This is a genomic window from Lactobacillus fornicalis, from assembly GCF_055362665.1.
The window spans coordinates 1-57,671 of the sequence record NZ_JBLTIM010000017.1; the positions used below are offsets into that span (position 1 = coordinate 1).

Sequence of the window (57,671 nt, forward strand, 5' to 3'; positions counted from 1 at the left end):
AAAAAATTTGACAGTTTCAATTAATCTCACGGACTTTTTATATTGCTTTATCAGCTATATTTTCTAAATTAATTACTCTATTAAATAATAATTTCTCTTCTTCCGAAATATGATGTCCAACTTCTATTACAGTAGCTGTTTTATTCAACAAAATAAGTTTATGAATATTTAGCGAAGTTCTCTCATCAAGTGACGAAGTGGCCTCATCAGCAAGCATAATGGGTCTTTTAAAAATAATGGCTCTAGCTATTTCAATCCTTTGTTTTTGCCCACCTGATAAATTTTCACCAGACTTATTGATAACATAATCTAATCCTCGTTCTTTAATTAAATCCTTAAGTCCGGCTTTATCAATAGCACTATTTATCTCATTACGTGAGATATTCTTCCCAAGAGTAATGTTGAAAAGAATCGTATCATTTAATAATTTAGGTTCCTGATTAATCATACTAAAATAACTATGAGCTTTATTAAAGTTACCATTTAATTCCTCATTATCAATAACATAGGTTCCACCATTTATCTTTACTTGACCAATCAAAGCTTTTAAGAAAGTAGATTTGCCCCATCCAGATGGTGCAACTATTAGAACTTTTTCACCGCTCTTTATATTAAAGGATAAATTTGAAAATAGCTTTTTATTGCCTACCTTAAGACTCGCATTTTTAACATTTAATTCTTTAAATGATAATTTAGATGAATGCTGTTTTTCAATTAATTTAGTGGCAACTATGACTTTACTCCACATTGGTTTAGATGATCGTCTATCATTTAAATACATTGTTATATTAACTAATGGATTAATAAAATTATTAGACAATTGACTTACCATTATCAAAGTACCAAATGTAATATTTCCCACACTTACTAGATATACTCCAACTGCAATAGGAAGAACAGTAATAAATAAGTAAGCCAAATCTGATACTGTATCATTAGAAGTGCCTCTTACAAAATTTAATCTCTGTAACGATGTTTCCAAATCATTTGAAACCTTCTTAATCCTTTTCCATAATATATTTTCTTGATCATATAATTTAAAAACTTGAGTAGTTTTTTCAGTTTCTTTAATACGCTCCGTATAAATACTATTTTTCTTTTCCCAATTCTCTGCTTTTTTCTCTATTATTTTTCCAAAGAATTTTTGTGAAATACCAGGAATAAAAGACACTAACAAAAAGATAATTGTCAATGGAATGGATCCAAAAAGCGCCGCAATCACTGCTGATAAAAACTGAATCGCACTAGTAACAATCTCTAATTCAGCCGCAATATATCTTTCTTCAATTTGTTTTAAATCATTAGTAAAAAAAGAGGTATCCAAAAAGTCTGTATTTTTTTCAGAAAATATCAAATATTTTGTTGTAATAGATTTAATATTATAATCTGCTTCTTTAATAATTCGGCTATACCACCACTCATAAATAAGATTTATTATCCAAAATATAATGAGGCCAATTACTGCAACAATAATTAAATTTATTAAGCTTATTTTTTTATCATTAACCCAGTTAAAAAGTTGTTGAGTGATATTAGCTATAAAAACTACTTCTAGCGACCTTAAAATAGTCAAAATTATAAAGATAATAGAATGTGTTCTTTTAACATATTTTAAACTCATAGATATATACTCCTTGCCGTAACTTTATTTTTATAAAATTGGCAAAGTTACAATAATCATTGGCAATCACCCCCCCTTGCTTTACTGTAATTTCATTATCTTATACATTAGCTCAAATAATATTCTACTTGCATATTTGATTAAAATCTGCAAATACGCAGTTTTTGTTATGCTAAATTCTCAACATAACCATTAAGGCCATTTTGCTTCATAAATTGTTTTATTGTTTCAGCATCTTCCTTTTTACCATCAAATAACTTAACGTAGTAATTTTTAATGGTCTGATAAACAAAAAAGTCCGGTACTTGTGGAAATTTATCTAAAAGTTCTACAACCTTTTTTTCAATAATATTATCATGTCGAACATAAGTAATATGTAAACAATTTATACTAATTGCTGCAATTATTTTTAAAAGTCCATAAGGTTGAATATCAATTTCATTATAATAAGCCTCATATATCTGGTTAAAATAATATTGAATTTCTATATTATCAAATACTATTAATGAATTAGAAAGTAACTTTAAATACCTTTCATTTTGAAACCAATAATCATGCTCAAACAAACTTTTCTTAATTCGCTTCTTCATCTTATTGGACATATCAGCCAAAGTTCCATCTAATATAGCTTGCATTAAACTAGCTCTTAACTTTTCTTCCTCTGATACACTAGAATTTTGAATTAAATTATTTAATAGCCTAACTTTCTCCTTATCTTTTTTATAAAAAGCTTGGCTAATTAAAATACTTTTATTTATAATATCTACTTTATCATTGCTAAAATACAAATCATTGTAAAAGTCAATTAAATCGATTTGATTTTGCTTTAAGAGCAAAAATAAATCAGTAGCTGATATTTCATGCTTATTATTTTCAATTTTTGAATAATGTGCAGCAGAAATTATTCCATTTGAAAATTCTTTTTGAGTTAATCCCATAGCAATTCTTTGGTGTTTTAACAAACTTCCTATTGTCATATTCCATATTCCTAATTTTTCTTTTTCAAAATTATTAAATACATAATTCTTCAATATAATACACTATTTAATCTTAAAAAGCTCTTAATACGAAATTTGGCCAACAGTTTTAAATGTTGTAAATTAAAATTCCACTGATGTTAATAATATGTAATAAACAAAAAAAGCATCCCATAAAGGGATGCTTTTGGTAGCAGTAATCTTGTAAATAAGATTAACGCTTTGAGAATTGTGAAGCTTTTCTGGCTTTCTTCAAACCAGGCTTCTTTCTTTCCTTCATTCTTGGGTCACGAGTCAAGAGACCAGCCTTCTTCAAAGGACCACGGAAATCTGGGTCAATTTCAAGAAGAGCACGTGCAATACCATGACGGATTGCACCAGCTTGACCTGAGAAACCACCACCGTTAACATTAACAACTACGTCGTATTGACCTTCAGTTTCAGTTAATGCTAATGGTTGCTTTAAATCTTGAACCAAGTTTGGGAAAGGAATGTAATCAGTAACATCTTTCTTGTTAACAGTAATTTTACCGTTACCTGGTACTAAACGAACGCGCGCAACAGAATTCTTGCGGCGACCAGTTCCAGCGTATGCAGCTTGTTGTGCCATTGTCTAACCTCCTAGATTATTTGTTGATTTCTAATACTTCAGGCTTTTGAGCTTCGTGCTTGTGTTCAGCACCTGCATATACATGCATCTTCAAGAATTCTTGGTGACCAAGAGTGTTCTTTGGAAGCATACCCTTAACTGATAATTCAACTAATCTTACAGGGTTCTTAGCTAACAATTCGCCAGCTGAAACAGCTTTTAAACCACCGCGGAAATCTGAGTGGTGGTAGTAGATCTTATCAGTAGCCTTCTTACCAGTCAACTTTAACTTAGCTGCGTTGATGATGATAACATTGTCACCAGTATCAACGTTAGGTGTGTATTGAGGCTTATTCTTACCTCTTAAAATAGTGGCTACAACAGTTGATAAACGACCTAATGCGATATCAGTTGCATCGATAACATACCACTTACGTTCAATTTCACTAGTTTTTGCTAATGGTGTAGTACGCAATTTAAATTCCTCCGTTTTTTTGCAGTTTGACAAACAATAAGTTTCCGGGGCCTATCGTGGACAAACATACGTTATCTATGATACTTTCAAACACTCATAATGTCAATTATTTTTCTTGTCTAAGCGATATTTTTCTGGAACTTCTTCATAAAATACATGGTATAAATATAATCCGCTTGCTGGCGCAGTATTTCTTACTTCTTGCCTATCTTTAGCAAGAATTACGCGCTTTAAGTCATGAACTGGACGCCTTTCATTTCCTATTTCTAAAAGCGCTCCAACCATGATTCTAACCATATTATATAAAAAGCCATTTCCAATAAAATCAAAGATAATTTCATTTTCTTCAGACTTTTGCCAAATCTTTACATAGTATATAGTTCGTACTTTATCAATAATTTGACCACCACTGGCCGCAAAACTTGTAAAATCATGTTCTCCTAGCAAATCTAACGCTGCTTCTTGCATTTTAGATACATTTAACTTATAAGGGTAATGTCCAGTATAAAATCGCTTAAAAGGGTCTACAAAGCGGTCCTGATTTACAATATAACGATACCATTTCCCATGTGTTGAATATTGAACGTGGAAATCTTCATTGACAATTTCCGCATCTTTAAAAATTATATCTGTTGGCATCATTGAATTAAGTGCTAAAACCATTCTATTAGCAGGAATATTGTCATTGGGAAAGTCAAAATGAATTACCTGTCCTAATGCGTGGACGCCAGCATCAGTTCGCCCTGAGCCATGTACAACAATTCTTTGGCCTTTAGCCATCTTTTTTAAAGCTTCTTCAATTGTTCCTTGAACTGTCCGCTGATTTGGTTGCTTTTGAAATCCATGGAATAAATGGCCATCATAGGCCATAGTCATCTTAAATCGTGGCATTATTTACTCCTAAAGCTTAATAATAAAATTAATAGTAATACAAAATAGCCTAAATTAATAAGATCATATTTTGACCATTCTAACACTCGATACTTGCTTCTTCCTTCACTACCGCGGTAGCCTCTTGCTTCCATTGCAGTTGATAAATCAATTGCTACTTCCAATGAATTAATAAACAGAGGAACTAATAAAGGAACTACTGCTTTAATTCTTTTAATCAAACCACCATCATTAAAATCTGCCCCTCTTGAACGTTGAGCATTCATAATTTTTATTGTCTGATCAAACAATGTGGGCACAAAACGTAAAGCGATTGACATTATCAGTGCTATTTCTGCAACAGGCACATGTAAATATTTTAAAGGTTTAAGCATCCATTCCATCGCATCAGCAATTGCTAATGGAGCTGTAGTCAAAGTCATTACCGTTGACATTAAAATAATCAATGTAAATCTCAAAAAAATATATATCGAATTAATCACACCATAGCTAGAAACTGAGAGAATGCCCCATTTCCAATAAATTTCACCTCCGCTTGTAAAAAAAAGCTGCAAGAAAGAGGTAAAAAATATTAAGCCTAACAAAGGTTTAATTCCATCCCAAAAGAATCTTAAATTTATCTTTGTAGCAACTATCGCTAATAAACAGGCTAAAACTAAAACTAAGTAGCTTTGCCAATTATTAGCTAAAAAAATGATAAAAATAAAAATAAATGTAAAAATTAATTTCCCACGTGAATCCATTTTATGAATTACAGAATTACCTGGAATAAAGCGTCCAATTATTATTTTACTCATTATTTTCCTTCACTAATTTTTGTTCAATTTGATTTGCTAATCTATCAATAGTTAAAGGATTAAGATCAATATTTAAATTGTTCTCAACTAATTTTTTGGCAAAAAGATTAGCAGTGGGCATAGCTAAATGATGCTGCAAAAGCCACTCCGAATTAGAAAAAATTTCTTCTGGAGTACCATGTCTGAGTAATTTGCCTTTTTCTAAAACTAAAACATCATCAGCATATTCCGCAACATCATCCATATTATGAGTAACTAAAATTACTGTATGTCCTTCTTTTTGATATTGCTTAAATAGATTAAACATTTCTTGCTTTCCTTGAGGATCAAGGCCTGCCGCTGGTTCATCTAGGCATAAAATATCAGGTTCATATGCCATAACACCAGCAATTGCAACACGTCTCATTTGACCACCTGATAAATCAAACGGTGAACTCTCCCCCACTGAAACTGGAAGTCCAACTTTTTTAAGCCACTTTTTTGCTAATTCACTTGCTTCTTGCTCTGAATAGCCAAAATTTTTTGGACCATATTCAATGTCTTTTAATACGGTGCTTTCAAATAATTGAGCTTCAGGAAATTGAAATACTAAACTTACTTTTTCACGCAACTTTTTCAAGTGCTTATTACTAGTTTGAGCATTTAAAGTAAACCCAGCTATCTTAATTTGACCTGCACTCGGTTTCAGCAAGGCGTTAAAATGTTGCATCAAAGTCGATTTTCCACTACCAGTATGACCAATTATTGCAACAAAACTATTTTCTTTCAGCTCAAAGCTCACATTATCCAAGGCTTTTTTTTCAAAAGGGGTTTTCGGAGAATAAATATAATCTACTTTTTCAAACTTAATTGACATATTTCTTTCACCAACTTTTCTTGAGTATTGGCTTGCTTAGAAATCAAAAAGCCTTTTTGTCTAAGCTTTTCTGCTAGCTGATAAATAAAAGGAAGCCCCAATCCAATTTCATTAAGTAAATTTGCATTGTCAAAAATAACTTCGGGCTTATCTTGCAAAATTATCTTTCCATTATCAAGCACTAAAACTTCATCAGCTTTTTCAACTTCCTCTAAATCATGTGTAATTGAAATAACCGTTAAATTATATTGTTGCTTTATCTTCTTTATTAAATTAAGTATGCTCTTTTTACCTTCTGGATCAAGCATCGAGGTTGCTTCATCTAAAATTATTATTTTAGGCTTTACCGCTAATATTCCTGCAATAGCCACACGTTGCTTTTGACCACCAGACAATTGGGCTGGCTCAGAATTTTTAAATTCTTCCATTCCAACCTGACTGATGGCCTCGTCAACCAAAGGTAGCATCTTTTCTCGAGAAACGCCTTTGTTTTCAAGTCCAAATGCCACATCATCTTCTACCGTGCTCCCAACAAATTGATTATCTGGATTTTGGAAAACAATACCGACTTTATCCCTAATTTTCCAAATGTTTTCATCATTTAATTCCATACCATCTATTTTTATCGCATAAGGATCTTTTTTATCCTTTTCTGCCACTAATAATCCGATTAATAAACGAGCAATAGTTGATTTCCCACTACCATTGTGTCCAATCAAAGTCGTCCAAGAATTTTCTTTCACTGAAAAAGAAAGATTATTCAAAATCGGATTTGATGTATTAAGATATGAAAAAGTTAAATTCTTTATTTCAATTATTTTGTTCATACTATCATCCTCATTTAACTTTCTTAATTGTAACAGAAAAGGATAAAAAAAATCATCCATGGAGAGGGATGATCTACATCTAAGCTAGACTAAGCAAAGCCATCATCTTAACGCTTATTCTCACTTCCATGGATAATTCTTAATAGCTATTAAGTTTTATGGATTAGAATTAAACTAATTCTAAAATAACCATAGGTGCACCGTCACCACGACGAGCGGTAGCAAGTTTCATAATACGAGTGTAACCACCATTACGATCCTTGTAACGAGGTGCAATATCGCTAAATAATTTTTGTAAAGCTGACTTTACAACAACTGCATCGTTTTCTTGCTTAACGTCAGCGATTTCGTTACGTACAAATGCAGCAGCTTGTCTTCTTGCACTAAGGTCACCGCGCTTACCTAAAGTAATCATTCTTTCAGCAGTTTTACGGATTTCCTTAGCACGTGCTTCAGTAGTCACGATACGTTCGTTAATGATCAATTGAGTTGTCATTTCACGAAGCATTGCTTTTCTATGAGCACTGTCGCGACCTAATTTACGATATGCCATGAGTTTGCCTCCTTATATGCAGTAAACCTAATCTTCATGACGAAGAGAAAGTCCAAGATCTGCAAGTTTATTTTTAACTTCTTCTAATGATTTACGTCCTAAGTTTCTTACGCGCATCATATCAGATTCACTCTTATCAGTTAATTCTTGAAGAGTGTTGATACCAGCACGTTTTAAGCAGTTGTAAGAACGAACAGAAAGGTCTAACTCTTCAATTGTCATTTCAAGTTGACGTTCTTTCTTATCGTCTTCTTTTTCAACCATTACTTCGCCACCAAAATCAGTTTGAGCATCTGAGAATTTGAATACTTTAAAGTGCTCAATCAAAATCTTAGAAGCAAAACTAAGAGCGTCACTAGGTGTGATTGAACCGTCGGTCCAAACTTCTAGCGTAAGTTTATCGTAGTCATCTCTCTTACCAACACGGGTACTTTCCACTTGGTAGTTTACCTTTTTAATTGGTGAAAAAAGAGAATCTACAGGAATAACCCCGATAGGCATGTCATCAGTCTTGTTTTCACTTGCAGGTACATAACCACGGCCATTCTTAACCGCAATTTGCATATGTAAGTGTCCACCTTCAGCAACAGTACAAATATATTGATCAGGATTCAAAACTGTGACTTCAGAGTCAACCTTCAAATCACCAGCAGTGACAGTAGCTGGGCCTTCAACATCAAGTTCAACAATCTTTTCTTCATCTGCAACAGACTTAAGTTCAAGCTTCTTCAGATTAAGAACAATCTTGGTAACATCTTCACGTACACCAGGAATTGTTGAGAACTCATGCAAAACGCCATCAATTTGGATGTAAGAAAGTGCCGTACCTGGAATTGAGGTAAGCAATACTCTACGCAACGAATTACCTAAAGTAGTACCAAATCCACGTTCTAATGGTTCGACAACAAACTTACCGTATGCATCCTCTTGGTCAACAACGGTAATATTTGGTTTTTCAAATTCAATCATTACTGGGCCCCTTTCAAAACGTAATGTCCTAAACTATGGACAGAATTAGACACGACGACGTTTTGGTGGTCTGGAACCATTGTGTGGTACAGGTGTAACATCACGAATAGCAGTAATTTCAAGACCAGTTGCTTGAAGTGAACGAATAGCAGCTTCACGACCAGCACCAGGACCCTTTACTGATACTTCAACATGTTTCATACCTTGATCCATTGAAGCTTTAGCAGCAGCTTCTGCAGCCATTTGAGCAGCAAATGGAGTAGACTTACGGCTACCCTTAAAGCCCAAAGCACCAGCAGATGACCATGCAACAGCGTTACCTTGAACATCAGTAATCATAACTAAAGTGTTGTTAAAAGTTGAATGAATGTGAGCTACACCAGATTCAACGTGCTTCTTCACACGACGCTTACGCGTGTTTTTCTTTGCAGGCATTAATAAACCTCCTCTTTACTTAGTTTTTATTAACGGCTTCTCTTAGAACCTTTACGAGTACGTGCGTTGTTCTTTGTGTTTTGACCACGAACAGGAAGGCCACGACGGTGACGAACACCTCTGTATGAACCAATATCAACAAGACGTTTAATGTTCATACTAATTTCACGACGTAAATCACCTTCAACACGGTATTTATCAACTTCAGCACGAAGCTTTTCTTGATCTTCTGGAGTTAAATCTTTAGAACGAATGTCTTCAGAAACACCAGCATCTGCACAAATCTTCTTGGCAGTTGGTTCACCAATACCGTAAATATATGTTAATGCGACTACGATTCTTTTTTCTCTAGGTAAGTCAACACCAGCAATACGTGCCATAAATTGCACCTCCTAATTTTTCAATATTAACCTTGACGTTGCTTGTGCTTTGGATTTGCAGGGCAAATAACCATAACACGACCATTTCTCTTAATTACTTTGCAATGTTCGCACATTGGCTTAACAGATGGTCTAACTTTCATGTTTACCTCCGTTATTACTTGATAAAACGATACGTAATCCTACCCTTAGTTAAATCATATGGGGATAATTCCACAGTAACTTTATCTCCAGGTAAAATACGAATATAATGCATTCTAATTTTACCAGAAACATGGGCCAAAATAGTGGCACCATTTTCTAGTTCTACCTTAAACATAGCATTAGGTAAGGTATCTACTACCTTACCTTCTACTTCAATGACATCATCTTTTGCCAAAGTTTTTCCTCCGGAATCAAATTGTCATACTTTGAAATTATATCACGGGAAATTAAATAAATAAACTTTACTTAATCTTTACCAAGAATTGCGTCAGTATCTTCGAATACCTTCTCAGGAGATTGTTCACCATTTACAACAGAGAGCAAACCCTTTTGTTGGTAAAAATCACGAAGTGGCGCATTCATTTTTTCATTAACTTGAAGACGATTTCTAACCACTTCTGGTTTATCATCTTCTCTTTGATAGAATTCATGTCCACCACAGCGATCACATGTACCTTCAACTTTTGGTTTCTTAGAGAATTTATTGTATGTAGCTCCACATGCTTTACACATGAAACGTGCTGACAATCTATCAACTAATACACTTTCTTCAACATCAAGTGCAATAACATTAGTCAAAGGCTTGTTAAGTCGCTTAGTAATATCTTCAAGCATTTCTGCTTGTGCTGTGGTTCTTGGAAATCCATCTAAAATAAAGCCATTATTAGTGTCAGGCTTTGCTAATCTTTCTTCAACAAGCTTAGCAGTTACCTCATCAGGAACAAGATTTCCTTTATCAATGTAGCTCTTTGCTTCAAGACCTACTGGCGTTTCATTAGCCATAGCTTCTCTAAACATATCTCCAGTAGAGATGTGAGCTAATTTATATTTATCAACGATACGTTCAGAAACTGTACCCTTACCAGCACCTGGCAATCCTAAAAGAATTAAGTTAATCATTATCTAACTTCACCTATCTTATAAATCCTACATATTCTCTCTTCATAAGAAGTCCATTTACTTGTCTTGAAAGTTCAAGTACAACACCAATTACAATTAAAAGACTAGTACCACCAAGACCAATTGAACTTGGTAGACCCCAGATATTAGTTGCAAGTTGTGGTAAAAGAGCAACAAGACCAAGATAAACAGATCCTACAGTAGAGAGTCTCATTAATAATTTAGAAACAAAATCTTGTGTGTCTTTTCCAGGCCAAACACTTGGAATATAAGCACTTTGCTTTTGCAAATTCTCTGAGAGCTTTTCAGGATTTACCTGTACAAAAGCGTAGAAGAAAGTGAAAAGCACAATCAACAATGTATAAATAACTGCTCCAGGTGTTGTTTGAAGACTAAAGATTTGCGTTAAGATCTGATACCATTGTTCACCTTGGTGACTTTGAAAGGCCATTAAAATGGTTGAAGGAGTGATAATAAAGGAACTAGCAAAGATAACAGGAATAACTCCAGATACGTTAACTTTTAGTGGTAAGAAACTTTCAGAACCACTGACAGCTGCTCGTCTTGTGTATTGAATTGGCACACGACGAATAGCTTGTTCAACCCAAGTAACTACTTTCGTAATTACTAAAATTGCAATAATAATTGCAACGAAGAACACTATACCTTTCCAGCGATCACTACTACTTGCATTTGAAACATCTTCTTTAAAGATTTGTGCGATACCATTCGGCAATCGGGATATGATACCTGCAAAAATAATCACAGACACCCCATTACCTAGCCCTTTATCAGTAATTTCATCACCAAGCCAAGTTAATAAAAATGTCCCAGCTGTCATGATAATCGCAATTTGAATATAAGTTTGTGGGGTTTGGCTTTTCACAAGACCCATTTGTGTTAATACATTAAAGCCTAGTGTAATACCAATACTTTGGATAAAAGCTACAACTAAAGTTAAATATCTAGTTACTTGATTCGTCTTACGACGGCCAACTTCACCTTGCTTTCCCCACTCAACTAATTTTGGAACAATATCCATTTGAAGAAGTTGAATTACGATTTGAGCGGTGATATAAGGGGAAACCCCTAATGAAAAGATTGAATAATTATCCAATCCACCACCACTTACCGTATCAAGCATAGGAACTAATCCGGTTTGTGCAACTTGGTTAATCGCTTTTGCGTTGACACCAGGAACAGCGATATTAGCACCGATCCGATACAACAAAAGAATAAAGAGCGTAAAGAAAATTTTATTTCTAATTTCCTTATCCTTAAAGGCGTTCTTCAAGGTCGAGAACATTAAATCACCTCAACTGATCCACCAGCGGCATTAACTGCTTCTTCAGCAGCCTTAGAAGCTTTGTTTACCTTAACAGTAACCTTAACTTTTAATTCACCGTTAGCAAGTAACTTAACACCTGATAATTCTTTCTTTACCAAGCCTTTTGCCTTAAGGTCAGCGATAGTTACTTCGCTACCATTTTCAAACTTGTTTAAATCATCCAAGTTAATTACAGCATATTCCTTACGGTTAATGTTCTTGAAACCACGCTTAGGCATAGTTCTGAACAATGGCATTTGACCACCTTCAAAACCTGGACGAGTATGTCCACCTTGACGTGCCAATTGACCCTTTTGTCCACGACCAGAGGTTTTACCATAACCACTAGAAGTACCACGGCCAACACGCTTTCTTGAACGACGTGAACCTTCTGCAGGTTTTAATTCATGAAGCTTCATTTATTCGGCACCTCCTTAAATCTTACTTGTTAACTTCTTCAACAGAAATTAAGTGGGCGATTTTCATTAATGCGCCACGAGTAGCTGCGTTGTCTGGAAGGACAACTGAGCTATTAATTCTACCAAGACCAAGAGCCTTAACAACTTTACGTTGGTTAGGTAGACGGTGGGCAGCACTTCTAATTAAAGTAATCTTTAAATCAGTCATCTAGTCTCTCCTAATCTTGTAAGCTTTTTGCTGATTCACGAAGCTTTAATACATCTTCACGAGTCTTAAGCTTCTTCAAGCCATCGATAGTTGCTCTTACAACGTTGATTGGAGTGTTAGAGCCAAGTGACTTAGAAGTAATATCAGCAATACCAGCCATATCCATAACAATACGTACGGCACCACCAGCTGCAACACCGGAACCAGCTTCAGCAGGCTTAAGTAAAATGTTACCTGAACCAAAGTGACCGATAACTTCGTGAGGAATAGTTGTACCTACAGTTGGTACAGAAATCATATTCTTCTTACCTGCTTCAACAGCTTTGCGGATTGCTTCTGGAACTTCTTGAGCTTTACCAGTACCAAAGCCAACATGGCCCTTCTTGTCGCCGACAACAACAAGTGCTGCAAATCTCATTCTACGACCACCCTTAACAACCTTGGTGATTCTGTTTACAGCAACTAATTGATCTTCAATTTCGTCTTTAGGTCTGCGATCTTTACGAGAATCGTTGCGGTTTGCCATCAGTTAAATCTCCTTTCCTAGAATTCTAATCCGTTTTCACGAGCTGCATCTGCTAATGCTTGAATACGGCCGTGGTATAAGTAACCACTTCTGTCGAAAACAACAGTAGTAATGTTGTTTTTCTTTGCTGCTTCAGCAATTGCTTTACCAACTGCTTGAGCTTGTTCAAGCTTAGTTCCTTCTGCAGAAACTGACTTATCTAAAGTTGAGGCACTTGCTAGCGTTACACCCGCTACGTCATCAATAATTTGAGCGTAGATGTTTTTGTTAGAACGGAAAATACTCAAGCGTGGGCGCTCAGCAGTACCAGAAATCTTGCCACGAATACGCTTGTGACGCTTTAAGCGCAATTTATTTTTATCTGGTTTAGAAATCACAATTTCACCTCAAAAATTTCTATTACTTACCTGTCTTACCTTCCTTACGACGAACGTATTCATCAACGTAACGAATACCCTTGCCCTTGTAAGGTTCTGGTGGACGAACTGCACGTACTTCAGCTGCAAATTGACCAACAACTTGCTTAGAAATACCTTCAATTTCAATATCAACTGCTGAAGGAGTCTTAACAGTAATACCTTCAGGAGTTTCAAATTCAACTGGGTGTGAGTAACCAACATTCAATACGAGCTTGTTTCCTTGAGCTTGTGCACGGTAACCAACACCGATAAGCTTTAAGTTCTTCTTGTAACCATCAACAACACCTTCAATCATAGATGCGAGGTTGGCTCTTGATGTACCGTGAAGAGCTTTATCATTTTCACTTGAACGAGAAACAGTAATTTCTCCGTCTTTTTGTTCAAAGGTGATTTTGGGACTGAATTCTCTACTTAATTCACCTTTTGGTCCTTTAACAGTGATGACATTACCTTCCTTGGTAACAGTGACACTGTCAGGAACGTTAATAACTTTAAAACCAATACGGCTCATTAGTTGTTCTCCTTTCTGTCAAAATTACCAAACGTAGGCAAGAACTTCGCCACCAACATTCTTTTCTCTAGCTTCTTTATCGGTAATAACACCAGCAGAAGTTGAGACAATGGCGATACCAAGACCGTTTAATACCTTAGGTAAGTTTTCGGCACCAACGTAGTTTCTCAAACCTGGCTTAGAGATTCTCTTCAAACCAGAGATAACGCGTTCACCATTTGGACCGTACTTCAAGAAAATCTTGATCATACCTTGTTTGTTGTCATCAGTTACTTCGTAATCACGGATGAAACCTTCTTGCTTCAAGATTTCTGAAAGTGACTTTTTAATCGTAGATGCTGGAATTTCAACTGAATCGTGCTTTGCCATGTTAGCATTTCTGATTCTAGTTAAGTAATCAGCAATCGGATCAGTCATGACCATTATGCTTTCCTCCTTACTCTTTATTACCAACTAGCCTTTTTAAGACCAGGAATTTGACCCTTGTGAGCTAAGTCCTTTAAGCAAATACGGCATAAACCGAATTTACGGTATACAGAATGTGGACGTCCACATCTTTCACAGCGTGTGTATGCACGGCTTGAGAACTTAGCAGGACGATGATTTCTAACTTTTAATGATGTTTTAGCCATTGATGTCCTCCAATTTATTTTGCAAATGGGAATCCAAATTGTTGCAAAAGTTCACGTGCTTCTTCGTCAGTTTGTGCAGTAGTAACAATAACTACATCCAAACCACGAGTACGGTTAACTTTATCAAAGTCGATTTCTGGGAAGATCAATTGTTCTTTAATACCCAAAGTGTAGTTACCACGTCCATCAAATGAACGAGTTGAAACACCACGGAAGTCACGAACACGTGGAAGAGAAACATTGATCAACTTATCTAAGAAGTCATACATTCTATCACCTCTAAGAGTTACCTTAGCACCAATAGACATACCTTCACGCAAACGGAAGTTGGCGATTGACTTCTTTGCTTTAGTAATTAAAGGCTTTTGACCTGAAATTAAAGTTAATTCTTCAACAGCTTCATCTAAATTCTTAGCATTTGATACAGCGTCACCAACACCCATGTTCAATACGATTTTTTCAATCTTAGGGATTTGCATAGTTGACTTGTAACCAAACTTTTCAGCTAATGCTGATGCAACTTCTTCTTTGTATTGTACAGCTAAATGATTTGCCATTAGGATCCTCCTCTCTATTTCTTATCGATTGCCTTACCGCTAACTTTAGCGATACGAACTTTATTACCATCAACGATTTCGTGACCAATTCTTGTTGGCTTGCCTGATTCAGGATCAATAAGCATAACGTTTGAAACGTGAATTGAACCTTCTTTTTCAACAACACCACCGTTTTGGTTAGTTTGTGATGGCTTTTCGTGCTTCTTAATCATGTTAAGACCCTTAACAACAACACGGTCATTCTTACGGTCTACTCTGATTACAGTACCTTCTTTGCCCTTTTCTTTACCGGCGATAACCTTTACCTTGTCACCTGTTTTAACAAACATCAGTGCACCTCCCTAAAAATTTTATAATACTTCAGGAGCAAGAGAGACGATCTTCATGAAGTCGTGCTCACGTAGTTCACGGGCTACAGGCCCAAAAATACGAGTTCCACGAGGGCTCTTGTCGGCATTAATTACGACAGCAGCATTTTCGTCAAACTTGATGTATGAACCATCTTCGCGACGTGCACCTGATTTTGTTCTTACGATAACAGCCTTAACAACGTCGCCCTTTTTGACAACGCCACCTGGTGTTGCTTGCTTAACAGCACAAACAACGATATCACCAATATTACCGGTCTTACGCTTTGAGCCACCCATAACACGGATAACTAATAGTTCTCTGGCACCGGAGTTGTCAGCAACTTTTAAGCGGCTTTCGTTTTGAATCACTATGTAATCCTCCCCTCACTTAAATCCGCAAACTAAACGCGTCTCTTAACAATTTTAACTAAACGGTAGCGCTTTTGACGTGACAATGGACGGGTTTCCATGATACGTACAGTATCGCCAACTTTAGCATCATTATTTACGTCGTGAGCGTAGTACTTCTTTGAGTATTTAATACGCTTCTTGTAAACTGGGTGGTTCTTGTAAGTATCAACAACAACAGTAATAGTCTTGTCCATCTTATCTGAAACCACACGGCCTTGGTAAACGTGACGACGATTTCTTTCGATTGTTTCGCTCAAGTTAATGACTCCCTTCCATTAATTAGTTTTGCTTTAACGCTTCTTCGCTCAGAACAGTTTTAATTCTGGCGATATTTTTACGGACTTGTCTCAAGCGGGCAGTGTTCTCTAATTGACCCGTTGCTTGTTGGAAACGCAAGTTAAAAAGTTCTTCTTTGTATTGCTTTTCCTTTTCTAACATTTGATCAGTGGTTAATGATCTGATATCTTTAGCCTTCATTAGATTCGCCACCTACTTCCGTACTTTTTGCAACAAACTTACACTTGATTGGCAACTTAGTAGAAGCAAGTCTTAAAGCTTCACGAGCTACTTCTTCTGAAACGCCACCAATTTCAAACATAATTTTTTCTCTTTTTACTACAGCTACCCAACCTGCTGGTGCACCTTTACCAGAACCCATACGTACACCTACACCTTTAGCAGTGTATGACTTGTGTGGGAAGATTCTGATCCAAACCTTACCGCCACGCTTCATGTAACGAGTCATCGCAACACGAGCTGCTTCGATTTGTCTGTTAGTGATCCAGTGAGATTCAAGAGCCATCAAACCGTATTCGCCAAATGCAATGGTCTTTCCACCCTTGGCAGCACCACGCATTTTACCACGGAATTCACGACGGTGTTTTACACGCTTTGGTACTAATGGCATTACTTGTTGCCTCCCTTCGAACGCTTAGAAGCTGGTCTATTCTTACGACCAGGTAAGATTTCACCACGGTTAATCCAAACCTTAACACCAATTTGACCATAAGTAGTTAAAGCTTGTACCCATGCGTAATCAATATCTGCTCTCAAAGTATGAAGAGGTACACTACCTTCAGTATGCCATTCTCTTCTTGCCATGTCTGCACCATTCAAACGACCTGCAGTTTGAACCTTGATACCCTTAGCACCTGCACGCATAGCTCTTTGAGTAGCTTGACGAGTAGCACGTCTGAAAGCAATACGAGCTTCCAATTGACGAGCAACACTGTCACCAACAAGTTCAGCATCAAGATCAGGCTTCTTAATTTCTACAATATTGATATGAACTTGCTTTTCAGTTAATGCATTTAATTGCTTTCTTAATGCTTCAACTTCTGAACCACCTTTACCAATTACCATACCTGGCTTAGCAGTGTGGATAGAAATGTTGATTCTGTTTGCTGCACGTTCAATTTCTACAGTTGAAACTGAGGCATCCTTTAATTTCTTAGCAACGAAATCTCTGATGCGTAAGTCTTCATTTAAAGTTTCTTTGTAGTCTTTGTCAGCAAACCATTTTGCTTCCCAATCACGGTTAACACCGAGACGGAAACCAAGTGGGTTAATCTTTTGACCCATCGATATACCTCCCTTAATCGTTCATTTCAGAAACTACAACAACTACGTGACTGGTTCTCTTGTTGATTGGAGAAGCCATACCTTTAGCACGAGGGCGGAATCTCTTAAGGGTTGCACCTTCATTGACATAGGCTTCAGAAACGTAGAGGTTTGCACTTTCAAGATCGTAATTGTGTTCTGCGTTAGCAATTGCTGAACGTAAAACTTTTTCAACGATTGGGGAAGCAGCTCTTGGCGTAAATTGCAAAATTGCCAATGCTTCTGCAACGCTCTTACCACGGATTAAATCAATAACCAAACGTGCTTTTCTAGGAGCGATACGAACGGTTCTTGCTTCAGCTCTTGCTGAAGTGATTTGTTCTGCCATTTAGATTTTCTCCTTCCTCTTAACTATTTAGTAGCCTTGTCGTCAGCCTTATGACCACGGAAAGTTCTAGTTGGAACAAATTCACCCAACTTGTGACCTACCATGTCTTCGGTAACGTACACAGGAACATGCTTTCTACCATCGTAAACAGCTATTGTCAAACCAACAAAAGAAGGGAAAATAGTTGAACGACGAGACCAAGTCTTAATAACTTGCTTCTTTTCGGCGTTTTCTTGTGCTGCGACCTTCTTTAATAAGTGTTCATCAGCAAATGGACCTTTTTTAATACTACGGCTCATTAATCAGTACCCTCCTTCTAATTATTTGTTGCCCTTACGGTGACGAATAATCATCTTTTCACTAGCCTTCTTGGTATTTCTAGTCTTAATACCACGTGACTTCTTACCCCAAGGGGTCATAGGTTGTGGACGACCAACAGGTGCCTTACCTTCACCACCACCATGTGGGTGATCGTTAGGGTTCATTACAGAACCACGTGATTGAGGACGCTTGCCCAACCAACGCTTACGGCCGGCCTTACCTAATTGAATTAATGAGTGTTGTTCATTACCAACTACACCGATAGTTGCACGGCAAGTTGAAAGGATACGACGAACTTCACCACTTTGTAATCTCACCAAAGTGTAACGACCATCTGTACCAAGAACTTGACCTTCAGTACCAGCACTTCTTACTAATTGACCACCCTTACCAGGCTTTAATTCGATGTTGTGAATTGAAGTACCAGTAGGAATGTTGGCAAGTGGAAGTGCGTTACCTGGCTTGATATCAGCTTCTACACCAGATTCAACGATGTCGCCAACTTTAAGACCCTTAGGTGCCAAGATGTAAGCCTTGATACCATCAGTGTAGTGAAGTAAAGCAATGTTTGCAGTTCTGTTTGGATCGTATTCGATTGCCTTAACAACTGCTTTTACATCATCTTTATTACGCTTGAAATCGATGATACGGTATTTTTGCTTGTGACCACCACCACGGTGTCTTACAGTAATATGACCATATGAGTTACGACCAGCAGTATGTGATTGTGATTCAAGTAAAGTCCGTTCAGGCTTTTTCTTGGTAATTTCTGCAAAGTCTGAAGAGGTCATATTGCGTCGACCATTAGTGGTTGGCTTGTACTTTCTAATCGCCAATTGACTAACCTCCTATTATTTGTTGTCTTCTTCTGCGAAGATCTTAATATCATTTGAATCGTTAGTTAAAGTAACGATTGCTTTTCTACGACGAGCTGTCTTACCAGTGTAACGACCAACTCTCTTGTCCTTACCGCGAACGTTCATAATGTTAACGCTCTTAACCTTAACATCAAAAATTTCTTCAACTGCGTTACGAACTTGAGTCTTGGTAGCAGTTAAAAGCACATCAAAAGTGTACTTCTTGTTGTCCATTAAGTTAGTAGACTTTTCAGTAATGACAGGTCTTAAAATGATGTCATGTGCATTCATTATGCCAATACCTCCTCAATTCTCTTAACAGCGTCTTGAGTCAAGATAAGCTTGTCATAGTTAACTGCATCAACAACATTTAAGCCATTAACTGGAACAACCTTAACGTTTTCCAAGTTTCTTGCTGAAAGTTGAACGTTTTCGTTATCAGAAACAACTAAAACTTTGCTGTCAACATTCAAGTTACCTAAAACAGCCTTGAATTCTTTCGTCTTTGGTGCATCTAAACTTAATTGATCTAATATGATTAAGTTATTGTCTTGCAACTTTTGTGAAAGAACTGACTTAATAGCTAAGCGACGAACCTTACGTGGCAAGCTGTATGCGTATGAACGTGGTGTAGGGCCAAATACAGTACCACCACCGCGCCATTGAGGAGCTCTAATAGAACCTTGACGAGCACGACCAGTACCCTTTTGTCTCCAAGGCTTCTTACCACCACCGCGAACAGCTGATCTGTTCTTAGTAGCATGAGTACCTTGACGCATACCAGCTCTTTGTCTAATAACAGCATCGAAAACTACGTTTTCGTTTGGTTCAATACCAAAAACGTTGTCATTTAAAGTAACTTCACCAGCATCTTTACCAGTTTGATCGATAAGTTTTAAATTAGCCATTCTAGTCCTCCTTCCTACTTGTCAGCTTTAGTAGCAGATTTTACAACGATTAATGAGTCTTTAGCACCAGGAACGTTACCTTTAACTAAAAGAACGTTCTTGTCAGCTACAACCTTTTCAATTACTAAGTTTTGAATAGTAACAGTCTTCACACCCATGTGACCTGGTAATTTCTTACCCTTTGGTACACGGTTAATGATTGAACCCATTGAACCAGGGATTCTGTGGTATCTTGAACCGTGTGTTTCAGGTCCTCTAGATTGACCGTGACGCTTAATGTTACCTTGGTAACCGTGACCTCTTGTAGTACCAGTAACGTCTACTACGTCACCTTCCTTAAATGTATCCACAGTAACTTCTGAGCCGACTTCATAATCCTTAAGCTCAACACCGCGAATTTCTCGAATGAAGCGCTTAGGTGAAGTCTTTGCCTTATCAGCATGACCTTTTTCCGGTTTGTTGCTCAATACTTCACGCTTGTCTTGGTAACCTAATTGAACTGCTTCGTAACCATCTGATTCAACAGTCTTAACTTGCATAACAACGTTAGGTGTTGCTTCGATAACAGTTACGGGAACAAGGACACCTTTGTCAGTGAAGATTTGAGTCATACCGACTTTTCTTCCTAAGATTCCTTTGGTCATGATTACACCTCCATAAATCTATAAAAATTAAAGTTTAATTTCGATGTCTACACCGCTAGGTAAGTCTAATTTCATTAATGAATCAACAGTCTTTGGTGTTGGATTCAAAATATCAATTAAACGCTTGTGTGTACGCATTTCGAACTGTTCACGTGAGTCCTTGTTCTTGTGTGGTGAACGAAGAACAGTGAATAAAGTTCTTTCAGTTGGAAGAGGAACTGGACCTGAAATTTCTGCACCAGTTCTCTTTGCTGTTGCGACGATCTTAGCAGCAGATTCATCGAGAATACCGTGTTCGTAAGACTTAAGTCTAATACGGATTTGTTGACTTGCCATCAAATTACCTCCTTGCGTCTTCTTTAAAAGATGACTAGCTCTACAAAAATTACCGACACACCACTGTGGCAATGCAGCCTGGTGTGCCGCAACCTTTTGCGTCAAAGCTACAACAAAAATGTGCACAAGAGCACAGTTAACCTCTAAAATGCACAAAGAATAGTATACCGACTATTTCGTTATTTATCAAGGGTTTTGACTGATTTTTTTATTATTTTTTTCTTCCTATATTTATAGGATAAACCTGTAAAAGTTACAATCTTGAATAAAAAAATATGAACTTCAATTATGAAGTCCATATCATGATTAATAAACTAATAATCCCAATGCTAAAAACATTAGACAAAGTATAAATTCAATGACCAACAATTTCCAACACCATTTAAACCATTTACTAAAGTCAATTCCTACCATCATTAATCCCATTAGAATCAACCCTGTTGGGGCAATTAAAGATATATAGCCTTGACCTAAATTGTAAGCATCTATCACACTAGCTCGATCAATCCCTACCACATTGGCAAGTGGTGCCATAATAGGCATTGATAACACCGCTAATCCTGATGATGACTGAATAAAGAAACCTAAAACAATATAAACTATAAATAACAACCAAATAAAAACAAGTGGTGGCAGTCCTGAAATTTGTTTACTAAAGAAATTCATAATTGTGTCACTCGTATGACTATTATCCATAATAATCGAAACCCCACGTGCTAAACCAATTGTTAGGGCAACACCCAACAATTCACTTGCACCATTAACAAAAGCATCGATCACTTTATGCTCGTCTAGGCCTGAAAAAATTGCCATTAAATAACCAGCTGCAAGAAAAATTACAGAAATTTCAGTAAAATACCATCCTTGTGATTGAACGCCCCAAATCATTACTATAAAAGCAATAGCAAAAATCGAAAGCGTTAGTTTTTGCTGCCAAGTGAACTTGGGATTTTGTAAATTATCACTTGATAAAAACTTTTTACGGTCACTCTCATATTGGTCGTACACATATGAAGTTTCAGGATGTTTACGAACTCTTTCTGCATAATGAATTACATAAAGCATTCCGATAAAAGTGCAAAAAGCCCACATTATTATTCTCATTGGAAGCGCGTGTGAAAAGTTAACCCCTGCTGCATTTGAAGCTATAATTGTCGAAAAAGGATTAATTGTAGAAACCATCGTTCCTATACTATCAGCTAAAAAGACAGTACCGATAACTGTCATCGTATCGTATCCTGCCATTAAAAATACAGGTATCAAAATAGGATACATAGCCATTGTTTCTTCCGCTAATCCATACGTCGTTCCGCCAATTGAAACAAAAGCCATAATTACTACTATTAAAAGAACTTGTTTTCCTTTAATTTTCTTTGATAAAGCTGCAATACCAGAATTAATCGCGCCATTAGCATTAACAATTCCAATACAGCCTCCTAAAATTAAAACAAAAGCAATGATATCAATACTTTGAACAATTCCTTGCACTTGAACTGTAAAGAAATTAACAATTGCTTGCCATAGATTAGGCTTTTGAGCAGAAATTCGCTCATAAGAATTAGGAATCGCAACCGGCTTAAAAATAGTACCATCTTTAAACTTTTGAATTGGTATATTAATCTTATACTTATCCAAATTATTTTGCGATGCAGCAATCTTTTGGGTATCTCCATTTGGTTTAGTAATCACAAAATTATTATTTTCTGAATTATATGACAAAGTGGCGTAATTACCCGCTGGGATAAAATATGTCAGAAGTTCGATTAGTAATAATACAATAATAATTACGGTATAAGCCGTCGGAAATCTATGCTTTTTTTGTTCAGTTTTAACCATTTAGTTTACACTTTCAATCAACTCATCGTATCTCTTATTATTAATTATAATACTAATCTTCATTAACTGTAAGCGCTTCCTAAATAAAAATAATTAGATACAAAAAAACCACTACCAAAAGTAGTGGTTTTATGTATATCAATCAAAAATTATTCTGCGTTTCCGCCACGTTTCTTAATAATTTCTTCTTGAATTGACTTAGGTGTTGGTGAGTAGTGGTCAAATACCATAGTGAAAGTACCACGACCTTGAGTTGATGAACGCAAAGTAGTTGCGTAACCAAACATTTCTGAAAGTGGAACCATAGCATTCAATACCTTAGCACCTGAACGATCTTCCATACCGTCCATGTTACCACGACGAGCGGTAATTGAACCCATAACGTCACCTAAGTATTCTTCTGGAGTAATTACTTGAACTTTCATGATAGGTTCAAGAATTACAGCACCAGCCTTAGGAGCAGCATTCTTCAAAGCAAGAGATGCAGCAACCTTGAAGGCAGCTTCACTAGAGTCGACTTCGTGGTAACTACCATCGTAAAGCTTAGCCTTAACGTCGATCAATGGGTAACCTGCAAGAACACCATTCTTCATAGCTTCTTGCAAACCAGCATCAACTGAAGGAATAAATTCACGAGGAACTACACCACCGACGATAGCATCTTCAAATTCGTAGCCTTCGCCTTCCTTAGTTGGTGTAAATTCGATCCATACGTCACCGTATTGACCCTTACCACCTGATTGACGAACAAACTTACCTTGAGCCTTAGTTGGCTTAGTAAATGTTTCACGGTATGCAACTTGTGGTTCACCGATAGTTGCTTCAACGTGGAATTCACGCTTCATACGTTCAACCATGATGTCCAAGTGAAGTTCACCCATACCTGCAATCAAAGTTTGACCAGTTTCTGCATTAGTTTCTGCCTTGAAAGTAGGGTCTTCTTCAGTAAGCTTTTGAAGAGCTACATCAAGCTTATCACGGTCAGCTTTTGACTTAGGTTCAATAGAAACTTGGATAACTGGATCTGGAACTTCAAGACTTTCAAGAATAAGTGGGTGATCTGGATCAGTTAATGAGTCACCAGTAGTAGTGTTCTTCAAACCGATAGCACCAGCGATGTCACCTGAGAATACTTCACTAATTTCAGTACGTGAGTTAGCGTGCATTTGAAGCAAACGACCAACACGTTCACGTGAATTCTTAGAAGCATTCAATACGTATGAACCTGATTGAAGTGAACCAGTGTAAACACGAATGAAAGTCAAACGACCAACAAATGGGTCAGTAGCAATCTTAAATGCTAAAGCAGCAAATGGCTTGCTGTCATCAGCAAGAAGTTCTACTTCACTACCATCCTTAGGATCGTGAGCAACATAAGGCTTAACATCAAGTGGTGAAGGTAAGTAGTCAACAACACCGTCAAGCATCATTTGAACACCCTTGTTCTTAAATGCAGAACCTGCAAATACAGGGAAGAATTTAAGATCCAAAGTAGCCTTACGGATAGCTGCCTTTAATTCTTCGTTAGTGATTTCTTCACCACCAAGGTACTTGTCCATGATGTCATCGTCAACATCAGCAACAGCTTCAATTAATTCACCACGACGCTTTTCTGCTTCTTCCTTGTATTCATCAGGAACAGGAACAGTATCCCACTTAGCACCAAGCTTATCTTCGTCGTAAACATCAGCTACCATGTTAATTAAGTCGATAACACCTTCAAATTGGTCTTCAGCACCAATAGGCATTTGAACTGCATGTGCGTTTGCATTCAAACGTTCGTGCAAAGTCTTAACTGAAAAGTCAAAGTTTGCACCAATCTTATCCATCTTGTTAACAAAAACAATACGAGGAACACCGTATGTTTCAGCTTGACGCCAAACATTTTCAGTTTGAGGTTCAACACCAGATTGTGCGTCAAGAACAGTTACGGCACCATCTAAAACACGAAGTGAACGTTCTACTTCGATAGTAAAGTCAACGTGTCCTGGGGTATCGATGATGTTAACGCGGTAGTCTTTCCATTGTGCAGTAGTAGCTGCAGAAGTAATAGTAATACCACGTTCCTTTTCTTCTTCCATCCAGTCCATTTGACTGTCACCTTCGTGGGTTTCACCAATCTTGTGGATCTTACCAGTGTAGTAAAGGATACGTTCAGTAGTGGTAGTCTTACCCGCATCGATGTGGGCCATGATACCAATGTTACGTGTCTTTTCTAAAGGAAATTCGCGTTTAGCCATGATATATTTTTCTCCTTAAATACTAACGACAACAAATTAGAAGCGGTAGTGTGCAAATGCACGGTTAGCTTCTGCCATACGGTGAACGTCTTCACGCTTCTTAACAGCTGAACCAGTGTTATTTGAAGCGTCGATGATTTCGTTTGCTAAACGTTCATCCATAGTGTGTTCGTTACGTAAACGAGCGTAAGATACTAACCATCTTAAACCTAAAGTGGTTCTTCTTTCTGGACGAACTTCTACAGGAATTTGGTAGTTTGAACCACCGATACGACGAGCTCTAACTTCAAGAACAGGCATAACGTTGTTCATTGCTTCTTCAAAAACTTCAAGTGGTTCCTTACCAGTCTTGTCCTGAATAATTGAGAAAGCATCGTAAAGGATTGAAGAAGCCTTTGCTTTCTTACCATCAATCATCAAGTGGTTGATTAACTTGGTAACGAGTTTTGAGTTGTAAATTGGGTCTGCTAAAACAGTTCTCTTAGCTACATGTCCTTTTCTAGGCATTATTTAACTCCTCCTTAACCTTTCTTTGCACCGTACTTAGAACGACCTTGCTTTCTGCCGTCAACACCAGCAGTATCAAGGGCACCACGAACAATGTGGTAACGAACCCCAGGAAGGTCCTTTACACGTCCACCACGAATTAAAACAACTGAGTGTTCTTGCAAGTTGTGGCCTTCACCTGGAATGTAAGCAGTAACTTCAGTTAAGTTTGATAAACGTACACGAGCATATTTACGTAAAGCTGAGTTAGGCTTCTTAGGTGTCATAGTACCCACACGAGTTGCAACACCACGCATTTGAGGAGCAGGATTAAATACTTGTTCCTTCTTCATGCTGTTGTATCCGTAGTTTAAAGCTGGTGATTTAGATTTAGTCGTCTTTGAATGACGGCCTTTTCTAACCAATTGGTTAATGGTTGGCATTAATTTTTCCTCCTAAATTTTGTTCACACATCCGGGAGTTTCTTTTTGACCTCACGGAAATGATTTAAAAAATACACAATTGATATTGTACTCCCTTTTCAAAATAAAGCAAGTTAAAAAAATTACACTTTCCAAAAAATATCTTGTTATTTTTATGTATTTAATTATTGCGAGGTGAAAAAATGGTATTAAACATAATTAATTTTTATTTTGGAGCCTGTTTGGCTTCATTCATTTCAGTAATCGTTCAAAAAGATGGGCTAAGATGGCGTCGTAGTTATTGCCTATCTTGTAAAAATCCTTTAACTTGGTCTGAATTATTCCCTATTTTTTCTTTTATTTTTCAAAAAGGGACTTGCAGACATTGTAAAAAGCCAATCCCACATTTTTTGCTTTTTATTGAAATCGTGGGTGGGATTACCTTTCTAAAAACAGATTGGTATTCAAAAAGTGGTTTAATTGAATTTTTCCTTTGTTTACTTTTATTAACGATGGCAATTTTTGATTATTACTATCAAGAAATTCCCTTCTCAATCTTTCTAATTTCATTTCTGATAGTGATTATTAAGGATCTACTTTTTGAGCAAATCTCAACTTTGATAACATCAGTTTTGGCAACCTCTGTCATGATTATTGCATTAGGAATTCTAGTATTACTAAAAAATTTGGATTAGGAGACTTATTCTTTTATTTGATAATTTCATTCTATTATTCAGAATATTTAGCCAACCTTGTTTTTCTTTTCGCCTCGCTGGCAGTTTTAACTCTCTATCCTAAATTAAAAGCACAAAACCAAACACATTTATCACTGCCATTTTTACCATTTTTATTTTTTAGTTTAAGTATTTTAAAATTACTAATGTAATTCATGACTACATAAAAAGAACCATTAAGCATTTGCTTAATGGTTCTTTTCTTAATAAGTCAACTTAAATTATTTGTTTTTATTCAAACTCTTTAAGTCAATTTTATTTTCTTCAGCTAATTGACGTTCAATATCAGCAATTGAATATACTGCTTGTGGCTTAGGTACATCAGCTTGAGGTTCCATAGAACGGTAAACTGGCATACCTGTACCTGCAGGAATAATCTTACCAATAATAACGTTTTCTTTAAGACCAAGAAGTGGATCGTTTTTACTTCTAATTGAAGCATCAGTAAGAACACGCGTAGTTTCTTGGAATGAAGCAGCTGATAAGAAACTGTTAGTTTCAAGCGCTGCCTTAGTAATACCCAAGATTACACTTTGTGCAGTTGCTGGAATACCACCTGAAATAATAACTTCCTTGTTTCTGTCCTTAAATTCACCAATATCCATTAATTCACCTGGCAAGATATCAGTTTCACCTGGATCAAGTACACGTACTTTTTGAAGCATTTGGCGGGCCATAACTTCAACGTGCTTATCGGCGATTTCTACCCCTTGCATTCTGTAGGCCTTTTGAATTTCACTCAAGATATACTTTTCAGTAGTCAAAGCATCTCTAACTCTAATCAATTCCTTAGGGTCAATAGAACCAAGTGTTAACTTATCACCACGAACAACTTCATCACCTTCAGCAACTGCAACACTTGCAGTATATGGTACAGAGTATGTTCTTGTATCAGTCTTACCCTCAACAGTGATTTCACGAGTATGTTCAGCTGGATTTTCTTCAATTGAAGCTACAACACCAGTTACTTCAGAGATAGTTGCACGACCTTTAGGGTTACGTGCTTCAAACAATTCTTGAACACGAGGAAGACCTTGAGTAATATCTTCAGCACCGGCAACCCCACCGTTGTGGAAGTTACGCATAGTAAGCTGAGTACCAGGTTCACCGATTGATTGTGCAGCAACAGTACCTACTGCTTCACCAACTTCTACCTCTTCACCAGTAGCTAAGTTCATACCGTAACACTTTTGACAAACACCATGTTGAGTGTTGCAAGTAAATACGGAACGAATTGTTACTTCTTTGACTCCACGATCAACAATTTCTTGAGCTAATTCTTCATCCATCATTACGCCCTTAGGTGCAATAACTTCATGAGTTTCCGGATCAAAGACACTTCTAGCAGTATAACGTCCAACTAAACGATCGAATAATGGTTCGATCATTTCGTCGCCTTCTTTAATTGCATGAACTGTAATACCACGATCAGTACCACAATCTTCTTCACGAATAATTACGTCTTGTGCAACATCAACCAAACGACGAGTAAGGTATCCTGAGTTCGCAGTCTTCAAGGCAGTATCTGTCATTCCTTTACGAGCACCGTGAGTTGACATGAACATTTCCAAAACAGTCAAACCTTCACGGAAGTTGGAAGTAACAGGAATTTCCATCATCCCACCATTAGGAGCGGCCATCAAACCACGCATACCAGCAAGCTGAGTAAAGTTAGAAATGTTACCACGGGCACCAGAGTCGGCCATGACTGAAATAGGGTTACGTGGGTCGAAAATACCAGCCACTTCGTTTTGAACTTCATCCTTACATGCATTCCAAATGCTGATTACACGGTCGTGACGTTCTTGTTCAGTAATCAAACCACGTCTAAATTGCTTAGAAACAACATCAACCTTCTTGTGAGCCTTGGCAACGATATCATCTTTATCGCTTACCATAGGAATATCGGCCATACCAATAGTTAAACCAGAAGTGGTACATGCAGTGTAACCTAATTCTTTCATGTCATCTAAGAAGTCAGAAGTTCTTTGAACCTTGTATTCCTTGTAAACAGCTGCAATAGCATCAGACAAGAATCCCTTCTTAAATGGAGTACCTAAGTCCATATTATCTAATTTTTCATGGATATCTTCACCTGGTTGCAAGAAGTACTTAACATCTAACGGATGAGTTAAGTTATCTTGAGTTGGATCATTTACATAGAAGAAGTCCTTAGGGAAGATTTGGTTAAAAATCATCTTACCGTAAGTAGTTACAAAAACTCCATGTTCATAACCCTTTGGCCAAGTCTTTTCAGGCATTGAATCAGCAGCTAAACCAATTCTAGTATGGAAGTGAATATCACCATTTGCATAAGCCATAGTTGCTTCAGCTGGTGAATTAAAGATCATTCCTTCACCTTCACGGCCACGTTCTGCTTGAGTTAACCAGTAGTTCCCCAAAACGATATCCTGTCCAGGGGTTACAATTGGCTTACCATCCTTAGGTGCCAAAATGTGGTGAGCAGCAAGCATCAAAAGTCTTGATTCTGCAACTGCTTCATCTGAAAGTGGCACGTGGATGGCCATCTGGTCCCCATCAAAGTCGGCATTGTAGGCTTCACATGCAAGTGGGTGAAGTCTAATTGACTTACCTGGTACCAAAACTGGTTCGAAAGCTTGAATACCTAAACGGTGCAAAGTAGGAGCACGGTTTAAAAGAACTGGACGTTCCTTAATTACATATTCAAGAATGTCCCAGATATCATCATCTTCACGGTCAATCTTGCGCTTAGCATTTCTAATGTTAGTTGCAACACCGCGCTTAACGAGTTCATGCATTACAAATGGCTTGAATAATTCTAATGCCATTGGACGTGGAACACCACATTGGTAGAACTTAAGTTTTGGTGAAACATCGATAACTGAACGACCTGAGTAGTCAACACGCTTACCAAGCAAGTTTTGACGGAAACGCCCTTGCTTACCTTTAAGCATGTGTGAAAGTGACTTAAGTGGACGGTTACCTGGTCCAACTACTGGACGACCACGACGGCCGTTATCAATTAAAGCATCGACAGCTTCTTGAAGCATTCTCTTTTCATTTTGCACAATGATATTAGGTGCATGTAAATCAAGCAAACGCTTCAAACGATTATTTCTATTAATAACACGACGGTACAAATCGTTAAGGTCAGAAGTTGCAAAACGACCACCTTCAAGTTGAACCATTGGTCGTAAATCTGGTGGAATAACAGGAACAGTGTCCATTACCATCCATTCAGGCTTATTACCAGAATCTTTAAAAGCATTCAAAATATCCAAACGACGAATTGCTCTAGTTCTCTTTTGACCAGTAGCAGTTTGTAATTCCGCCTTTAAGCTCTTAACTTCTTTGTCAAGATCAACATTTTGAAGTAATTCCTTAATCGCTTCAGCACCCATTTTAGCAACAAAACGGTTACCAAACTTAGCCTTCTTTTCACGATATTCAGCTTCAGTTAAGAGTGACTTAGGTTCTAAATCAGTATCTCCAGCATCAATAACGATATATGCAGCAAAGTAAATAACTTCTTCAAGTGCACGAGGTGATACATCTAAAACCAAACCCATTCTTGATGGGATACCCTTGAAATACCAAATATGGGTTACAGGGGCAGCAAGTTCAATGTGACCCATGCGTTCTCTTCTAACTTTTGAAGAAGTTACTTCAACACCACAACGATCACAAACGATACCACGGTAACGAATACCCTTGTATTTACCACAGGCACAAGCCCAGTCCTTTGATGGACCGAAAATTCTTTCATCAAATAACCCATCTTTTTCTGGCTTCAAAGTACGGTAATTGATGGTTTCAGGCTTTTTAACTTCCCCATAAGACCATGATCTAATCTTATTAGGTGAAGCAAGCCCGATTTGCATACTTTCAAATTTGTTTACGTCAATCAAAGTTTAACCTCCTACTTAGAAACTGTATCATCAGAAGCTTGATCTACAGAACTTGTTGCACTTTGTTCAGAAGTTGTTTCTTCAGACTTAGTAGCTTCTTCGGCCAACTTCTTCTTTTCTTGTTCTTCAGCTAAACGTGAAAGAGTATCAATGTTGAGATGTTCACTTGAATCTTCATCCATATCACGCAATTCAATTTCCTTGTGATCCATATCAAGAACACGGATATCAAGACCTAATGATTGCAATTCTTTCACTAAAACTCGGAATGATTCAGGTACACCTGGTTTAGGAATTCGTTCACCCTTAACAATTGCTTCATATGCCTTCACACGACCAACAACGTCATCTGACTTGTAAGTCAAGATTTCTTGTAAAGTATATGCGGCACCATAAGCTTCAAGGGCCCAAACTTCCATTTCCCCGAATCTCTGTCCACCAAATTGTGCCTTACCACCAAGTGGTTGTTGAGTAACGAGTGAGTATGGCCCAATTGAACGAGCGTGGATCTTATCATCAACCATGTGAGCAAGTTTCAAGTAGTTCATTACCCCAACAGATACACGGTTGTGGAATGGTTCACCGGTTCTACCATCATAAATGACAGTCTTACCATCTTTACTCATACCAGCTTCACGTAAAGTATTGTAAACTTCGTCTTCGTCAGCACCGTCAAATACTGGAGTAGCAACATGAATACCTAATTGCCGAGCAGCCATACCAAGGTGTAATTCAAGAACCTGTCCAATATTCATACGAGAAGGCACACCCATTGGGTTTAAGCAGATATCTACTGGACGACCATCTGGTAAGAATGGCATATCTTCTTCTGGAACAACAACAGCAATAGTACCTTTGTTACCGTGACGACCAGCCATCTTATCCCCAACTTGAATCTTTCTCTTTTGGCAAATGTAAACTCTTACCATAGTGTTAACACCTGGTGAAAGTTCATCTCCACCTTCACGAGTAAATACTTCAACGTTTTGGACAATACCGCCACCACCATGTGGTACACGTAATGAAGTATCACGAACTTCACGAGCTTTTTCACCAAAGATAGCATGAAGTAATCTTTCTTCAGCTGATAATTCAGTAACACCCTTTGGAGTTACCTTACCAACTAAAATATCGCCATCTTTAACTTCTGCCCCAATTCTAACGATACCTTGTTCATCTAAATCTTTAAGGGCATCTTCCCCAACATTAGGAATTTCACGAGTAATTTCTTCAGGTCCTAACTTAGTATCACGAGCTTCTGATTCGTAATCTTCAATGTGGATAGAAGTATATACGTCATCTTTAACCATTCTTTCACTAATCATGATGGCATCTTCATAGTTGTACATATTCCAAGTCATGAATGCGATAAGTGGATTTTGACCTAAAGCTAATTCACCTTCGGCCATAGATGGACCGTTAGCAATTACTTCGCCTTCAACAATCTTTTCGCCTTTCTTAACGTTAGGTGTTTGATTGTAGTTCTTATTAGCGTTTGAACGACGGTATTTTTCAAGTTCATACTTGTCTAAAGTACCATCTTCGCGACGAATTCTAATTTGATCAGCATCAACATATTCAACTACACCTGCAGCTTCAGCAACTAAAGCATCTCCTGAGTCGTGAGCAGCACGATATTCCATACCAGTACCAACTAAAGCAGCATGTGGGTTGATCAATGGAACAGCTTGTCTTTGGTGGTTAGCCCCCATCAAAGCACGGTTAGAGTCGTCGTTTTCAAGGAAAGGAATACATGCAGAAGTTACAGAAACTACTTGTTTAGGAATAACGTCCATGTAGTCAATCTTATCTGGAGTAACTTCGACATTATCATCTTTATGACGAGCTAAGATAAGATTTTCTTTAAATGAGCCATCTTCATTAAGTGGAGTGTTGGCACCAGCAATAATGTAGTTATCTTCTACATCAGCTGTTAAATAGTCAATCTTATCTGTAACTTTATGAGTTTCCCAAGAAACACGACGATATGGTGTTTCAATGAAACCATACTTGTTAATAATTGCATATGTTGCCATTGAGTTAATCAACCCAATGTTAGGACCTTCTGGTGTTTCAATCGGACATAAACGACCATAGTGAGTATAGTGCACGTCACGAACTTCATAACCAGCACGGTCTCTTGACAAACCACCAGGTCCTAAAGCAGACATTCTTCTCTTGTGAGTCAATTCACCTAATGGGTTGTTTTGATCCATAAACTGTGAAAGTTGTGATGAACCAAAGAATTCCTTCACACTAGCCACAATTGGACGAATGTTAATCAATTGTTGTGGAGTAACTGTATCAGGATCTTGAATTGACATTCTTTCCCGTACAACACGTTCCATCCGTGCTAAACCAATTCTAAATTGGTTTTGCAATAATTCACCAACACGACGAATACGTCTGTTACCTAAGTGGTCAATGTCATCAGTAGAACCAATTTCATCTTGTAAAACGAAGAAATAGTTAATAGAAGCCAAAATATCTGCTGGAGTAATGCATTTTACATCAGCATCAATGTGACCATTTGAAATTAACTTAACTTCTCTTTCAGGGTTAACCTTTGAAAAGACCTTAATTTCTTGAACAGTAATTGGATCTTGCATTACACCTTCATCAGATGGAGTGTATGTAACCATCTTAAAGTCGTCACGATCAAGATACTTTTCAAGAGTTTCCATTACAGCATGTGTAACAATAGTTCCCTTCTTGGCAATAATTTCACCAGTATCTGGGTCTGCTAAAGTTTCAGCTAGAGTTTGATTAAGTAAGCGGCTCTTTAAAGAAAGTTTCTTGTTAATCTTGTAACGACCAACTGGAGCCAAATCATACCGACGTGAATCAAAGAAACGAGCAAACAAAAGTGAACGAGATGAATCGGTCGTCTTAGGTTCACCTGGACGAAGTCGTTCATAAATTTCTTTCAAAGCTTCAGCAACTCGACTATCAGCAGGATTATTATGTACATCCTTTTCTAAAGTGAATTGTAAAGTATCATTTGTCCCGTAAATATCTTGAATTTCACTGTCTGAGCCAAAACCAAGTGCTCTAATTAAAACTGAAATAGGTAATTTTCTAGTACGGTCAATACGTACGTATGAAATATTCTTGGCATCAGTTTCATATTCTAACCATGCACCACGGTTAGGGATAACAGTAGCACCAAAAATTTGGCGTGCATTCTTATCAACATCACAGTTATAGTAAACACCTGGTGATCTAACAAGTTGGGAAACAATAACTCTTTCCGCACCATTGATAACAAATGAACCTGATCTAGTCATCAATGGTAAATCACCAAAGAATACGTCTTGTGTCTTAATTTCGCCAGTTTCGTGGTTAGTAAGCTTTAAAGTAACACGAAGTGGAGCAGCATAATTTGCATCGTGATTACGTGCTTCATCAATAGTGCTTTTAGCATCTTGAAGCTTGTAACCAACAAAGTCTAAAGATAACTTACCTGAGAAATCATTAATAGGCATAATATCTTCAAATACTTCGCTAATACCTTCATTTAAAAACCACTTATATGATTCGGTTTGTACATCAGTCAAATTAGGTAATTTAACTACTTCTTTAATGTGAGAAAAACTACGTCTTGTCCGGTGTTGACCGTAATTCACTAAATGTCCGTCCAAGGAAAACATCCTTTCTTTTGCAAAAGAAACCAAATATTACATTTGTGTTACAAATTCAAAAACTGGTATTTTTGAGCATAAAAAAACAAAAACAACACGTTTTGTCGTTTTTGTTCTTATCAGCTTACTGGACAATAGATCAGCAAGCTACTGAATATCAGCCTTTTTGAAAATCAAAACGATTATAACAAAAAATTGGTGCTTTTGTCAATAGCAAAACCTTGATCTTACTTACTTAATACAGCTTTTTTAGTTTCTGAAACAGTAAATTTTAGCTGACCTTTGGCAGCTCCAATTTTTAATGTTTGTCCAGATACAAGTTCAGAACTAATGAGCATATCTGACAACTTATCTTCTACTAAGTTTTGAATTGCGCGTCTTAAAGGACGTGCTCCATTTTCAGGATCAAAGCCTGCTTTTGCAATAACATCAAGTGCTGCAGGTGAAAACTTAATAGTAATTTGCTTTTTAGCCAAACGAGCAACCACTTTTTGAGTTAACAAAGTAACAATCTTCCGTAAATCACTACTTTGTAATTGATCAAAGACAATAGTTGCATCAATTCGGTTTAAAAATTCTGGCCTAAAGAAATCCTTAGTTGCCGCTTGTACCTTAGAAATACGTTCTTTTTCTTGGCTCACTTCGCTTGTAGTAAAACCTACAGTCTTATCACTAACTAATGAACGTGAACCTAAATTAGAAGTCATAATAATTACAGTATTTCTAAAGTCCACTTTTCTCCCCTTAGAATCTGTCAAAAAGCCATCATCTAACACTTGCAATAACAAATTAAAGACATCTGGGTGGGCCTTTTCAACTTCATCTAATAAAACCACGGAATACGGATGACGCCGAACTTGTTCACTTAATTGTCCGCCTTCTTCATATCCCACATAGCCTGGAGCTGAGCCAATCAACTTACTTGAGGCAATTGTATCCATATACTCTGACATATCAACTCTAACTAAGTTGTTTTCACTGCCAAACACTGCTGAAGCAACTGCCTTAGCTAACTCAGTTTTTCCAACACCAGTAGGACCTAAAAACAGGAATGAGCCTATTGGTCGATTCTCATCCTTTATCCCACTTCGACTACGCTTAATTGCTTTAGCAACAGCTTGAACAGCCTTGTTTTGTCCAATTACTCGCTTATGTAAGGTTGCTTCTAAGTTAATTAACTTCCTAGTATCATCTTTCTTCATCTGAGTTGCTGGAACGCCAGTCCATTCTGATACAACACGAGCAATATCTTCTTCGTTAACAACAGCTTTTCGATAAGCACTTTCTTTCAACTTATTTAATAAAGCTTGTTTTTGTTTTTCTAGCTTATCTTCATCAGCTTGTAAATTAGCTGCTTGAACAAAGTTTTGTTTTTCAACTTCTGCTCTCTTTTGCTTAGCAACTTTATTGAGTTGATTATCAAGACTTTGCAATTCTTTGTTAGAACCAACTGCATTATTAATTTTTACAGTAGCACTAGCTTCATCTACTAAGTCAATTGCCTTATCTGGTAAAAAGCGATTACTCAAATATCTAGTAGATAAATCTACCGCTGCTTTTAAAGCAGCTTCAGTAATTTGTACGTGGTGGAAGCCTTCATATTTTGGCTTTAAGCCTTCCAAAATATGCAAAGTATCTTCTTTTGAGGGTTCAGTAATTCTTACTTGTTGAAAACGTCTAGCAAGAGCCTGGTCTTTTTCAATATATTTTTGATATTCATCAAAAGTTGTTGCACCAATCATTTGAATATCACCACGAGCAAGCGATGGCTTTAAAATATTTGAAGCATCAATTGCTCCTTCTGCACCACCAGCACCAATCAAAGTATGCATTTCGTCAACAAACAAAATAACCTTTCCATCGGTGCGAATCTCTTTCAAGATTTTTTTCATTCGGTCTTCAAATTCGCCCCGATACTTAGTACCCGCTACTAAACTCCCAATATCTAGAGCCATAACTCGTTTATCAAGTAAATCTTCGGGAACTTCTTTTTTAACAATGCAGCTAGCAATAGCCTGAGCTACAGCTGTTTTACCAACACCTGGTTCCCCAACTAAAACGGGATTATTTTTAGTACGGCGTGAAAGAATCTGAATAACTCTCTTAGTTTCTAAATCACGGCCAATAACAGGATCAATTTCTCCTTCACGAGCTTGCTTATTCAAATTAATTGATACACTGTCCAAAGTTGGGGTCTTAGAATTACCCTTTCCCTTGTTTTGATTTAAGCCCAAATTATCAAAGAAATCATCACTTTCTTGACTTAAATCACCACTATCTTCTGATAAATCATCCAGAATATCTTGGCGCAAGTGATCTAAATCAACATTCAAGTTTTTCAAAATCATAGCCGCTAAAACTTGTTCTGTAGAAATTAATCCCAATAAGATATGCAAAGTTTTAACTTCCTTTGTCCCACCATCTTGAGCGGCTCTTTTAGCATAATTTAGTGTCATGTTTAAGCGCGGTGACATCTCCATATATGAAGATTTAGATGCGGAGCCATATCCTGTATAGCGTTCAATTTCACGGCGAACGTCACCACTAGTCACATTCCATTGTCGTAAAATCTTCCCTGCATCCCCACTTGATTCAATTACCAAGGCAAGTAAAACATGTTCTGTACCAATCATTCTGTGTTGAAAATTTTGTGCTTGTTCTTTTGCAATTGCTAAAACTTGATTAGCACTACTACTGTAAGAATATTCCATTATTAACCCGCCTTTCAAAAATCAACTAAAATATTGTACTTTTTCTTAATTCTAATGTAAATCAAATTACTTAATAAACAAAATTTTCTGTTTAAATTTATTGATTCTTTCTCTTATTTAATTCTTCTTCAATCATCTTATATTGAGCAAGGCAGTTTTCATAAGTTTGTTTAGAGTTAGCCAAATTGCGACGAGCAATCTTTTGCTGAGTCTTTAAGTCAGAATTAGAATAGCGTCCTAGTCTTGCTTGCATAACCTCAGTAGCTTCATAAGTTCTAGCAACTGATTCATAAGTTCTCCGACCCATTGCAGATAAAAGAACAGTAACCTTATTTCTAGTATCTGGACGAGTTAAGTGATCAATAAAATCTACTAAAGGATCACTTACATGCTCATTCCACCAAGTAATTAATGGCCCAGTAAAGAAAGCAACAATAATAGTCGCAAAACCAACTGGTCCACCCATAATTAAAGCGCCCACCATAAACAGAACGTCTTGGATAATTCTAGTTATCTTATATGAAGAGTTTAATCGCTTCGAAAAAATTGGTGCAATTGCATCATAAGGAGCAACTCCTAATTTCGGTCCCATATAAAGAGAAGAGCCAAGCGTAAAAAGAAGTAAACCAATAACAGTATCAGCTACAATTACTAAAAAAGTGATTTTTTCGGGGAAAAGCTGCTCATATACTTGCGTAAAGAACTGGATTTCAAATCCCACTAAAATCATATTAACAAAAGTTCCAATTCCAATTTTTTTGCGATCAAGCCACAAAATCAGTAAAAAGATTACAAAGTTAACTGCTAGCTGATAAACTCCTAAGCCTAGCCCAAGCTTGTTAGAAATCCCTGTATTGATCGCAGTAAATGGATCAAGTCCTACCTTACCACCACGAAGGAAAGTGGCACCAATTGATAAAACTGTCACGCCCACAATCGACATCAAAGTTTTCAGGACGATATTTCCGAAATTAAGTTTCTTTTTCAAAAAAAGACCCCCTTTGTTTTAATAATTATATCAAAAGAAGTCTAAAAAAATAATTAATATACTTTTTGAGTAAAATAAAAAGGATTCACTATTGTGAATCCTTTTCTCGTAGAGCGGAAGACGGGATTCGAACCCGCGACCCCCACCATGGCAAGGTGATGTTCTACCACTGAACTACTTCCGCATAACAGAAAGTATTATATCAAAAAATTATTAATCTGCAAAGACTTTTTTGAATAATTATCGGGAAAACCGGATTTGAACCTGCGACCTCTACGTCCCGAACGTAGCGCTCTACCAAGCTGAGCTATTTCCCGAAGCTAACAAAAAAGGATTCACTGCTGTGAATCCTCATCTCGTGGAGCGGAAGACGGGATTCGAACCCGCGACCCCCACCATGGCAAGGTGATGTTCTACCACTGAACTACTTCCGCATGTCATTTAGCACATTTATTAATATACCATAGCGGAATTTTTTTGCAAGCACTTTTTTAATTATTTTCACCTTAGCCTATTAACATTCCCAAAATTCTCAATACACCAAACAATAAAGGAATTGAAATCTTTTGGCTCATACTATTACTTTTAGAAAATCCGATACTTACTGCTACTCCCCAGACAATAACTTCTCCCAATAAGCTTAACAAAGAAAAGCTCATATTCTGCCAACTAATTAAAGGCAAGTGAACTAACAACAAACTACCAAAATATTTAATAAAACGACTAGCAAAAGCTCGCCATAATCTAATTAAACTAAGCTCCCTAACCCAGAGAAAAGTAGCTATCTCTTCAAATTCACTAACTGCACTTAAAGCCATAACCACATCAAAAAAGTAAAGTGTAGCTCCTAGGGAAAACAATTTGAGAGTTTTAGTTGTTATTGCAAAATTAACCAACCATAATTGTGAACCCACTAATTCCTTAAAGTAAACACGTGCTAATCCTAAAATAAGAATTGTAACAAGAGTATAGCTCCATACTTTAACACTCTTAGACACTTGCTAGTTCTCCATTCTTTAATAGTAACTCTCTGTCATACTTCAACCCTGGAATTTCATCATGACTAGCAATAATTACAGCGCGCTTTTCTTGTTTCAGCTCATCCAAGAGTTTAACAAATGTTGCGACACCCTCTTTATCAATTCCTCTAGTAGGCTCATCAAGTAAAACAATATTTTGGTTTTCCATTATAGCTTGAATAATGCCCAACTTTTGGCGCATCCCAATTGAATATTTGCTTACAGCTTGAAGGTCATTAGGATCTAAATCAAATTTTTCCATTAATTTCATAGCTACTTGTTCATCATAATTATGATTTAAATTACCTAAAAACTTTAAATTCTCTAATCCACTTTCATATTCTAGAAAACCCGGATTTTCAATTAATGCCCCAACATAATCATTTTCAGTTAACTCTACTTGGCCAGCATCAGCTTTCAAAATATTAGTTATAATTTTAAAAATCGTTGATTTACCAGAGCCATTTTTTCCAATAATATGAACTCTTTCTCCAGGATTTAGTTCTAAGCTGACATCTTTTAATACTTGTTTTTTACCAAATTGCTTGCTGATATTATCAATCTTTAACATTTTTCGACCTTTCTATAAAAAGATATGACAAATTCCTAAATAAATATAGTGGGTAGCACGATAAAGGGGATCGAATATTTTACTATATTTTGGAAGGATTAATGTAAATTCAAAACATAAGTGATATGACCAAGTAATAGCTATTACTAAAGTAATAATGATATAAGGAAATGGTAGCCTATAAGCTAATAGTAAGCTCAACATCAAAAAGAGCATTAATAACATATGAGCAAGAAGTATCCACAGCCCAAATTTAAAGTCTCCCATTTTAAAGAAATTATGACTCTTAAATAAATAGTAACTTCCTAAAAAAGGAATCCAAAAAAGTAACCATTCCAACACTATTAAGCCAGCTAACTTGGAAATAACCTTTTTTGTTTGCTTTCTTACAGCAATTGCATTGCTTACTTTTCTAGCAATCAACACTTGAAAAAACACTAATACATAAAGCAGACTTTGCAAATAAATAGATAGTCCGTGCTGAAAACTTACTGCAAATATGATGTCATACTTTGGTTTCATACCAGCAATCAAAAGCCAATATGCAAAGAAACTTAGTGCCAAAACACCAATTAAAGAGTATCTGATATATTTTTTTGTTTTTGTTGGCATTATTTACCTCGCAATTGTTTTTTCTGCCAAGTCATCATTAAAATCCACGCTATTAAAGCAAATAATATCGCACTAATTATCCAGATAATCATAATTCCACCTGGTGCTTTTTGACCAGCAAAACTAATCATTCCTGGTGCAATTAAAGTACTAATCTCAGTTACATTAGCCACAGCATACAAGAAATAATTCATCATTCCATACAAAGTCGGTAAAAGAAGCAAAATCAAGCCTAATACTGCCCCTGAAACTATGAAGAGCGGATTTTTCTTAATATAAAGTCCACAAGCAAAAATAAATACCGAAAAAATCCCCCAACCGATTGAAGAAGTAACCATATATGCTAGCAGCTGAATTAAACTATTTTTTGAAAAGGTATTAAAAAATTGTCCCAAATAAAAACTATTATTGGTAAAGGCAATAGGTGCATAATTCCAATTAATTAAGATGATTTCAAAAATCTCACTCAAGAGGGAGAATGACATACCTAAAAGAAAAGTTTGCCAGCTTGCCTTTCTCAGAAATTTAGCATAGCCACTTCGCTGCAAAACATTAGTAATTCCATTATTATTCTTAATAAAAATTGGAGCAAATGAGCCAACTATCGGGAAGATTAATAAGGCTAATATGAGTGAGAAACTAGAATAAACTCCAAATGGTTGAACCTCGTTAAACATATAGATAAAACTATTAGCATCTACAGTCGTTCTTGGTCTTAGTTCTGAATTGATAGCTGATAAAACAAGATAAGTAATGAATACTAAATATCCAAGTAAAGCTATGATGATTATTTTATTTGTTCTCTTAGAGAGCATATTTTATCCTTTCAAAATGCAAAAAAGATTCTAATAAGAATCCCTTTTACATTAAATATTATTTTCTATCTGCACTAAAATGTGTTTTTACTGTGCTTAAATTGGGCTCATAGGGTTGAGATCTAACATCAGCATAGTAGTAATAACCTTTTAGTCCTGAATTATTATGTGCATATGTAGTTTGATCTTTCTTCAAATTTACCCAATCAGATCGCCCAGCACCATTCGCATTAATTAATCTAACATTATAGCCAAAAAAAGCTGGCAATGAATCCCCATTAAAGGACGCAACATTATCAGAGGATTGTTTCAAGTTTGCGTTTCCAAATGAACTCCATGCTCCACTAGCTCCAACTGTTTCTTGAGTAATAGTCCAATAGCCGGAAGCACTTGCTAAAGCAGTTCCTGTTAATCCAGTAACTAATCCCATTGCAACAACCATAGATGTAACATTATTCTTTTTAAACAATTTCATTATTTTCCTCCTCAGAAATATATAATTATCAACAAAAAGGGCCCTAATAATATACAAAATGAAAATTTTAATTATTAAACTTTCCGCTGTATTTTTTATTGATACAAAAATTTTACTAAATTTTTTCAACTAAGCTTTTTTAACTTCAATATATTGAAATCGTCATATAAAAAAATCCTCTGTGTGTTTGATATACTATACGGTAGAAGAATTTAAATTTATAATTTTAAAAAAGTAACATGCTTTTTCTGAAAGGGATATCATTATGTACGGAAAAACATATAAAAAAATACGAATCAAACAGAAAATTCTTCAAAAAGATGCAGCAAGAGATATCGTTTCAGTTGCTTCTTTATCACATTGGGAAAACGGAAAAGGGGATATTCCTTTTGCAAAATTTATTGAATTATTAAAAAGAATTCACTTAACTCCAGAAGAATTTTTTAAATTAGCTAACATTTCTAAGCCCTCTCCTATTCTAAAAAAAATGCGTAAATTATATTTAGCTCGTGATGTTACAGGTCTTAAGACCTTATGCACCCAACAAATAAAACGCTATGAACAAAAAAGAACGGTTTCTAATTTATACTTAATGGCAATCGTTTGTAATTATTATCACCTTATTAGCAATGAAAATTTACTTTTACCCAAGTATCAGCTAAAAATTATCAGCTTCTTATCTGATACACCTGAATGGACACAAAAACATATTAGTATTTTCGAAAATTGCACTTCTTTATTATCTAACAAAAAAAATTACGCTCTTTCTAAATTGCTTTTAAATAAATGGTCACGTATTGAACCCTGGGGGAAAATGAATGAAAGTGGCTCATCTTTATACAATATTGCTTTTCAAGCTTTATTAAATTCGCTAACTATCCTAATACTCAGAAAAAGCTATACATTAGCTCGAAAATTACTCAATCAAATTAATCAAATAAAAGTAAACAACGATTTTTTGCATATTGAATTAAAAAGAACGTTTTTAGCTAATTTACTCATTTATTCACAAAAAAAAGATTTTAACGCTTGGAACAACTTGAAAAAATCAGTTGAATTTGCAGATTTTTTAAATCAAAAAGATATACATTCAGAATTTATAAATCTAATTCAACAAGTTAACAAAAACAGTAAACTTCAATAAATACGTGATTAAAATTTGCGTAAAAAAATGACTAGCCCAATGCTAGTCATTTTTATTATCTTTACTTATCTAAATCAATGTCTTTTTCTTCGTCATGAATTCTTTCAGGACGCATAGTTGGGAAGAGCAATACATCACGAATAGCTGGTGCATCAGTCAAAAGCATTACCAAACGGTCAATACCAATTCCCAACCCACCTGTAGGTGGCATACCGTATTCAAGCGCACGTACGAAGTCTTCATCAATAACATCGGCTTCATCGTTACCTGCATCACGTTCTGCCATTTGAGCTTCAAAACGTTCTCTTTGATCAATTGGGTCGTTCAATTCACTGAAAGCATTACCATATTCCATACCCATAATGAAAATTTCAAAACGATCAGTAAATCTAGGATCATCTGCATTCTTCTTAGCAAGTGGTGAGATTTCAACTGGGTGACCATATACGAAGGTTGGGTTAACAATTGACTTTTCACCGAATTCTTCAAAGAAGGCGTTGATAATGTGGCCCACCTTCCAGAATGGTTCAACGTGAATGCCGTGTTCTTCAGCAACCTTCTTAGCTTCATCAAGAGTCATTGGCTTCCAGAAGTCAACACCTGTTTGTTCCTTGATTAAGTCAACCATGTGAACCCGTCTAAATGGCTTACCTAAGTCAATTTCAGTACCTTGGTAGTTTACCTTACCATCATCAGTTACCACTTTAGCAGCAGCCTTAATAATACCTTCTGCTTCATCCATCACATCGTGGAAGTCCCAGTAGGCACAGTAAGTTTCAAGTTCAGTAAATTCAGGGTTGTGACGAGTGTCAACACCTTCGTTACGGAATACCCGACCAATTTCGTAAACTCGTTCCATACCACCAACAATCAAACGCTTAAGTGGTAATTCCAAGGCAATTCTAAGGTATAAATCAATATCCAAAGCATTGTGGTGGGTAATAAATGGACGAGCTTCTGCACCACCTGGAATATTGTGAAGTACTGGTGTTTCAACTTCCAAGAAGTCTCTATTATTCAAGTAATCTCTGATGGCTTGAATAATCTTAGTTCTGTGAACAAAACGCATGTATGAATCATGGTTAGTCATCAAGTCAAGGTAACGTTGACGGTAAATTTGTTCAACGTTTTGTAAACCGTGGTACTTATCAGGAAGTGGACGAAGTGCCTTTGATAAGAAAGTTACGTGGTGAGCACGAACAGTAAGCTCACCAGTATCGGTCTTCATAACTTCACCTTCAATTCCCAAGAAGTCACCTAAGTCAGACTTTTTGAAAATTTGATAATTTTCTTCACCAACAATATCTTTACGTACGTAAATTTGAATCTTGCCAGTCCGGTCATAAATATCAGCAAATCCAACCTTACCCTTACCACGCTTGGCCATCATACGACCAGCAATTTTGGTTTGAGGCATATCTGCATTTAATTCATCTTTATCTTCGCCCTTGTACTTTTCATCTAAAGTACGAGCTAAATCTGTTCTTTCATATTTTCTACCAAATGGTTCAAGACCGCTTTCGCGTAATTCTTCAAGTTTTTCGCGACGAACGATTAATTGGTCATTTAGTTCATTCTTTGCCAATTTATAAATCCTCCATAACAATTAGTCTTTCATAGCTTGCCGTGCCTTTTTAGCAGCTTCGCGTTTTTCGTATTCTTCTACAAAACCATCAAGCAAGTCATAAACTTCTTGACGAGTCCAGACTTCATTTATTTTAGCACGAGTTCTGGCTGAACGGGGAATTCCCTTCAAATAATAAGCAGCTTGCTGACGAAATTCTGGAACAGCAACCTTCTCACCTTTTAATTCTACCAGACCATCGAGCTGATGCTTAGCAGTTTCTATTTTTTCACGAACTGTTTGTGGACGCAACTTTTCACCTGTTTCAAGATAATGAACCATGTCTTTAATTTCCCATGGATTACCTAAAGCTGCACGCCCAATCATAACAGCTGTTGCACCAACTTCATCTATCATTTTCTTTGCTAATTCTGGGCTAGTAATATCTCCATTGCCAACAAATGGTATCGTCAAGGCATTGGCAACTTCATGCAAAGTTTCCCAATCAGCTTCACCTTGATACATTTGCTTTCGAGTTCGCCCATGCATTGCTAACATACTTGCTCCTGCCTCTTGAGCAGCTAGCGCATTTTCGACTGCAAAAATATGTTTGCGATCCCAGCCCAGGCGCATCTTAACACTGACTGGCTTTTCAACATTTTGAACAACCTTATGAACCATTTGATAAATCTTATTGGCATCAAGTAACCATTTAGACCCAGCATCTGTTTTGGTTACCTTAGGAACAGGGCAGCCCATATTAATATCAATAATATCAGCTGCTGTATGTTGATCAATATATTGCGCAGCTTCAAGCAAAGTATCTTCAGTGCCACCAAAAATTTGAATACTCATTGGATGTTCACCTGGTGCAACTTGAAGCATATCTAGTGTCTTTTTATTACGATAAATAATCCCATGATCAGAAATCATTTCGCATACTACAAGTCCGGCGCCAAATTCTTTACAAACAACCCGGAAAGCAGAGTTAGAAACGCCAGCCATTGGAGCAACTACGACCCGGTTGGGAATTGTGATATCACGAATTTTCCAGCTATTTGTATTAGTCACTTTTCTTCTTTCCTTTCAAATTACTCTAATATCATAACAAAAAAGACCTGAAGGTAAAACTTTCAGGCCTTTACAAAATCATTAAAGTTATTTTTCAAGTTGTTCAGCTAGAATTGCTTTTAATTCTGTATCACTAAAATGATATTTTTCTTTACAAAATTGGCAAGTAAGTTCTGCACCATGATCTTTATTAATCATTTCTTGCAAGTCGGCTTTCTTCAATGTTGCCAGCAAATGACTAAATTTTTCTTTGGAACAATCACAAGCGTAAGCCACTTTGTCTTTTTCTAATATTTTGCAATCATCGCCTAGAATCTTTTCAGCTAACTGTTCAGGTGTAATGCCTTCTAAAAATAAACTAGAAATATTTGGTAATTCTTTAATTCTTTGTTCAACTACACTTAACAACTCATCACTAGCTCCTGGCAAGGCTTGCAACATAAAGCCACCTGCTGCTCCAATAGTGTTATTAGCCTGAACAAAGACAGATAAGCCAACTGCAGAAGGAATTTGCTCAGATTTTGCCAAATAATAAGTAAAATCTTCTGCAATCTCTCCACTGACAATTGGAACTTCACCAGTATAAGGTTCATTTAATCCTTGGTCTTTTGTTACTTGAAGCCAACCTTCACCAACAGCTTTCTTAACATCAATATGACCATCACTTCGTGGTGGTAATGCAATATGTGGATTTGAAATATAACCTTTTACAGTAAAATTACTCTTAGCAGTGACTACACAAGCACCTACTGGACCGTTTCCCATCAAACGAACTGTCAATTCTTGTTTATCAACTAAACTAGCTGCTGCTAGCAAAAGCCCACCTGTTAATGTTCTTCCCAAAACAGCACTTGAAGCTGACCAAGTATCGTGACGCTTTTGTGCTTCGCTAACTAAATTCTTACTTGTAACAGCTAACAAGCGTAAATTTTTAGTTTTATCAATTGCCTTAATTAAATAATCATTCATTAGTTTTCTCCATAAAAATAGAGCCTTACGGCCCTATTTATTAGTCTTGGTTTTCGCTATCGGTTGGTTTTTCTGGTGTTTTTTCATCATTTGCATCAACTGATGTTTTTTCTTCAGTAATGTCATTTTCAGAATTTTCACCAGCTACCTTACTTTTTGAAGAATCATCGGAGTCAATCTTTTCAGAATCCTTTTGATGTTCTTTCTTTTCCATTGCAGCCTTTGCCTCTTCATAAGTAGAAGCTTTAGATTCACTTGGGAATTCTTTTTGATCTGCTTCTGGCATTTCACCAGTCTTATATAAAGCCATAATTTGCTTTTCGTTTAAAGTTTCGTATTTAAGCAAAGCTTCAGCAATTAACTTATGCTTGTCACGATTATCTTCAACGATTTGAATAGCTTGTTTATGAGCTTCATCCAAGATCTTCTTAACTGCTTCGTCAATCTTGGCTGCTGTAGCTTCACTATATGGCTTCACACCATATTCTGCTTGGCCTTCTTTTTCAAGTTGAACCATACCAAGTTCATCTGTCATACCATAGTGAACCACCATACTATGAGCAATAGCAGTTGCTTGTTCAAAGTCATTTGAAGCACCAGTTGAGCGATCTCCAATAACAACTTCTTCACCAGCTCTACCACCCATCAGACCAACAATTTGTTCCATCAATTGTTTCTTAGTTAAGATAAATTGATCATCCTTAGGAAGCATAATGTTATATCCACCAGCACGTCCTCGAGGAACAATTGTTACTTTTCGAACAGTTCTTGAATCACTTAAAACTAAACCACAGATTGAGTGACCAGCTTCGTGGAAGGCAACTCGTTTTCTTTCTTCTTGAGAAATCATTCGATCCTTCTTAGCAGGTCCAGCAATTACACGATCTTCTGCTTCATCAATATCGGCAGCTGTAATTTCAGTTTTATTTCTTCTAGCAGCAACTAAAGCAGCTTCATTTAAAACATTTTCAAGGTCTGCCCCTACAAAGCCAGGAGTTTGACGAGCAACTTCCTTCAAGTCAACATCACTGGCAAGTGGCTTGTTCTTGGCATGAACACGTAAGATAGCTTCACGACCCTTCACATCAGGACGACCAACTAATACTTTCCGGTCAAAACGACCTGGACGCATCAAGGCTGGATCAAGTACATCTGAACGGTTAGTAGCAGCCATAACGATAACACCTTCATCGCCTTGGAAACCATCCATTTCAACTAAAAGTTGGTTCAAAGTTTGTTCACGTTCATCGTTACCACCACCAATACCATTACCACGTCGACGACCAATTGCATCAATTTCGTCGATAAAGATAATACTTGGTGAAGTCTTTTTAGCATTTTCAAACAAGTCACGAACACGAGAAGCACCAACACCGACGAACATTTCAACAAAGTCAGAACCTGATATTGAATAAAATGGCACGCCAGCTTCACCAGCTACTGCTCGTGCAAGTAAGGTCTTACCAGTACCCGGAGGTCCTTCAAGCAAGACACCAGATGGAATTCTTGCACCCAATTTTAAGTAACGTGATGGGTCTTTCAAAAATTCAACAACTTCAACTAATTCTTGCTTTTCTTCTTCTTCACCAGCTACATCAGAGAAGCGAACACGGTTCTTGGTTGGATCTTCTGGCTTAACTCTTGATTTACCAAAGTTAAGAACACCACCACCACCGCGACTACCACCAGCTGATTGGTTCATCATCATCCAGAGCATAACCATGAAGAAAATAGTTGGCACAATTGTAATAATTGCACTAAGCCATGATCCAGATTGTGATTCTCCCTGAGTAGTAATCTTAGCACCATGTTTTTGTGCTAGATTTTCTACTGTTTTAACAGTAGGGTCGTTTTGCAACATAGTTGTTGAAAACTTAGTAATCTTAGCACTAGTTGATGCACCAGTTAGAAAATCATAACTAGTTGTCTTTTTCTTTTGCACTTTGGCCTTCTTATAAGAACCAGAAATGCTATAAACACCATTTGCAGGCTGAATACTAAAGTCTTTGATTTTCCCGTTCTTTAAGTCTTTTACAAACTGGCTGTAGCTAACAGTTTCACTTGATGAAGCGGATTGTCCGCCACCAATCATCCAGTTTATTCCCCAAAGCATTAACAAGAAAATAACAATATAGAAAAGGCCATTAGTAAAAAGCCGATTCCGCTTATTTTTCATGAATACCTCCACGAAATTCTAGAATTACCTAGCAAGTGTAACACAAATACTAGACTCTCTCTAATATTTTACTTTACTTGGCACTAATTTACCAAGAAAACGTAATACTTAATAAAATCATTAGCACATTTTTGATTTTTATACACATCTTCAATAAAAACAATTGTTTCATTTTGATATAAACAAAGAATAGCCGGCCTAAGAATGTTAGGAATAGCGGCCTGGGCAAAAAACTTCTTACTCTTTGCATGATGTCCATTTTTTAATGGTAACTTACTACCAGAAATAGCGGATCCCATTTTTAAATTGCCCTTTTGAGCCAAAAATGAACCAATTAAGTTGGCTTGTGGTAGTACTTGAGTGGATATTACATATTTTCGTCCTTGGAAAATAAAAGGCTGATCCAACTTTATTGAACTCTTATCTACAAATTTAGGTTGCCCTTTAAACAAGTAAACATAATCTTGATATTCAAGAATTCGATAAGGGCCACTTTGCCATTTTTCTAAATGGACTCGTTCATCATAATACCGCCAAATCTTCCATTCCCAAAACAAAGCCTTTTCTGCATCAGTATAGCTAGCTAAAGACGCTTTCTTTATTCGCCAGCTATCTGCAACTTGTTCTAATTTTATAGCAGAAAAAGTATGCTGGGTTACACCTTGATAAGCCATCATTTTTTGCCCAAAGGTTCGTCCATTTTTTAAAATTGTAGGATTTTCTTCTTTGAGTAGAGGAATCAACTGATGCCTTATCCGATTTCGTAAATTTTCATTCGTTAGGTTCGTTTCATCCGTAATAAAAGCTAAATGTTTATCTAATAGATACTTAGTTAGCTCACTTTTTGAATAATAAAGAAGGGGTCTAACAAGCTTTACACCTTCCATTTGACCTACTGCTTGAAGTGAACTCATTTCAGCTGGATCACCAGAACGAATTAATTTTAAAATGATGTTTTCTAAGTAGTCATCCCCATGATGAGCCGTTAATAAGTAATCAGCTTGCTTTTCTTTAGCTAAGGCCAATAAGAAACTATATCTAGCTTTTCTAGCAGCTGCTTCCGTTTTATTCTGGTTATTTTCCCATTTTTTCACATACAAAGGTAACTCATTTTGTTTACAATATTGCTCCAATAATTCAGTTTCTAAGTAGCTATCTTGCCGAATTTGATGATCAAAATGAGCCACTATTAATCTTAATGGCCAATTCTTCAACATATCAACTAAAGCCAAAGAATCTGGGCCAGCACTGCAAGCAACAATAATTGTTTTATTTTTAAAGTCAAGATTATAATCTGTCAAAAATTGCTTTAATTTATCCATATCCTATAAAAAAGATGGCCTAATTCAGACCATCTTGCAAATCTTTAATTGTCTTTTTCGCCTGCACAGTTAGTTCAGTTAAGGTACTAGCAAAAGCTTCCTGACTTAAATTATTAAATTGATTATCAGGATCAACTAAGTTAGGATCATCAACACGTTTAAGCGACAAGGCGATTTTTTTATTTTTTATTTGTGTAATTACAACTCTAACTTCTTGGCCTGGCTGGAATTTTAACTTCTCCCTTTCCCAACCATCCTTGAAGTCATCCTTGTATATTAAACCACTTTTATTTTTTAAACTAACAAATATACCATAATCAGTAACATTATTAATTTTTCCTATAATTCGTTGTCCTACTTCAAATTTCATTGATTATCCTTTGAATCTTCTGGAATATTATAAATTTGCTCACCCTTCTTAGAGTAATAAAATTTATAACGAATATATTTCGCCAAGTAATCTGGATCCTTTAAGTTATTACGCTTAATCTTTAAGCGACGATTGGTTTCTTTTTGCTCTACTAAACTAGTTTTATTGGTTTGAATCTCAGATTTAATTCGATGAGTGGTTGTAATATTAAGAATCAACTGAATTCCTAAAACTACAAAAATCAAGCCAAAGATTGTTAAATATCGTACTCGTCGCTTGCGATGAACTTCTTCAGTCGCTTTTTTTCTTTTTCGTCTAAGTTGAGCTAACTCTTTATCAGAAGCTTCATAAATTCGTGGTCCCCGCATTTTTTAACCTCTATCCACAAAACTACTATTCTACGCTAAGTATAACAAGAACCCGAATAAAAGTCATTAATCAACCAGTTCGTATAACTCACTAGCCTCATCCTTTTTAGTAGTTTCACGGATATTCAATACTCGCGCTTTTACTGTGCGACTTCCATATCCAATACTAATAATGTCATCAAGCTTAACATCATAACTTGACTTAACCACACGACCATTAACTTCAATTCTCCCTTGGTCAGCCATTTCTTTAGCAACAGTTCTTCTTTTCACTAAACGTGAAACCTTTAAATATTTATCAAGTCTCATTTTTTCTCCTTTTATTTATCTACTAATTTGCCGGCATCAGTTAGAAAAGTTTCTAATTCATTAAATAAAACTCTCCGCTTCATAGCCCCCTTAACTAATAAAACAGTTAAATGTTGTTGCTCAGTTAAAGCAACTGATGCTTTCATATTAACATGTTCTAAAGCTTTAAAAATATTAGGGCCTTGCAAATGTTTACTACTTGCCTGATTAAATTCAACTTTTAATTTGTCTTTTGTATAACGAATTTCTAAAACTCCGGCTAAATCAGCTAAATACTTTATTTTAGCAATAGCCAATAAATTTTCAGTAGCAACTGGATAATCGCCAAAGCGGTCCAAAAGCTCATCTTCAATACTATTTAATTCATCTTCAGAACTAATAACTTTGATTTTCTTATAAAATTCAATTTTTTGTTGTTGGTCACTAATGTAAGTATCTGGGATATAAGCTTCAACGCCTAAATCAATTTCAGAATTGGTTTTGGCCAGTTTATGCCCACCTTTTCTTGCCTTAATTGCATCATCAAGCATTTGAGCATATAAGTCATAACCAACACTATCTATAAAGCCATGTTGTTGCTGCCCTAACATATTACCTGCACCACGAATCGATAAATCTCGCATTGCAATCTTAAAGCCACTACCTAATTCTGTAAAATCACGAATTGCTTCAAGCCGCTTTTCTCCAACCTCAGTCAACACTTTATTAGGTTGATATAAAAAATAAGCATACGCTAAACGGGCGCTTCTTCCAATTCTTCCACGTAGTTGATAAAGTTGGCTTAATCCATAGTGATCTGCATCCTCAATAATCAAGGTATTAACATTGGGCATATCAATTCCAGTTTCAATAATCGTAGTCGTCACTAAAATATCAAATTGTTTATGCAAAAAACGATATAAGATATCCGACATTTGATTTTCACTCATTCGCCCATGAATTGCTTCAATTTTGGCTTCTGGTATAAGTTGCTGTAAATGCTCAACTGTTTCATCAATATCGCCAATTCGATTATGCAGATAAAAGATTTGACCATCACGTGCCATCTCTCGTAGACATGCTTCACGAATAACGCTTGGCAATTGTTCCATTACATAAGTTTGAATTGGATAGCGATTGACAGGCGGAGTTTCCATCACTGATAGATCACGAACCCCAACCATAGACATATGTAAAGTTCTAGGAATTGGAGTCGCAGTTAAAGTTAATACATCTACATTATTTTCCAGCTCTTTTAGCCGTTCTTTATGCTTTACACCAAAGCGTTGTTCTTCATCAATGATCAGCAAACCTAAATCTTTAAATTCAACATCTTTAGATAAAATTCTATGAGTTCCTACCACCAAGTCAATTTTGCCATCTTTTAAACCTTCTAGAATGTCTTTAACTTCAGTATTACTTTGGAAACGAGATAAAAGAGCAACATTAACTGGAAAATCTTTAAAACGATCTGAAATATTATCAAAATGTTGCTGAGCTAAAATTGTTGTCGGAACTAAAAAGGCTACTTGCTTATTATCTTGGATTGCTTTGAATGCAGCTCTAATAGCCACTTCTGTTTTTCCAAATCCAACATCACCAACTAGCAGACGGTCCATGGCTTTTGACTTTTCCATATCTGCTTTAATCTCATTACTTGAACGTAATTGATCTGGTGTTTCAACATAAGGAAATGCATCTTCAAATTCTTTTTGCAAGTCATTATCTTTAGAAAAAGCATATCCTTTTTCACTTTCTCTAGCAGCATATAGCTTAATCAAATCATCTGCAATATCTTCTACTTTGCTTTGAACTGAGCGTTTAGTTTTAGCCCATTGGCTTCCACCCAACTTATTAACCTTGGGACGATGTCCTTCTGAGCCTACGTATTTTTGAACTAAAGATAGTTGATCAGCTGGCACAAACAATTGGTCATGCCCCTGATAAGTAATAGTTATATAGTCACGCTTTTGTCCATCAACATCTAAAGTCTTAATTCCTTCAAAGCGCCCAATCCCATGATTTACATGAACAACATAATCTCCTGGCTTTAAGTCATTATAATTACGTAAGCGTTGAGCATTTTCCAAATTAAGAATTTTACGCTTTTTATGAACTTGTTTATTAAATAATTCGCGTTCTGTTAGATAAAGCAGTTGAAGCTGCGGTAAATAAAAGCCTTGATTAAATTGACCAACTGTAATTTGAAGCTTATGCTCAACTAATTTATCTTTAGCAACAATTGGCAAATTTAAATCAAAATCTATTAAATTACTTTGGATTTGTTTGCTCCGTTTTTCATTATCTGCTTGTAAGATTACTGTATAGCCTTGTTTTTGATACTTATTTAATTCAGACTTAATAAGGGGCATCTGGCTAAAAAATTGTTCAGGTTCTCTGCATGGCCAATTAAAGAAGTCATCAAACCTTAATTGTCCCATTCCTTTTTGAAACAACGATAAGTATAAACGGTTATGTTTGCTTTGCCTTAAAACAGTAGTTAAATTTAACCGCAACTTTTGGCTATTTAACATTAACCCGGCCTTAATTTCATCACTAATAAAGGATGCATTCTGAGCAGCTATTTCACCATCAGTCTGTTTTATTGCTGGCCAATCATTGAAAACTACCAATCCATTTTCTGGCAAATAGGAGAGTAGGCTGCAACTTTTAGGAAGTAAATAATCAACTAAGAAAGCATAATTATCTGGCAAGTTTCCTTGGGATAGCTCATCAAGCACTTGCGCAAAATTTTGCTCAGCTGCTTTAGGATTTAGACTTTCCTTAATCTCATCCTTGATTAAGTTATGAGCCTTTTTCAAATTAGCAGATTCAAAAATTCGATCACTTGCTGGTAAAACATTAATCTGGTCTTTTTCAGAAATACTTTTTTGAGTATTTACATCAAAACTTTTAACAGTATCTACTTCATCCCCAAAGAACTCTATTCTAACAGGCAAAGCTTGATCTAATGGATAAATATCTAAAATATCTCCACGCACTGCAAATTCTCCAGGTTTAGCAACCAGGGCTTCTTTACGGTAACCACTTGCCACAAGCCAACTATTCATCTGTTTTAAATCATATTCTTGGCCAACTTTTATTAGCTTGTTACTCTTTGTATAACTATCTTTAGAATTAAGTTGGTATTCTAATCCTTGTGCCGTTGTAACAACAATGCCATTTTCTTCACTTAATAGCAAATGAAGAGCTTTAATTCGTTGAGCTAATTCATCCGGTGAAGCAGTAGCTCTTTGAGTAGCTAATGTACTATCTACTGCAAAATATTGTACTTTTTCTTCAGGTAAAAGAGGCGCCAAGTTATCAACTAATCTTTGGGCCTTATTTTCATTTTCTTCAATAATTAAAAGCGTATTATTTTGCTTTAATAATTCAAGTAAAATAAGTGGTAAATTTCGTTCATTTATACCTGTTAAAAGCGATTTGTTATTTTTATTTGTATTTATCAAAAAAGCGCCCAATTCTTTATCTTGGGCGACAATCTCAGTTAGTTTCATCATTAATTATACTTGTTCATCAAATAACCAGCATCTTTTCCACTAATGAAATCAGTCAAAATATCTTCACTAGTAGAAAAAGCTGCATCCATTAATTTTTGTTGTTCATTATTAAAGGGAGTCAAAACCCAAGAAACAACGGTAGTGTTTTCAGGATGGCGGATACCAATTTTTAAGCGATTAAACTTTTCAGTGCCTAAATCACGAATGATTGACTTAATTCCGTTATGACCGCCACTTTTACCATTGGCTCTTATTCGAATTTTGCCAATAGGCATGTCCATATCATCTTGAATAATCAAAATATCACTTGGATCGATTTTAAAGAAATTCGCTACTTGTCTAATTGAACGCCCAGATTCATTCATATAGGTTTGTGGTTCAAGTAGAATAACATCTTTACCAGCAATTTTTTCTTTAGTAAAAAGGCCCTCGAATTTGTTCTGATTTAAGCTAAGATTATTTTTAGCCATATAGTTATCTAAACACATAAAACCGGTATTGTGCTTGGTTTTATCATATTTTTTTCCAGGATTACCTAGTCCAGCAATTAATTTCATAATTTTACTAATAACTCCTCTAGTTAGTTCTTATTAATTTTAGCATAAAGACGATTGTATTCCCAAAGTCTTGCATATTTTCTATTTTAACTATCTAATTTTTATTTAATTTTAAAAGAGCGTATGATACAATTAATTTATATAACTTTCAATGGATGGAGGCAGCTACATGCTCATTAAATCTTTAGTTTACAAAAAAGATTACTTAACCACTGTTAATGAGAAAGCAACTTTAGAAGAAGCACTTAAAATTCTTGAAGATTCTGGCTATCGTTGTGTACCAATTTTAGATGACAGTGGCACCATTTTCCGTGGTAACATCTACAAGATGCACATTTATCGCCATAAATCACAAGGTGGCGACATGTCTTTACCAGTTACCCACTTATTGAAGAATGCAACTAAAACTATTAAAGTTGATTCACCATTTTTCAAAGTTTTCTTCAATATTAAGGATTTACCTTATATTGCTGTCTTAGATGAAGATAACAAGTTTTATGGTATTTTGACTCACAATCGTTTATTGAGCATGTTATCAGATGCTTGGAATCTTAAATCTAGTTCATTTGTATTGACTGTATTATCTGATAATGAACGCGGTAACTTGATTAAAATGTCAAAAATTATTTCTAAGTACACTAATTTAGCAAGTGTTATTACTTTAGATGGTAATTTAGGGGCAAGTGACTATGTTCGGAGAACTTTATTCACTTTACCAGCAGGTGTATCAGAAGAAACGCTCAAGACTATTGTTGAAAAGCTTGAAAAGAAGGGCTATGTTGTTGCAGAAATTGAAGATTTACAAACTGGAACAACTATCAGAAAAGATGAGGACCCTGATCAATTTACTCTTTAAGTTAAATAAAAAAAGTAGCTATCCTAATGATAGCTACTTTTTTTATTCATGATAAATTCGAGGTAGTCGATCACTTAATAAACAAGCTAATTCATAATGAATTGTATCAACATAGTCTGCCGCTTTTTTTATTGAATTAGGATCTTCTGTCTTATTAGAATATATAACTACTTTAGTTCCAACTGGCATTTTTTCTGGTAATAATACCATCAACTGGTCCATACAGATTCTTCCCACAATTGGGCAGAAATTGTCCCCAACTTTAATTTTAAAGCCACTCAATTTTCGAATAATTCCATCTGCATAACCTACTGGCACCGTTCCTATCCATTGATCACTATCAGCCACATAAGTTGAACCATAACCAATTCCATAACCAGAGTGAACTTTTTTTACAAATGATAATTCACTAACTAAGGATAAAGCTGGCTTTAAGGTAATTTTACTTTCTAAATCAGGACTAGCTGGATTAGATGATGGATTTAACCCATATAATCCAATTCCAAAACGAACAATATCTGAATGAATTTGCTTATCAAAGATGCTAGAAGCTGTATTAGCGACATGAATCCATTTAGGCTTAATTGATAATAAATTTTTCAAATGATTGAATCGCTTAACTTGATAATCAAAATAGCTACTATCTGCACTGTCTGCACTCGCAAAATGTGTAAACATACCTTCAACAATGAAATGAGTGCTATTGCGTAAAAATTCATTGGCAGCAATAAATTCTTGATCTTCACTAAAGCCAATTCTTCCCATACCTGAATCAATCGCTAAATGAATTTTTAAAACCATATCTTTTTTAGCTAATGCCATATCAGCTGCCTTGAGCCATTCTAAACTAGGGGCTGTCAAAGAAATATTATGAGCCGCAGCAATGCAAGCTTCATTAGCAGGAGTTACTCCTAAAACTAAAATAGGGTCTACAATACTTGCATCCCGTAATTCAAATGCTTCATCTAGCACAGCAACACAAAAGCCATCTGCACCATTTCTTGCTGCCATTTTGGCAACTTTTACAGCACCATGCCCGTAAGCATTTGCCTTTACAACAGCAAATAATTTTTGTCCTGGTTTTAAATGTGCTTTTTCCGCTTGTAAATTCTTTTTAATCGCAAGTAGGTCAACTTCGACTTCAGCTGGCCGATGAATTGCTGGTACCATTTATAATCCTCCAATTCTACGAAAGTGATGCATGTATCTAAATCATGGCTAATAGTAACCAATATTCGACCATCATACAAAGTGCTTGTGGTAATGGGCCTGCCATTTGGTGCATTTAAGGTTTCAACATCTTGAAATCCTACTTCTCCTAAACCTGTCCCCCAGGCCTTAGAAAAAGATTCCTTAACAGAAAAACGTCCAGCTAAAAATTCTAGTTGTCTTCTTCCTTTTAAAGCTTGATAAATTTGAAATTCCTTTGGTGTTAAAACTTTCTTTGCAAATAAATCTCGCTTGGCCATTTTTTCAAAGCGACTCAAGTGGGTAATATCTGACCCAATACTATGAAACATTTTGCCACCTTCTTTGTGGTTTATTATACAAAAAATGGCCCAAATATTACAATTTGAGCCCAAATTTTAATTATTTATGATCTTTCTTGTTTTTTATTACAAAATCGTGCTTACCGCGTCGAACATTACTCTTGCGATGCCGTCTTTCATTGCGATCGCCACCATGCTTGAAATTATTGCGATGACCACGCCGACGACCATTTCCCTTATACGGCAATGGCTTTTCAGGTGTAATCTTAACCTTAATTTCATCTGCATCTTTAGATAAATTCTTCAAAAATGCCGCTACTAAATCTACTGCTGAATAATTATCTAATAATTCACTTGCTTCTTCAGTATATTTAGTTAAATCAGCCTTGAGTAAGTCTTCGATTTGCTTGTGGGCAATTGCTAATTGACCTTGAAGTGCTTGATCATTTGTTGGTGGACGAAGCGGTGACATCTTCTTTTTAGTCAAGTTTTCAATAGTTCTCATATAACCAATTTCATTTGGGGTAACGAAAGTTACAGAGATACCATTTTTACCCGCACGTCCTGTTCTACCAATTCGGTGAACATAAGAATCTGGATCTTGTGGAATATCATAGTTATAAACATGAGTTACTCCTGAAATATCAAGACCACGAGCTGCAACGTCAGTTGCAACTAGAATATCTA

At 36.2% G+C, this 57,671-nt stretch carries 65 protein-coding genes, 3 tRNA genes and 1 pseudogene (1 of these 69 running past the window's edge); 3 read left to right on the forward strand and 66 right to left on the reverse strand.

Going from position 1 to position 57,671, the window contains the following annotated elements; translation table 11 throughout:
* Window positions 1-37: 37 nt before the first annotated feature.
* The 41 genes from ACNDLV_RS04490 to rpsL all read right to left on the reverse strand — a co-directional run bounded on the left by ACNDLV_RS04490 (window position 38) and on the right by rpsL (window position 25,853).
* Complete coding sequence (locus ACNDLV_RS04490; RefSeq protein ID WP_006585841.1) at window positions 38-1,621, reverse strand: ATP-binding cassette domain-containing protein; 1,584 nt, start codon at window positions 1,619-1,621, stop codon at window positions 38-40.
* A gap of 167 nt (window positions 1,622-1,788) precedes the next feature.
* On the reverse strand, window positions 1,789-2,652 hold the full coding sequence (locus ACNDLV_RS04495) for a helix-turn-helix domain-containing protein (protein ID WP_006585842.1): 864 nt from the start codon (window positions 2,650-2,652) through the stop codon (window positions 1,789-1,791).
* A 160-nt stretch (window positions 2,653-2,812) separates the two neighbouring features.
* A complete protein-coding gene (rpsI, locus tag ACNDLV_RS04500; RefSeq protein WP_006585843.1) occupies window positions 2,813-3,208 on the reverse strand; it encodes a 30S ribosomal protein S9 in 396 nt (131 codons plus the stop codon).
* A gap of 16 nt (window positions 3,209-3,224) precedes the next feature.
* Window positions 3,225-3,662 (reverse strand): 50S ribosomal protein L13, encoded by a 438-nt coding sequence (gene rplM, locus ACNDLV_RS04505; protein WP_006585175.1) that lies wholly within the window; start codon window positions 3,660-3,662, stop codon window positions 3,225-3,227.
* Between the two features lie 102 nt (window positions 3,663-3,764).
* Entirely contained in the window at window positions 3,765-4,553 is a 789-nt protein-coding gene (gene truA / locus ACNDLV_RS04510; RefSeq protein WP_006585845.1) for a tRNA pseudouridine(38-40) synthase TruA, read from the reverse strand.
* The gene (locus tag ACNDLV_RS04515; protein ID WP_006587654.1) at window positions 4,553-5,350 is read right to left on the reverse strand and encodes an energy-coupling factor transporter transmembrane component T family protein; all 798 of its coding nucleotides are present in this window, start codon (window positions 5,348-5,350) and stop codon (window positions 4,553-4,555) included. Before ACNDLV_RS04515 ends, truA begins: the two co-directional genes overlap by 1 nt.
* On the reverse strand, window positions 5,343-6,206 hold the full coding sequence (locus ACNDLV_RS04520) for an energy-coupling factor transporter ATPase (protein WP_006585847.1): 864 nt from the start codon (window positions 6,204-6,206) through the stop codon (window positions 5,343-5,345). The genes ACNDLV_RS04515 and ACNDLV_RS04520 overlap by 8 nt, the downstream gene beginning before the upstream one ends.
* Window positions 6,182-7,033 (reverse strand): energy-coupling factor transporter ATPase, encoded by an 852-nt coding sequence (locus tag ACNDLV_RS04525; protein WP_006587652.1) that lies wholly within the window; start codon window positions 7,031-7,033, stop codon window positions 6,182-6,184. Before ACNDLV_RS04525 ends, ACNDLV_RS04520 begins: the two co-directional genes overlap by 25 nt.
* A gap of 169 nt (window positions 7,034-7,202) precedes the next feature.
* Entirely contained in the window at window positions 7,203-7,586 is a 384-nt protein-coding gene (gene rplQ / locus ACNDLV_RS04530; RefSeq protein ID WP_006585179.1) for a 50S ribosomal protein L17, read from the reverse strand.
* Between the two features lie 27 nt (window positions 7,587-7,613).
* Window positions 7,614-8,555 (reverse strand): DNA-directed RNA polymerase subunit alpha, encoded by a 942-nt coding sequence (locus ACNDLV_RS04535; RefSeq protein WP_006585849.1) that lies wholly within the window; start codon window positions 8,553-8,555, stop codon window positions 7,614-7,616.
* A 45-nt stretch (window positions 8,556-8,600) separates the two neighbouring features.
* Window positions 8,601-8,990 carry a 30S ribosomal protein S11 gene (rpsK, locus tag ACNDLV_RS04540; protein ID WP_006585181.1) on the reverse strand — a complete coding sequence of 130 codons (390 nt, stop codon included), beginning with the start codon at window positions 8,988-8,990 and terminating at the stop codon, window positions 8,601-8,603.
* A 29-nt stretch (window positions 8,991-9,019) separates the two neighbouring features.
* Window positions 9,020-9,370, reverse strand: coding sequence for a 30S ribosomal protein S13 (rpsM, locus tag ACNDLV_RS04545; protein ID WP_006585182.1), 351 nt, complete (start codon window positions 9,368-9,370; stop codon window positions 9,020-9,022).
* A 26-nt stretch (window positions 9,371-9,396) separates the two neighbouring features.
* Window positions 9,397-9,513 (reverse strand): 50S ribosomal protein L36, encoded by a 117-nt coding sequence (rpmJ, locus tag ACNDLV_RS04550; protein ID WP_006585183.1) that lies wholly within the window; start codon window positions 9,511-9,513, stop codon window positions 9,397-9,399.
* 14 nt (window positions 9,514-9,527) lie between these two features.
* Window positions 9,528-9,749 carry a translation initiation factor IF-1 gene (infA, locus tag ACNDLV_RS04555; protein WP_006585184.1) on the reverse strand — a complete coding sequence of 74 codons (222 nt, stop codon included), beginning with the start codon at window positions 9,747-9,749 and terminating at the stop codon, window positions 9,528-9,530.
* A 71-nt stretch (window positions 9,750-9,820) separates the two neighbouring features.
* The gene (locus ACNDLV_RS04560; protein WP_006585185.1) at window positions 9,821-10,474 is read right to left on the reverse strand and encodes an adenylate kinase; all 654 of its coding nucleotides are present in this window, start codon (window positions 10,472-10,474) and stop codon (window positions 9,821-9,823) included.
* A gap of 13 nt (window positions 10,475-10,487) precedes the next feature.
* Window positions 10,488-11,780 carry a preprotein translocase subunit SecY gene (gene secY, locus ACNDLV_RS04565; RefSeq protein ID WP_006585850.1) on the reverse strand — a complete coding sequence of 431 codons (1,293 nt, stop codon included), beginning with the start codon at window positions 11,778-11,780 and terminating at the stop codon, window positions 10,488-10,490.
* A complete protein-coding gene (gene rplO / locus ACNDLV_RS04570; protein ID WP_006585186.1) occupies window positions 11,780-12,220 on the reverse strand; it encodes a 50S ribosomal protein L15 in 441 nt (146 codons plus the stop codon). The genes secY and rplO overlap by 1 nt, the downstream gene beginning before the upstream one ends.
* A 22-nt stretch (window positions 12,221-12,242) precedes the next feature.
* Complete coding sequence (gene rpmD, locus ACNDLV_RS04575) at window positions 12,243-12,428, reverse strand: 50S ribosomal protein L30 (protein WP_006585187.1); 186 nt, start codon at window positions 12,426-12,428, stop codon at window positions 12,243-12,245.
* A 10-nt stretch (window positions 12,429-12,438) separates the two neighbouring features.
* A complete protein-coding gene (gene rpsE / locus ACNDLV_RS04580; protein WP_006585188.1) occupies window positions 12,439-12,954 on the reverse strand; it encodes a 30S ribosomal protein S5 in 516 nt (171 codons plus the stop codon).
* Between the two features lie 17 nt (window positions 12,955-12,971).
* Window positions 12,972-13,331, reverse strand: a complete 360-nt coding sequence (gene rplR / locus ACNDLV_RS04585) for a 50S ribosomal protein L18 (RefSeq protein ID WP_006585189.1) — start codon at window positions 13,329-13,331, stop codon at window positions 12,972-12,974.
* Between the two features lie 22 nt (window positions 13,332-13,353).
* Window positions 13,354-13,884, reverse strand: coding sequence for a 50S ribosomal protein L6 (gene rplF, locus ACNDLV_RS04590; protein ID WP_006585851.1), 531 nt, complete (start codon window positions 13,882-13,884; stop codon window positions 13,354-13,356).
* A gap of 24 nt (window positions 13,885-13,908) precedes the next feature.
* The gene (gene rpsH / locus ACNDLV_RS04595) at window positions 13,909-14,307 is read right to left on the reverse strand and encodes a 30S ribosomal protein S8 (RefSeq protein WP_006585190.1); all 399 of its coding nucleotides are present in this window, start codon (window positions 14,305-14,307) and stop codon (window positions 13,909-13,911) included.
* Between the two features lie 23 nt (window positions 14,308-14,330).
* Window positions 14,331-14,516, reverse strand: a complete 186-nt coding sequence (locus ACNDLV_RS04600) for a type Z 30S ribosomal protein S14 (protein ID WP_006585191.1) — start codon at window positions 14,514-14,516, stop codon at window positions 14,331-14,333.
* A gap of 14 nt (window positions 14,517-14,530) precedes the next feature.
* Complete coding sequence (rplE, locus tag ACNDLV_RS04605; protein ID WP_006585192.1) at window positions 14,531-15,073, reverse strand: 50S ribosomal protein L5; 543 nt, start codon at window positions 15,071-15,073, stop codon at window positions 14,531-14,533.
* Between the two features lie 14 nt (window positions 15,074-15,087).
* Window positions 15,088-15,402, reverse strand: a complete 315-nt coding sequence (gene rplX / locus ACNDLV_RS04610; RefSeq protein ID WP_006585852.1) for a 50S ribosomal protein L24 — start codon at window positions 15,400-15,402, stop codon at window positions 15,088-15,090.
* Between the two features lie 21 nt (window positions 15,403-15,423).
* Window positions 15,424-15,792, reverse strand: a complete 369-nt coding sequence (rplN, locus tag ACNDLV_RS04615) for a 50S ribosomal protein L14 (RefSeq protein ID WP_006585194.1) — start codon at window positions 15,790-15,792, stop codon at window positions 15,424-15,426.
* Window positions 15,793-15,824: 32 nt separating this feature from the next.
* Window positions 15,825-16,091, reverse strand: coding sequence for a 30S ribosomal protein S17 (gene rpsQ / locus ACNDLV_RS04620; RefSeq protein WP_006585195.1), 267 nt, complete (start codon window positions 16,089-16,091; stop codon window positions 15,825-15,827).
* 22 nt (window positions 16,092-16,113) lie between these two features.
* Window positions 16,114-16,311 carry a 50S ribosomal protein L29 gene (gene rpmC / locus ACNDLV_RS04625; RefSeq protein ID WP_006585196.1) on the reverse strand — a complete coding sequence of 66 codons (198 nt, stop codon included), beginning with the start codon at window positions 16,309-16,311 and terminating at the stop codon, window positions 16,114-16,116.
* Entirely contained in the window at window positions 16,301-16,741 is a 441-nt protein-coding gene (gene rplP, locus ACNDLV_RS04630) for a 50S ribosomal protein L16 (RefSeq protein ID WP_006585197.1), read from the reverse strand. Before rplP ends, rpmC begins: the two co-directional genes overlap by 11 nt.
* The gene (gene rpsC / locus ACNDLV_RS04635; protein ID WP_006585198.1) at window positions 16,741-17,415 is read right to left on the reverse strand and encodes a 30S ribosomal protein S3; all 675 of its coding nucleotides are present in this window, start codon (window positions 17,413-17,415) and stop codon (window positions 16,741-16,743) included. Before rpsC ends, rplP begins: the two co-directional genes overlap by 1 nt.
* 13 nt (window positions 17,416-17,428) lie before the next feature.
* Window positions 17,429-17,782, reverse strand: coding sequence for a 50S ribosomal protein L22 (rplV, locus tag ACNDLV_RS04640; protein ID WP_006585853.1), 354 nt, complete (start codon window positions 17,780-17,782; stop codon window positions 17,429-17,431).
* 23 nt (window positions 17,783-17,805) lie between these two features.
* Window positions 17,806-18,081, reverse strand: coding sequence for a 30S ribosomal protein S19 (gene rpsS, locus ACNDLV_RS04645; protein ID WP_006585200.1), 276 nt, complete (start codon window positions 18,079-18,081; stop codon window positions 17,806-17,808).
* Between the two features lie 21 nt (window positions 18,082-18,102).
* Window positions 18,103-18,939 (reverse strand): 50S ribosomal protein L2, encoded by an 837-nt coding sequence (rplB, locus tag ACNDLV_RS04650; RefSeq protein WP_006585201.1) that lies wholly within the window; start codon window positions 18,937-18,939, stop codon window positions 18,103-18,105.
* Between the two features lie 15 nt (window positions 18,940-18,954).
* Window positions 18,955-19,251, reverse strand: coding sequence for a 50S ribosomal protein L23 (gene rplW / locus ACNDLV_RS04655; RefSeq protein WP_006585854.1), 297 nt, complete (start codon window positions 19,249-19,251; stop codon window positions 18,955-18,957).
* Window positions 19,251-19,868 (reverse strand): 50S ribosomal protein L4, encoded by a 618-nt coding sequence (rplD, locus tag ACNDLV_RS04660; RefSeq protein ID WP_006587651.1) that lies wholly within the window; start codon window positions 19,866-19,868, stop codon window positions 19,251-19,253. The genes rplW and rplD overlap by 1 nt, the downstream gene beginning before the upstream one ends.
* Before the next feature lie 14 nt (window positions 19,869-19,882).
* Entirely contained in the window at window positions 19,883-20,512 is a 630-nt protein-coding gene (gene rplC / locus ACNDLV_RS04665; protein WP_006585204.1) for a 50S ribosomal protein L3, read from the reverse strand.
* A 27-nt stretch (window positions 20,513-20,539) separates the two neighbouring features.
* Complete coding sequence (gene rpsJ, locus ACNDLV_RS04670; protein WP_006585205.1) at window positions 20,540-20,848, reverse strand: 30S ribosomal protein S10; 309 nt, start codon at window positions 20,846-20,848, stop codon at window positions 20,540-20,542.
* Between the two features lie 306 nt (window positions 20,849-21,154).
* Window positions 21,155-22,684 (reverse strand): YfcC family protein, encoded by a 1,530-nt coding sequence (locus ACNDLV_RS04675; protein ID WP_006587650.1) that lies wholly within the window; start codon window positions 22,682-22,684, stop codon window positions 21,155-21,157.
* Window positions 22,685-22,833: 149 nt separating this feature from the next.
* The gene (gene fusA / locus ACNDLV_RS04680) at window positions 22,834-24,924 is read right to left on the reverse strand and encodes an elongation factor G (RefSeq protein WP_006585860.1); all 2,091 of its coding nucleotides are present in this window, start codon (window positions 24,922-24,924) and stop codon (window positions 22,834-22,836) included.
* 36 nt (window positions 24,925-24,960) lie between these two features.
* On the reverse strand, window positions 24,961-25,431 hold the full coding sequence (gene rpsG, locus ACNDLV_RS04685; RefSeq protein WP_006585861.1) for a 30S ribosomal protein S7: 471 nt from the start codon (window positions 25,429-25,431) through the stop codon (window positions 24,961-24,963).
* Between the two features lie 14 nt (window positions 25,432-25,445).
* Window positions 25,446-25,853 (reverse strand): 30S ribosomal protein S12, encoded by a 408-nt coding sequence (gene rpsL, locus ACNDLV_RS04690; protein ID WP_006585209.1) that lies wholly within the window; start codon window positions 25,851-25,853, stop codon window positions 25,446-25,448.
* A gap of 182 nt (window positions 25,854-26,035) precedes the next feature.
* Here rpsL and ACNDLV_RS04695 point away from each other — a divergent pair, with 182 nt between their 5' ends.
* Window positions 26,036-26,527: a prepilin peptidase gene (locus ACNDLV_RS04695; RefSeq protein ID WP_225305988.1), complete on the forward strand. Its 492-nt coding sequence runs from the start codon at window positions 26,036-26,038 to the stop codon at window positions 26,525-26,527.
* A 260-nt stretch (window positions 26,528-26,787) separates the two neighbouring features.
* Here the strand turns inward: ACNDLV_RS04695 and rpoC are convergent, their stop codons facing one another.
* The 12 genes from rpoC to ACNDLV_RS04755 form a co-directional block, all read right to left on the reverse strand.
* Window positions 26,788-30,456 (reverse strand): DNA-directed RNA polymerase subunit beta', encoded by a 3,669-nt coding sequence (gene rpoC / locus ACNDLV_RS04700; protein ID WP_006585863.1) that lies wholly within the window; start codon window positions 30,454-30,456, stop codon window positions 26,788-26,790.
* Window positions 30,457-30,467: 11 nt separating this feature from the next.
* On the reverse strand, window positions 30,468-34,106 hold the full coding sequence (gene rpoB, locus ACNDLV_RS04705; RefSeq protein WP_006587649.1) for a DNA-directed RNA polymerase subunit beta: 3,639 nt from the start codon (window positions 34,104-34,106) through the stop codon (window positions 30,468-30,470).
* A 218-nt stretch (window positions 34,107-34,324) separates the two neighbouring features.
* Window positions 34,325-36,808 carry an ATP-dependent Clp protease ATP-binding subunit gene (locus ACNDLV_RS04710; protein WP_006585865.1) on the reverse strand — a complete coding sequence of 828 codons (2,484 nt, stop codon included), beginning with the start codon at window positions 36,806-36,808 and terminating at the stop codon, window positions 34,325-34,327.
* 97 nt (window positions 36,809-36,905) lie between these two features.
* Window positions 36,906-37,796 (reverse strand): YczE/YyaS/YitT family protein, encoded by an 891-nt coding sequence (locus ACNDLV_RS04715; protein WP_006587648.1) that lies wholly within the window; start codon window positions 37,794-37,796, stop codon window positions 36,906-36,908.
* Window positions 37,797-37,908: 112 nt separating this feature from the next.
* A tRNA-Gly gene (locus ACNDLV_RS04720) sits at window positions 37,909-37,980 on the reverse strand.
* Between the two features lie 59 nt (window positions 37,981-38,039).
* Window positions 38,040-38,113, reverse strand: a tRNA-Pro gene (locus tag ACNDLV_RS04725).
* A gap of 42 nt (window positions 38,114-38,155) precedes the next feature.
* Window positions 38,156-38,230: transfer RNA gene (locus tag ACNDLV_RS04730), tRNA-Gly, on the reverse strand.
* 72 nt (window positions 38,231-38,302) lie between these two features.
* On the reverse strand, window positions 38,303-38,794 hold the full coding sequence (locus ACNDLV_RS04735; protein ID WP_006585868.1) for a hypothetical protein: 492 nt from the start codon (window positions 38,792-38,794) through the stop codon (window positions 38,303-38,305).
* Window positions 38,787-39,386 carry an ABC transporter ATP-binding protein gene (locus ACNDLV_RS04740; protein ID WP_006585869.1) on the reverse strand — a complete coding sequence of 200 codons (600 nt, stop codon included), beginning with the start codon at window positions 39,384-39,386 and terminating at the stop codon, window positions 38,787-38,789. Before ACNDLV_RS04740 ends, ACNDLV_RS04735 begins: the two co-directional genes overlap by 8 nt.
* A gap of 12 nt (window positions 39,387-39,398) precedes the next feature.
* Window positions 39,399-39,998 carry a hypothetical protein gene (locus tag ACNDLV_RS04745; protein ID WP_006585870.1) on the reverse strand — a complete coding sequence of 200 codons (600 nt, stop codon included), beginning with the start codon at window positions 39,996-39,998 and terminating at the stop codon, window positions 39,399-39,401.
* Entirely contained in the window at window positions 39,998-40,813 is an 816-nt protein-coding gene (locus tag ACNDLV_RS04750; RefSeq protein ID WP_006585871.1) for a hypothetical protein, read from the reverse strand. The genes ACNDLV_RS04745 and ACNDLV_RS04750 overlap by 1 nt, the downstream gene beginning before the upstream one ends.
* 58 nt (window positions 40,814-40,871) lie before the next feature.
* Complete coding sequence (locus ACNDLV_RS04755; protein ID WP_498882935.1) at window positions 40,872-41,288, reverse strand: hypothetical protein; 417 nt, start codon at window positions 41,286-41,288, stop codon at window positions 40,872-40,874.
* Window positions 41,289-41,553: 265 nt separating this feature from the next.
* Between ACNDLV_RS04755 and ACNDLV_RS04760 the strand changes: the two genes are divergently transcribed.
* Window positions 41,554-42,432 carry an Rgg/GadR/MutR family transcriptional regulator gene (locus tag ACNDLV_RS04760; RefSeq protein WP_006585873.1) on the forward strand — a complete coding sequence of 293 codons (879 nt, stop codon included), beginning with the start codon at window positions 41,554-41,556 and terminating at the stop codon, window positions 42,430-42,432.
* Window positions 42,433-42,493: 61 nt separating this feature from the next.
* Here ACNDLV_RS04760 and lysS read toward each other — a convergent pair whose 3' ends face one another.
* From lysS to pth, 10 genes are all read right to left on the reverse strand, one after another.
* On the reverse strand, window positions 42,494-44,017 hold the full coding sequence (lysS, locus tag ACNDLV_RS04765) for a lysine--tRNA ligase (protein ID WP_022091075.1): 1,524 nt from the start codon (window positions 44,015-44,017) through the stop codon (window positions 42,494-42,496).
* Window positions 44,018-44,038: 21 nt separating this feature from the next.
* Window positions 44,039-45,067 (reverse strand): tRNA dihydrouridine synthase DusB, encoded by a 1,029-nt coding sequence (dusB, locus tag ACNDLV_RS04770; protein WP_006585875.1) that lies wholly within the window; start codon window positions 45,065-45,067, stop codon window positions 44,039-44,041.
* An 87-nt stretch (window positions 45,068-45,154) separates the two neighbouring features.
* A complete protein-coding gene (hslO, locus tag ACNDLV_RS04775; RefSeq protein WP_006585876.1) occupies window positions 45,155-46,036 on the reverse strand; it encodes an Hsp33 family molecular chaperone HslO in 882 nt (293 codons plus the stop codon).
* A gap of 40 nt (window positions 46,037-46,076) precedes the next feature.
* Entirely contained in the window at window positions 46,077-48,212 is a 2,136-nt protein-coding gene (gene ftsH, locus ACNDLV_RS04780; protein ID WP_006585877.1) for an ATP-dependent zinc metalloprotease FtsH, read from the reverse strand.
* An 83-nt stretch (window positions 48,213-48,295) separates the two neighbouring features.
* Window positions 48,296-49,534: a tRNA lysidine(34) synthetase TilS gene (gene tilS, locus ACNDLV_RS04785; RefSeq protein WP_006585878.1), complete on the reverse strand. Its 1,239-nt coding sequence runs from the start codon at window positions 49,532-49,534 to the stop codon at window positions 48,296-48,298.
* A 19-nt stretch (window positions 49,535-49,553) separates the two neighbouring features.
* Window positions 49,554-49,904, reverse strand: a complete 351-nt coding sequence (locus ACNDLV_RS04790; RefSeq protein WP_006585879.1) for a S1 RNA-binding domain-containing protein — start codon at window positions 49,902-49,904, stop codon at window positions 49,554-49,556.
* Entirely contained in the window at window positions 49,901-50,272 is a 372-nt protein-coding gene (locus tag ACNDLV_RS04795; RefSeq protein WP_006585880.1) for an FtsB family cell division protein, read from the reverse strand. The genes ACNDLV_RS04790 and ACNDLV_RS04795 overlap by 4 nt, the downstream gene beginning before the upstream one ends.
* A gap of 66 nt (window positions 50,273-50,338) precedes the next feature.
* Entirely contained in the window at window positions 50,339-50,581 is a 243-nt protein-coding gene (locus ACNDLV_RS04800; protein ID WP_006585881.1) for an RNA-binding S4 domain-containing protein, read from the reverse strand.
* A gap of 11 nt (window positions 50,582-50,592) precedes the next feature.
* Window positions 50,593-54,078 carry a transcription-repair coupling factor gene (gene mfd / locus ACNDLV_RS04805; protein ID WP_498882936.1) on the reverse strand — a complete coding sequence of 1,162 codons (3,486 nt, stop codon included), beginning with the start codon at window positions 54,076-54,078 and terminating at the stop codon, window positions 50,593-50,595.
* 2 nt (window positions 54,079-54,080) lie between these two features.
* Window positions 54,081-54,638, reverse strand: a complete 558-nt coding sequence (pth, locus tag ACNDLV_RS04810) for an aminoacyl-tRNA hydrolase (RefSeq protein ID WP_006585883.1) — start codon at window positions 54,636-54,638, stop codon at window positions 54,081-54,083.
* A gap of 169 nt (window positions 54,639-54,807) precedes the next feature.
* On the opposite strand from pth, the gene cbpA reads away from it, so the two are divergent.
* The gene (gene cbpA / locus ACNDLV_RS04815) at window positions 54,808-55,494 is read left to right on the forward strand and encodes a cyclic di-AMP binding protein CbpA (protein WP_022091076.1); all 687 of its coding nucleotides are present in this window, start codon (window positions 54,808-54,810) and stop codon (window positions 55,492-55,494) included.
* Between the two features lie 42 nt (window positions 55,495-55,536).
* Here cbpA and alr read toward each other — a convergent pair whose 3' ends face one another.
* The 3 genes and pseudogenes from alr to cshA all read right to left on the reverse strand — a co-directional run.
* The gene (alr, locus tag ACNDLV_RS04820; protein WP_006587643.1) at window positions 55,537-56,664 is read right to left on the reverse strand and encodes an alanine racemase; all 1,128 of its coding nucleotides are present in this window, start codon (window positions 56,662-56,664) and stop codon (window positions 55,537-55,539) included.
* 5 nt (window positions 56,665-56,669) lie between these two features.
* Window positions 56,670-57,014: pseudogene (gene acpS / locus ACNDLV_RS04825) on the reverse strand (holo-ACP synthase); the annotation flags it as partial.
* Between the two features lie 70 nt (window positions 57,015-57,084).
* Window positions 57,085-57,671 carry the 3' end of a degradosome RNA helicase CshA gene (gene cshA / locus ACNDLV_RS04830; RefSeq protein ID WP_006585887.1) on the reverse strand. It continues 868 nt past the right edge of the window, so 587 of the gene's 1,455 nt are visible here — the last part of the coding sequence; its start codon lies beyond the right edge, outside the window; its stop codon occupies window positions 57,085-57,087.

Excerpts from the sequence above, each read along its gene's own strand:
- ftsH (WP_006585877.1), bottom strand. The coding sequence starts at position 48,212 with ATGAAAAATAAGCGGAATCGGCTTTTTACTAATGGCCTTTTCTATATT.
- rplC (WP_006585204.1), bottom strand. The coding sequence starts at position 20,512 with ATGACCAAAGGAATCTTAGGAAGAAAAGTCGGTATGACTCAAATCTTC.
- rpsK (WP_006585181.1), bottom strand. The coding sequence starts at position 8,990 with ATGCCTGCAAAGAAAAACACGCGTAAGCGTCGTGTGAAGAAGCACGTT.
- rpsE (WP_006585188.1), bottom strand. The coding sequence starts at position 12,954 with ATGGCAAACCGCAACGATTCTCGTAAAGATCGCAGACCTAAAGACGAA.
- ACNDLV_RS04560 (WP_006585185.1), bottom strand. The coding sequence starts at position 10,474 with ATGATTAACTTAATTCTTTTAGGATTGCCAGGTGCTGGTAAGGGTACA.
- rplO (WP_006585186.1), bottom strand. The coding sequence starts at position 12,220 with ATGAAGCTTCATGAATTAAAACCTGCAGAAGGTTCACGTCGTTCAAGA.
- rplP (WP_006585197.1), bottom strand. The coding sequence starts at position 16,741 with ATGCCATTAGTACCAAAGCGTGTAAAACACCGTCGTGAATTCCGTGGT.
- ACNDLV_RS04675 (WP_006587650.1), bottom strand. The coding sequence starts at position 22,684 with ATGGTTAAAACTGAACAAAAAAAGCATAGATTTCCGACGGCTTATACC.
- ACNDLV_RS04600 (WP_006585191.1), bottom strand. The coding sequence starts at position 14,516 with ATGGCTAAAACATCATTAAAAGTTAGAAATCATCGTCCTGCTAAGTTC.
- rpsJ (WP_006585205.1), bottom strand. The coding sequence starts at position 20,848 with ATGGCAAGTCAACAAATCCGTATTAGACTTAAGTCTTACGAACACGGT.
- rplD (WP_006587651.1), bottom strand. The coding sequence starts at position 19,868 with ATGGCTAATTTAAAACTTATCGATCAAACTGGTAAAGATGCTGGTGAA.
- ACNDLV_RS04490 (WP_006585841.1), bottom strand. The coding sequence starts at position 1,621 with ATGAGTTTAAAATATGTTAAAAGAACACATTCTATTATCTTTATAATT.
- rplW (WP_006585854.1), bottom strand. The coding sequence starts at position 19,251 with ATGAATGCACATGACATCATTTTAAGACCTGTCATTACTGAAAAGTCT.
- fusA (WP_006585860.1), bottom strand. The coding sequence starts at position 24,924 with ATGGCTAAACGCGAATTTCCTTTAGAAAAGACACGTAACATTGGTATC.
- hslO (WP_006585876.1), bottom strand. The coding sequence starts at position 46,036 with ATGAATGATTATTTAATTAAGGCAATTGATAAAACTAAAAATTTACGC.
- rpsM (WP_006585182.1), bottom strand. The coding sequence starts at position 9,370 with ATGGCACGTATTGCTGGTGTTGACTTACCTAGAGAAAAAAGAATCGTA.
- rplF (WP_006585851.1), bottom strand. The coding sequence starts at position 13,884 with ATGAGCCGTATTGGTTTTAAAGTTATTAACGTTCCTGACAGTGTCACT.
- rpmC (WP_006585196.1), bottom strand. The coding sequence starts at position 16,311 with ATGAAGGCTAAAGATATCAGATCATTAACCACTGATCAAATGTTAGAA.
- rpmJ (WP_006585183.1), bottom strand. The coding sequence starts at position 9,513 with ATGAAAGTTAGACCATCTGTTAAGCCAATGTGCGAACATTGCAAAGTA.
- rpmD (WP_006585187.1), bottom strand. The coding sequence starts at position 12,428 with ATGACTGATTTAAAGATTACTTTAATTAGAAGTGCTGCCCACCGTCTA.
- secY (WP_006585850.1), bottom strand. The coding sequence starts at position 11,780 with ATGTTCTCGACCTTGAAGAACGCCTTTAAGGATAAGGAAATTAGAAAT.
- ACNDLV_RS04760 (WP_006585873.1), top strand. The coding sequence starts at position 41,554 with ATGTACGGAAAAACATATAAAAAAATACGAATCAAACAGAAAATTCTT.
- pth (WP_006585883.1), bottom strand. The coding sequence starts at position 54,638 with ATGAAATTAATTGCTGGACTAGGTAATCCTGGAAAAAAATATGATAAA.
- rpsC (WP_006585198.1), bottom strand. The coding sequence starts at position 17,415 with ATGGGTCAAAAGATTAACCCACTTGGTTTCCGTCTCGGTGTTAACCGT.
- rplQ (WP_006585179.1), bottom strand. The coding sequence starts at position 7,586 with ATGGCATATCGTAAATTAGGTCGCGACAGTGCTCATAGAAAAGCAATG.
- ACNDLV_RS04745 (WP_006585870.1), bottom strand. The coding sequence starts at position 39,998 with ATGCCAACAAAAACAAAAAAATATATCAGATACTCTTTAATTGGTGTT.
- tilS (WP_006585878.1), bottom strand. The coding sequence starts at position 49,534 with ATGGATAAATTAAAGCAATTTTTGACAGATTATAATCTTGACTTTAAA.
- ACNDLV_RS04525 (WP_006587652.1), bottom strand. The coding sequence starts at position 7,033 with ATGAACAAAATAATTGAAATAAAGAATTTAACTTTTTCATATCTTAAT.
- rpsI (WP_006585843.1), bottom strand. The coding sequence starts at position 3,208 with ATGGCACAACAAGCTGCATACGCTGGAACTGGTCGCCGCAAGAATTCT.
- ACNDLV_RS04790 (WP_006585879.1), bottom strand. The coding sequence starts at position 49,904 with ATGAAATTTGAAGTAGGACAACGAATTATAGGAAAAATTAATAATGTT.
- truA (WP_006585845.1), bottom strand. The coding sequence starts at position 4,553 with ATGCCACGATTTAAGATGACTATGGCCTATGATGGCCATTTATTCCAT.
- rplE (WP_006585192.1), bottom strand. The coding sequence starts at position 15,073 with ATGGCAAATCATTTAGCTGTACAATACAAAGAAGAAGTTGCATCAGCA.
- ACNDLV_RS04710 (WP_006585865.1), bottom strand. The coding sequence starts at position 36,808 with ATGGAATATTCTTACAGTAGTAGTGCTAATCAAGTTTTAGCAATTGCA.
- rpsG (WP_006585861.1), bottom strand. The coding sequence starts at position 25,431 with ATGCCTAGAAAAGGACATGTAGCTAAGAGAACTGTTTTAGCAGACCCA.
- ACNDLV_RS04750 (WP_006585871.1), bottom strand. The coding sequence starts at position 40,813 with ATGCTCTCTAAGAGAACAAATAAAATAATCATCATAGCTTTACTTGGA.
- alr (WP_006587643.1), bottom strand. The coding sequence starts at position 56,664 with ATGGTACCAGCAATTCATCGGCCAGCTGAAGTCGAAGTTGACCTACTT.
- mfd (WP_498882936.1), bottom strand. The coding sequence starts at position 54,078 with ATGAAACTAACTGAGATTGTCGCCCAAGATAAAGAATTGGGCGCTTTT.
- rpsL (WP_006585209.1), bottom strand. The coding sequence starts at position 25,853 with ATGCCAACCATTAACCAATTGGTTAGAAAAGGCCGTCATTCAAAGACG.
- rpsS (WP_006585200.1), bottom strand. The coding sequence starts at position 18,081 with ATGAGCCGTAGTATTAAAAAAGGTCCATTTGCTGATGAACACTTATTA.
- ACNDLV_RS04755 (WP_498882935.1), bottom strand. The coding sequence starts at position 41,288 with ATGAAATTGTTTAAAAAGAATAATGTTACATCTATGGTTGTTGCAATG.
- rplX (WP_006585852.1), bottom strand. The coding sequence starts at position 15,402 with ATGTTTGTTAAAACAGGTGACAAGGTAAAGGTTATCGCCGGTAAAGAA.
- ACNDLV_RS04515 (WP_006587654.1), bottom strand. The coding sequence starts at position 5,350 with ATGAGTAAAATAATAATTGGACGCTTTATTCCAGGTAATTCTGTAATT.
- ACNDLV_RS04695 (WP_225305988.1), top strand. The coding sequence starts at position 26,036 with ATGGTATTAAACATAATTAATTTTTATTTTGGAGCCTGTTTGGCTTCA.
- ACNDLV_RS04795 (WP_006585880.1), bottom strand. The coding sequence starts at position 50,272 with ATGCGGGGACCACGAATTTATGAAGCTTCTGATAAAGAGTTAGCTCAA.
- ACNDLV_RS04520 (WP_006585847.1), bottom strand. The coding sequence starts at position 6,206 with ATGTCAATTAAGTTTGAAAAAGTAGATTATATTTATTCTCCGAAAACC.
- ACNDLV_RS04740 (WP_006585869.1), bottom strand. The coding sequence starts at position 39,386 with ATGTTAAAGATTGATAATATCAGCAAGCAATTTGGTAAAAAACAAGTA.
- rplV (WP_006585853.1), bottom strand. The coding sequence starts at position 17,782 with ATGGCAGAACAAATCACTTCAGCAAGAGCTGAAGCAAGAACCGTTCGT.
- rpoB (WP_006587649.1), bottom strand. The coding sequence starts at position 34,106 with ATGTTTTCCTTGGACGGACATTTAGTGAATTACGGTCAACACCGGACA.
- rpsH (WP_006585190.1), bottom strand. The coding sequence starts at position 14,307 with ATGGTCATGACTGATCCGATTGCTGATTACTTAACTAGAATCAGAAAT.
- ACNDLV_RS04535 (WP_006585849.1), bottom strand. The coding sequence starts at position 8,555 with ATGATTGAATTTGAAAAACCAAATATTACCGTTGTTGACCAAGAGGAT.
- cbpA (WP_022091076.1), top strand. The coding sequence starts at position 54,808 with ATGCTCATTAAATCTTTAGTTTACAAAAAAGATTACTTAACCACTGTT.
- ACNDLV_RS04800 (WP_006585881.1), bottom strand. The coding sequence starts at position 50,581 with ATGAGACTTGATAAATATTTAAAGGTTTCACGTTTAGTGAAAAGAAGA.